This window comes from Butyrivibrio sp. Su6 (assembly GCF_900108105.1).
Taxonomy (GTDB): Bacteria; Bacillota; Clostridia; order Lachnospirales; family Lachnospiraceae; genus Butyrivibrio.
In genome coordinates, this window is record NZ_FNUR01000003.1 from 288,358 (window position 1) to 346,028 (window position 57,671).

Sequence of the window (57,671 nt, forward strand, 5' to 3'; positions counted from 1 at the left end):
CAAGAGCTTCCTTGATCTTCTTTGTAAGAGCAGGAACGATCTTGTTAAGATCTCCAACTACACCATAATCAGCTACGTCAAAGATAGGAGCATTCTCATCTTTGTTGATAGCGATGATGATATCAGACTCTTCCATACCTGCAACGTGCTGGATAGCTCCGGAAATACCGATTGCGAAGTAGAGCTGTGGTCTAACTGTCTTACCTGTCTGTCCAACCTGAAGATCCTTTGGCTTCCAGCCTGAATCTACAACTGCACGTGAGCAGGAAACTGTTCCATTAAGAGCCTCTGCAAGATCATCAAGAATCTTGAAGTTCTCAGCGCTGCCAACTCCACGGCCGCCTGATACAAGGATCTTAGCTGCCTGAATATCAGCAACTGAAGAAGCCTCTTTAACGATCTTAAGGATTTCTGTGTAGCAGTCGTTCTCTTCGAATCCAGGATTGAATTCAACAACTTCTGCCTTAGCACCCTTGATAGGATCGATCTTCTGCATAACACCAGGACGAACTGTAGCCATCTGAGGACGGAAATCAGGGCAAGCGATTGTTGCGATTGTATTTCCACCAAATGCAGGTCTTGTCATAAGGAGCTGTTTGTGCTTTGTCTCTCTAACTGGTGAAGGCTCAAGAGGGAAATCACCGATATCAAGACTTGTACAGTCAGCTGTAAGACCTGTATGTACTCTTGATGATACTCTAGGACCAAGGTCTCTTCCGATAGCTGTAGCGCCAACAAGAAGGATCTCAGGCTTAAACTCATCGATTACAGATGCAAGAGCATGTGTATAAGGTTCTGTTCTGTAATCCTTAAGAGCAGGATCATCAACAACGATAACTCTATCTGCGCCATACTCAGCAAGCTTGTCTACAAGCCCCTTAACATCACTACCAAGAAGTACGGCTGTAACTTTTTTCTCATCAAGGTCTTCTGCAAGACTCTTTGCTTTGCCCAGAAGTTCAAGTGCGATACTTGAAAGTTCATTGTCTACCTGCTGAGCAAATATAAATACACCTTTATATTCTTCTAAAGACATGACTTTTCTCCTTTTCAATTAAAAATATTAGATGACGTGCTTTTCTGTAAGCTTACCTACGATATAATCTACTGCTTCTTCAGCTGAATCAGGAGCAACTTTTTCTCCCTGACCCTTCTTAACCTTATCAGAAGCTTTAGCAATCTGTGTAGGTGATCCCTTAAGACCAAGGTTTGAATCGTCAACGTCCTTAAGATCTGCTCTTCCCCAAACAGTAACTTCCTTTTCGAAAGCATCGAAAATTCCGCCTGGAGTCATATATCTGGGCTCATTGAGCTCAGAAAGAGCTGTAACAAGGCAAGGCATCTTAGCCTTTACGATGTGATATCTGTCTTCAAACTGTCTCTTTACTTCTACAGTACGAGCCTTCTCATCAACTTTGATCTCTTCTGCATATGAGATTACAGGAAGGTGAAGGTGCTCAGAAATCTGAGGACCAACCTGAGCTGTATCTCCATCGATAGCCTGACGGCCAGTGATGATAAGATCATACTCAAGATTTCTAAGTGCTCCAGCAATAGTAGAAGATGTTGCCCATGTATCTGCGCCGCCGAGTACTCTATCTGTGACAAGGATTGCCTTGTCTGCGCCCATAGCAAAAGCTTCTCTAAGAACAGCATCAGCCTTAGGAAGTCCCATTGTAAGAACTGTAACCTCTGCTCCATACTGATCTTTTAATCTAAGTGCTGCCTCAAGTCCTGCTTTGTCATCAGGATTCATGATAGCGAGCATTGCACCTCTATCCAATGTTCCATCGGGTTTGAACTTAACGCCGCCCTTTGTATCAGGGACCTGCTTAATGCAAACAACTACTTTCATTGTATTTTCTCCTTATATTTTTCTTCGCTAACTGATTACTTAAGTAATGCTCCGGAAATAACCATTCTCTGAACTTCAGATGTACCTTCGTAGATCTCTGTGATCTTAGCATCACGCATCATACGCTCTACTTCGTACTCTCTGATGTATCCGTAACCACCGTGAAGCTGTACAGCCTTTGTAGTTACATCCATAGCAGCTTCTGCAGCAAAGAGTTTTGCCTTTGCAGCTTCAACGCCATAGTAGTCTTTATTCTTCTTTGCATCAGCAGCCTGGTAAACAAGGAGTTTAGCAGCTTCGCACTGTGTAGCCATGTTTGCAAGCTGGAACTGTGTATTCTGGAATGCTCCGATAGATCTTCCGAACTGCTTTCTCTCTTTTACATACTCAACTGTTCTGTCAAGGGCGCCCTCAGCAATACCAAGTGCCTGAGCAGCGATACCAATACGTCCACCATCAAGTGTGTGCATAGCGATAGGGAATCCCTTTCCTCTTGCGCCAAGAAGGTTCTCTGCTGGGATATGGCAATCCTGGAAAATAAGTTCATATGTTGATGAACCGCGGATACCCATCTTGTTTTCTTTTGTTCCGAAAGTGAATCCAGGAGTATCTTTCTCAACGATGAATGCTGAGAACTTCTTCTGTTTTCTGCCCTTCTTATCTTCTACGATATCTGTGTAAGCGATGATGATATAAATATCAGCTTCCTTACCGTTTGTGATAAAGCACTTTGAACCGTTAAGGATCCACTCTTTACCATCTTCTGAAAGAACAGCCTTTGTCTGAACGCCCTGAGCGTCTGTACCAGCCATAGGTTCTGTAAGACCGAAAGCACCAAGCTTCTCACCCTTAGCAAGAGGTACAAGGTATTTCTGCTTCTGTTCTTCTGTACCATAAGTCATGATAGGATCGCAGCAAAGTGATGTGTGAGCAGATACGATAACTGCTGTTGTACCACAAACCTTTGCAAGCTCCTCTACACACATAACGTATGTAAGAGGATCACAACCCTGTCCACCGTACTCCTTTGGAATCGGAATACCCATGAATCCATATTTCTGCATCTTTGCAACTGTTTCCCTAGGGAATACTTCTGTCTCGTCAACGTCTATTGCATGTGGCTTAACTTCTTTTTCTGCAAACTCTTTGAAAAGAGCTCTAGCCATTTCATGTTGCTGATCAAGCTGAAAATCCATTATTTTTTCCTCCGAATCATATTAATCATTTAAATCTATAATGTAGTTAGGCGCGATCTGTAGGAACCTTGTTTCCATCTGCATAGTTGTAGAAACCAATTCCAGTCTTAACGCCAAGCTTCTTACCACGAACCATCTTACGAAGAAGTGGGCATGCGCGATACTTTGAATCGCCTGTCTCTGAATAAAGAACGTCCATGATAGCAAGAACGATATCAAGTCCGATATAATCGCCGAGCTCTAATGGTCCCATAGGGTGGTTACATCCAAGCTTCATAGCTGTATCGATACCCTGGATATCTGAAACACCTTCTGAATATACGAAGATACCTTCGTTGATCATAGGAACAAGAATTCTGTTTACAACGAATCCTGCTGCTTCATTAACCTGTACAGGTGTCTTTCCAAGATCTTCTGAGATCTTCTTGATCTTCTCTACCATGTCATCAGGAGTGTTAGCACCCTGGATAACCTCAACGAGCTTCATAACAGGAGCTGGGTTAAAGAAATGCATACCGATAATAGGCTTTGCAAGACCTGAACCGATCTCTGTGATTGAAAGAGATGATGTGTTTGATGCAAAGATACAATCAGGATTCTTTACGATATTGTCCTGAAGTTCTTTGAAGAGGTTCTTCTTGATATCCATAACTTCAAGAGCAGCCTCAACTACAAGATCAGCATCAGCACAGATGTCATTAAGACCTGTCTGGATCTTGCCGATGATCTTATCAGCTTCTTCCTGAGTTTTCTTTCCCTTAGCAACCTGCTTATCAAGACCTTTTTTGATCTTTGCAAATCCGCCCTCAGCAAACTCAGTCTTGATATCGCAAAGATAAACCTTCTCTACAGACTCAGCCTGAGCAAATGTCTGAGCAATTCCTGAACCCATTGTACCTGCGCCAATAACAGCTACCTTCATTTTAAAATCCTCCTAAAAAAAATTTTTTTATTTATGAAAAATTAGGTATTTTTAAAAGCTACAACTTTAACTTTTGCAGGATCATCTTTCTTTCTGAGGAAGTTAGCCATTCCTTCTTTCTGATCCTCTGTCTCGAAGCAAGAACCAAAGAGCTTTTCTTCGATAACGATTGCTTCATCTATATCTGTCTGAAGTCCATCATTGATTGCTTTCTTGCATGCACGAACAGCGATAGGAGCATTAGCTGCGATCTGAGAAGCCATCTTCTCTGCAGCTGCCATGAGCTCTTCCTGTGGATAAACTGCATTAACAAGACCAATTCTAAGAGCTTCATCAGCCTTAATATTGCGAGCTGTGTAAATAAGCTGCTTAGCCATTCCTGCACCAATAAGACGAGCAAGTCTCTGTGTTCCGCCAAATCCAGGTGTGATTCCCAGACCAACCTCAGGCTGACCAAACATAGCGTTCTCTGAGCAGATACGAATATCGCAGCTCATTGAGATCTCACATCCACCACCAAGAGCAAATCCATTTACTGCAGCAATTACAGGAACAGGGAACTGCTCGATCTTGCGGAAGATATCATTTCCTTTTTTACCAAAAGCTTCGCCTTCAGCCTTTGTAAGTGTGCTCATCTCTCCGATGTCAGCACCGGCAACAAAAGATTTCTCTCCTGCGCCTGTAAGAACAACTGCTCTTACTACATTTGTGTCGATTGCATCGAATGTAGCAGCAAGGTCATCAAGAACCTGTGAATTAAGAGCATTGAGTGCTTCAGGACGATTGATTGTAACGATTGCTACGTTGTCTTTTAACTCACAATTAACAAATCCCATTTTGTTTTCCCCCTATTAAATTAGTACTTCTCTACTATAGTAGCGCAGCCCATTCCGCCGCCGATGCAAAGTGTTGCAAGACCTTTCTTTGCATCTTCTCTCTTCTGCATCTCATGAAGAAGAGTTACAAGGATACGGCATCCTGACGCTCCAACAGGGTGTCCAAGTGCAATAGCACCACCGTTAACGTTAACCTTATTCATATCAAATCCAAGGTCCTTGGCAACTGCAACTGACTGAGCTGCGAATGCTTCGTTAGCCTCGATAAGATCGATATCATCAAGTGAAAGCTCTGTCTTCTTAAGAACTTTCTTTGTAGCTGCAACAGGTCCGATACCCATTACTTCAGGCTCAACACCTGCAAGTGCTCCGCCTACCCATGTAGCCATAGGCTTGATTCCAAGTTCTTTTGCCTTCTCTTCGCTCATAACAACTACTGCAGCAGCACCATCATTGATACCTGAAGCATTACCAGCTGTTACAAGTCCGCCCTCTTTACCAGAGCAGCATTTAAGTTTTGAAAGTGTCTCTACTGTTGTGCCGGCACGAGGACCCTCATCAACCTTGAACTCAACCATTTCCTTTTTAACCTTTACAGGAACAGGAACGATCTCGTCGTTGAATCTGCCTTCTGCCATAGCCTTCTCACATTTCTGCTGTGAGTTTGCTGAGAACTCATCAAGTTCCTGTCTTGTAAGTCCCCATCTATCGCAGATATTCTCTGCTGTGATCATCATGTGATAGTGATTGAAAGCATCTGTAAGAGCATCGTTTACCATTGTATCTACAACTGTTCCGTTGTTCATACGATATCCGAAACGTGCATTAGGAAGTGCATAAGGAGCCATAGACATGTTCTCCATACCACCAGCAACAACTATATCAGCCTCGCCAGCCTTGATAAGATCAGCTGCCATGTTGACACAGTTAAGACCAGAACCGCAAACTACGTTGATTGTAACTGCAGGAGTCTCGATTGGAAGACCAGCCTTGATTGAAGCCTGTCTTGCTACGTTCTGTCCAAGTCCAGCCTGGATAACGCATCCCATCAGTACCTCGTCAACCATCTCAGGCTTAACACCTGCACGGTTAAGTGCCTCTTTGATTACGATTGAACCAAGTTCTGCTGCAGGAGTGTTGCTGAGGGCTCCACCCATTTTGCCGATAGCTGTTCTCACTGCACCCGCTAAAACTACTTTCTGTGCCATAAAGTATTACCTCCGTTTTTTGGGACATGTCTATGTCCATATTTTATTTAGTTTTGACTTTAGAATCGCTTGATAAATTTTTATCAGAACAGAATAATTTTAGCACACCATATAGTCAAATGCAATAAAAAATAGCTCCCCTCAGGGAGCTATTTTATAAAATCTCAATAAATTGATATTAAATTAACGAATTGTTATTTAATTAACAAGTTCACACTTCAGGTTCAATTATTCCGTATGTGTTTCCTTTTCTCTTATAAACTACGCTTACCTGATCAGTTTCAGCGTTAACAAATACGAAGAAATTGTGTCCTAAAAGTTCCATCTGTACACAGGCATCTTCCGGATACATTGGCTTTGGATCAAATTTTTTCATACGTTCGATCCTGATCTCATCATCATCAACGTATTCACTCTCAATGTATTCTTTTTTGAAGTTGCTGGCTTCTGCCTGCTGCTTATCAACAAGCTTGCTCTTGTACTTCTTAAGTTGTCTCTCAATAACTTCTTCAACAAGATCGATTGAAACATACATATCATTACTGATCTGCTCAGCACGAATGATCTTGCCTTTTACAGGAATGGTCACCTCAATCTTATGTCGCTCCTTATCGACGTTTAGTGTGACGTTGGCATTAGTATCAGGAGTAAAATACTTTTCAAGCTTACCAATTTTCTCCTCTACTGCTGCACGTAGCCCTGGTGTAACATCAATGTTCTTTCCTACGATTGTAAATTTCATGCAATCATCCCCTTTGCTACTAAAATGTATAACATATTATAGCATTTATCTGACAATTTATCCAACACATAACACACTTTGAATCCTAATCTTTTTATAAACAACTTCATTTTAGCAATAATGCACAAAAAAATATCTGTTGCTTTCTATTGTGTAAAATTCACTTGCAAAACACCCTTTATGTGGACAATGTGGATAAGTTCGTGTATAAGTCGAAAAATAGCCATTCTTAAAAAGCATCCTGTGGATAACTTTTTATAAACAAACTATAAAATATTTATTAATTTATGTTGACTTTTGGCTTTATGTGCACATTGGAGAAATTAGGAAAGTTTTATCCTCAGGGAAACAAGGCTGCATGGTGGAAGGGCTACTTTAAGCATATTTCCGCTGCTTTCAAAGTTTTCAAAGTTCTTTTCCATAACTTTTTCCGGGTCATCAAAGCTGTTATAATCATCCATTTTTCCTGAAAGGATTGTTCCTGTAACTTCACCAATCGAAGAATTTCTAAAATCGATATCCACAATGTTTTCTTTTTCCACATCGATGTTGTTCAAAGTAACTGTCACAATTCCATCTTTATCCACAGAAACGGATTCATTTACATTCTCTGCTGTATCTTCGCCTTCTCCTATTCTTTCTGTTCCCTCAAGGTAGCTTTCCAAAAGATCTGCATCCTGATGATGGCGGAACATATGAAATACATGATAGGTTGGTGTAAGAACCATCTTGTCATCCTCTGTAAGGATCACCGATTGAAGTACATTTACTATCTGGGCAAGACATCCCATCTTTACTCTGTCTGAATGCTTGTTAAAGATGTTAAGGGTAGCGCCTGCCACCTGTGCATCGCGCATTGAATTCTGCTGATACAAAAATCCCGGATTTGTTCCTTCTTCCACATCGTGCCAGCAACCCCATTCGTCTACCAGCATCGCAATTTTCTTTTCAGGATCGTACTCAGACATGATATGGTCATTTCTTGTAATGATCTCATCCATGTACACAGCCTTTCTCATGGCCCTGTAATATTCTTCTTTCGAGAACTCTTTTGCGCTTCCCTTGTGCTCCCAATTGTTGACAACAACATAGTAATGAACAGAAAGCCCATCCATAAAACCGTGGGCAGCTGCTGGTGCCGGATGTCTGAAGCACACTTCCATAACTTCACTTGTCCACTTATAATCATCGGCATTTGGGCCGCAGCAAATTTTCTTTATAGGCTTATTTCCATTGTAGCAGCGCACATAGGTCTGATAATTCCTATACTTGTTGCCATAATAGTCTGCAGTCATATTTCCGCCGCATCCCCAGTTTTCATTGCCAACGCCAAAGTAATCCACAGTCCATGGTTTTTCATGACCATTTTCTTTTCTGAGCTCCGCCATAGGTGAAACACCGTCGAATGTCATGTACTCCACCCATTCGCTCATTTCTCTTACGGTTCCGCTTCCAACGTTCCCATTTACGTATGTTTTACACCCAAGCTGTTTGCAAAGTTCAAAGTACTCATGTGTGCCAAAGCTGTTATCCTCAATCACTCCGCCCCAATGAGTGTTGATCATTTTCTTTCTTTTTTCCTTGGGGCCGATACCATCCATCCAGTGGTACTCATCAGCAAAGTTTCCTCCCGGCCATCTAAGTACCGGCACCTTTATCTCTTTTAGTGCATCCACAACGTCCTTCCTCATGCCGTTCTCATTCTTTATCTGAGAATTCTCACCGACATAGAGGCCTCCGTATATACATCTTCCAAGATGCTCGCTGAAGTGCCCATAAACTTCAGGCTCAATATGACTTAATTTTCTGTTCTCGTTAATATGTAATTTCATCGTTCCCCTTTTAACCCTTAACTCCACCAAGAGTTATACCTTTCACAAAATTTCCCTGAATAAATGGATATGATACAAGTATAGGTAATACGCCAACCGTGGCCATGGCCATACGAACTGAAACTGAAGGAATGGACGCAAGACCAACTCCCGCATCCTGCACTCTTGCGCTGTTCTGTGACAGATACTGGATGTTCTGCATCATTCTGTTAAGAAGATTCTGAACAGAATACAGGTCAGTTCTCTTTGTAAGATAGATGTATCCGTTCATCCAGTCATTCCAATATGCAATTCCTGCAAAAAGACCTATTGTAGCCACTATTGGTTTTGACAAAGGCAATACCACACTCGAAAATGTCTTGTATTCAGAAGCGCCGTCAATGTAAGCTGCATCTAGAATCTCAGTCGGTATACTGCTGCAGAAATATGATTTCATCAGCATTACGTTAAAGCCATTCATCAAAAGCCCCGGAACTAAAAGTGCCCAAAAACTATTTTTAATGTTCAGCATATTGGAATACACGATGTAAGTCGGAACCAGTCCGCCATTAAACAAAAGTGTAAAGAATACCAGAAATAAAAGGACACTTCTAAATGGCAAATCAGGTTTTGAAAGAGCGTAGGCCAAAAGCGTTGTGATGGAAAGAGCCAGCGCTGTTCCCACCAAGGTAAGCACTATCGATATTCCATAGGCATGAACTACTGAATTTCCTGTTTTAAAAATATATTCATACGCATAGGTGCTCCATTTTGCCGGAGTAAAAGAATATCCGTTAGCAATAAGTACATCGTTGTCCGTAAATGAAGAAATAACCAGCAGCACAAACGGAACCACAGCAAGGAGCGATAATATGATCATCACAACATGCGCAAATATTTGAAAGTTTCTCTCTTCTCTTGTTCTCATTGTCACTCACCCCTTTAATGCTCAGAATAATGCATAATCCGGGTCTATCTTTTTCACGATCAGATTAGAACCAAGAACCAAAATAAATCCAACAAGCGACTGATAAAGACCTGCTGCCGAGGACATGGACATATCACCAAGCTCCAAAAGTCCTCTGTAAACATAGGTATCAATTGTATTTGTCACGCTAAACAGTGCTCCCTGATTCTGAGGCACCTGATAAAAGAGCCCGAAATCCGAGTAGAATATTCTTCCAATTGCCAAAAGAGTAAGCATCACAATTGTTGGTTTCAAAAGAGGAATAGTTATCTTGAAGATCTGCTGCCACTTGGATGCACCGTCTATTGACGCAGATTCATAGATGCTTCTGTCTATTCCTAAAATACTCGCCAGATAGATAACGCAGTTATAGCCAACACCCTTCCATGCACTTACGAACACAAGGATAAAGGGCCAGTATTTCTTTTCCATATACCAGGAGACAGGGTCCATCCCCAATGGCTTTAATATTGAATTGTTGATAAATCCGTTTTCTGTGGATAAAAAACCAAATACAAGATAACTTACGATTACCATGGAGATCATATATGGCAACAGGATAAATGACTGATAAGCCTTTTTTATCCTGGAAGTCATCTCTGCCAGAAGAATCGCTACAAAGATTGCCATAATGGTATTAACGATAATAAACACCAGATTATAAAGAATAGTATTTCTCGTGATTACAAAGGCATCCTTTGTGGCAAAAAGATATTTAAAATTCTTAAAGCCAACAAAGGGAGAACCATATATTCCTTTCTTGGCATTAAACTTTTTGAAAGCAAGAATAAGTCCGGGCAATGGCAGATAATTGTTTATAAAAAGATAGAGCAAGCCCGGAAAAGCCATGACATAAAGAGGAATATACCTCTTAAAGTTTTTCCTTTTATTTTTCATACGTTTTTCGCTCCCAAATGCTATAAAAGCCCCGGCTATCCTTCCCCGATAGCCGGAGCTCTTTAAAAGATCTTAGTTAATTCCGTTCTCAGCTGCCCAAGCATCAAGAGCTGCCTGTTTTCCAGCCATGTAGTCATCAAGTCCTGCTGCCTTAAGAGCCTGCTCAAGCTCTGCAATTCCTGTTTCAGGATCAACAAAACCGTAAACTACCTTAGGTCCAAATTCATCATATGCATTCTTAAGTGCTGTATACTCAGATGCATAGTCTGTGTTATCCCATGTAAATCCAAGAGCCTTTGACTTACATGTACAATTGTCGTTGAAATCTGCGATCTGCTGTCCAAGATCAAGCGGATCACCTTCCCATACATATGTTACATATGGGTTTGGCATAAGCCAGAGAACATTTGGATAGTACTCAGAATTATTGGCATCTACGCCATCTGCGTAGGAAATAGTTCCGTCAGAATTAACCTTAAACTCTTTTCCTTCCTGTCCCCAACACATAAGAGTTTCAATTGTTGAATCTGTATAAAGGGCATTAAGAACCTGAATTGTTGCTACAGGATCTTCTGTGTTCTGGTTAACACACCAAGGGAATGATGATACTGATGAAGAACTCATAAAGCTCTCACCAACATCAAATACAACCATATCTCTTCCGCACTCACCTGAGATTTGAGTCTTGTAACCAGGCTTACTGCAAGCCATCATAGCCATGTAAGCTCCTGATTTAACCTTTGCAGAAGCACCTGTTGTATCTGTAAGAGCATCCTGTGAAATGAATCCTGCCTGATTCCAGTCATAAGCTCTCTGAGCCCATTCCTTGAAAGTATCAGATGCATATACATCTTCAATCTTAAGTGAGTTCTGAGGGTCAAGAAGTGTTCCGAAATAATCACCTGCAATATTGTCAACTGAGCTTCCCTGTGTTAGTTCATTGTCCTGAATAGCCATTACATACTTGTCAGGGAACTGAGCATGGAGCTGTGTGAAAATATCATTGATATCATCCCATGTAGCCTTTGGATATCCAAGCTCACCTGTTGGCAGTGCAGTAACATCGTATCCGATAGCATCAAGATATTCCTGACCTACACATACAGCAGCTGTCTCAATAGCATAGTCCTTAATTGGAGGTGTTCCGTATAATACGCCGCCAACTCTGCAGGCATCAAGGTAATCAGCTCTTATCTTTTCCTTTATTCCGCTGCAGTAATCATCAAACATTCCATCTTCTTCAAGGTCGAGAACATAACCATTATTTATTGATGGGTTATATCCCAGGATACATGTTGAGAAAAGATCTACCTGCTCACCTGATGAAAGCATAAGCTTCATATCTTCTCCATATGCAGCTGAGTCTATGATCATAAGCTCTACATCAAGACCAAGGGTCTCTTCTGTATAAGCAGACAATGCTTCGTTGATCCTGTCAAGACCCGCAGGTCTTCCTGTCCAGTCAAAAAATGCAATAACAACCTTCTCGTACTTGCCATCCTTTTCAGCCTTGGCTTTTCTGTCTGCTATAGCCTGAGCAGCCTTATCTGACGCAGCCTCGCTGCTTCCCCCGTCATCTTTCTGCTCTGCATTTGACTGCTCAGTAGCTTCCTGCTTTGTAGTCTGAGTATCACTCTGAGCAGGTGTCTGTGTTGCCGCGCTTCCACATCCGCTGAAGATCATAGCTGCAGTTGTTGCGCTTAGTAATAAAGAAGCAATTTTCTTTTTCATAGCATCCTCCATCTTTGCAACTGATATTCATTATTCTGTTTTATGTTAATCGATTAACTTGATGATTAAAATATAAGACAACTCAACCTGAGTTGTCAACATATTTTCAATGATTAGATGTGCATTTTGTTAATAAAGTATGATTTATATATTGCTTTACTGTGCATTTTTCACAGTGTTTAATCGTTTAACCATTTTCATACATTGCTAACAGAGGCTCTTTCTATCAATCGACAAGGCATCTTGATCTCTCTTGATACTTCCTTGCCTTCCATCTTGTCAAAGAGCATCTCTATGGCTTTTTTGCCGATTCCAAGAAGATCGATCCTCATAGTGGTAAGTCCGGGAGTCATGAAATCCGAGATCATCTCATCGTCGAATCCTATTATAGAAATGTCTCTGCCTGCCTGTTTACCATGTTCAAAGAGATATTTATAAATTCCTCCGGCATTTCTGTCACTCATGCTGAATATTGCAGTGATATCTTTTTGCAAAAGAGCTTCTGCTGCATTATAACTAAGCTCCTTCCCCCAACCGGCATATGTCACAAGTTCAGGATTGTACAAAATACCTGCATCATAAAGAGCTTTCTGATAGCCAAGGATTCTGAGCTTGGTGTGGATGTTTTCCTGTTCACCCGCCATAACGCCGATCTTGGTATGTCCTCTTTTTATAAGATAATCAACAGCCACTCTTGCGGCCTCTTCGTCGTCTATTACTACAGATGGAACCTCCTCTTCCTGAGAGTAAGCATATGCAAGAACTGAAGGTATCTGATTGTCGTTAGGGAAGCGATGTATCTTACGGGCATGGCCGGCAACATATACTATTCCATCAACTCTGATGGAAGCCATCTCTTGCACTGCAGGGTTCATAACAGAGTAATACATCTTGTCATTGTCAAACCACAGGTCCTGCCATCTGGCATAGAGACGGAGGTTCTGAACTATGGTCCTGTAACCTCTCTCCTCACATACCTCCATGATACCCTCTATGATCTCAGGAGTCGTGAACTGGGCTATATCCTCTGCTATTACGCCAATAGTCTGGGTCTTTTGTTTTCTAAGCCCCTGGGCTACGTAGTTTAGCTTATAGCCCCTTTCGTTAACTACCTTCAGAACTCTGTTTCTGGTCTCTTCACTTACTTTATTTTTGCCATTTAATATATTGGATACAGTAGCAGTGGATACGCCACACTCTTTTGCGATATCTTTTAAGGTTATCATATTAACCTCCGTATATATTTTAATGCTATTTCCTCAATTTATGAGGGGTTAATCGTTTTATTTATTGTACAATATTTTGAATTTTGTGTCAAAATGAGAAATGCATAAATAAAAAGAAGTGACAATATGAGCTTGCTCATATATTGTCACTTTTCTTTTTATTTATATATGGCGAATGCCATGAAACGAGGAATCGAAGATTCCGAGTGTGCATTTCTCATTTTTAGAATGTTTAGAAGATCCTTCTTACAGCAAGGACTGTACGGTAATCTGCGCTTGAAATCTTGATACCGGTCTTAGCTGTTGAAGCGTGTACAATCTGTCCATTGCCGATATAAATAGCTACATGACCTGAATAACAGATAATATCACCAGGCTGTGCATTGGCAAGTCCATCAACCGCTGAACCAACACTTCTGTCGGCACCGGAAGAATGTGGAAGGCTTACACCAAAGTTAGCGTATACACTCATTACAAAGCCTGAGCAGTCAGCACCGTTTGTAAGAGATGTTCCACCATATACATAAGGATTACCAACAAACTGCTGAGCAAACTGAGCAACTGCAGATCCGATTGAACTTGTAGCAGTTGTATATGAGCTTGCTGCATTGTAGCTTGATGAACCTGATGACTTGGATGTACCTGTCTTAGCTGCTGCATTAGCTGCTTCTCTTGCTGCCTTCTCCTTGGCAAGACGAGCTTCCTCTTCTGCCTTGGACTCAGCCTCTACGAACTCAGTTGAAAGTGTTACGTAGTCAAGTGATACATAACCATCACCTTCCTCGATACTAACCTTAACCCAGCCGTCAAGCTCTTCCTCTACAACAAGTTCGTCCTCGATAGGAACAAGACCAAGCACTTCCTGATCAAGTCCAGGGCCGCTTCTTACTTTAAGAGTTGTAGTAGTAACTGTTGCGATTCTGGTTCCTACTTCCTTGGCAAGTTCTACTGCATCCTCACCTGTGACACAGTATTCAGCCTTAACATATCCTTCTACGGATCCTGACTTGATCTTATACCAGCCATTCTCCTCTTCGATAAAATAACCAACTGACTTATCGTACAGTTTACCGATTATCTCGCCATCTTCCTCACTTGGAAGATCACGAACATTGACGTAATCATTAACTTTAGCGATAACAAGGGACTTAAAACTCTCTTCCTCAGAAACCTCTTCGGATTCCTCACCCTCATTGCCTTCCTTATTACTGATAACTGCACCTGTGGCATTCTGAATATCCTTAAGAATATTATCGGTAATTGTAGAAGCACTAGGTGTCTCATTAGTTACAGCTGAAGAAGCTTCAATATCTTTCTCAGCTGTGCTGCTTGCAGACTCTACTGAAGATTCCTCTTTAGATTCTGCATCAGAAGCTTCCTCACTTGCAGACTGCTGAAGATTTGAAAGAGATACCTGATTATTACCAAGAGCATATGTTATTCCTGCCTGTGGCAGAACACTTGTCACCTTGTTGGAAGATGCATAAGCATCTATACTCAAACTTGAAAAGGTTATTGCAGCTACAACACTTAAAGCCATTAGCTGCTTGCTAGCTTTTTTCAAAATGGGCCTCCAATTGTTACATAAATTGTTACAAAAAAATTCACATCTTTTAACAATATACGCCCATTCTTCATTTTTGTCAAATTTTATCAATTTTTAATCTTTAAACGCTTGCTTTTTGTGGACTTTTTGGAACACCCACATCAGTACTTATTTTTCCTTTCCAACAAGGAAATCCTGCACGCTGGTTACTGCATTTGCGCCATCTGCAACGGCTGTAACTATCTGGCGAAGCCTCTTTTTCCTGGAGTCACCTGCTACAAATATGCCAGGTGCTGAAGTTCTGCCATCCTCACCTGCGATAATGTAGCCGCCTTCGTCACATTCAACAATATCAGCAAAAAGATCTGTTGAAGGATGTATACCTATGGCAATGAAAATACCATCAACATCTACATCTTTCATCTCTTTTGACTTAACATTCTCAACCTTTAAATGAGTAACCTTGTCCTCACCCTTGATCTCTTTTACAACGCTGTCCCAGATAACTTCTACATTATCAAGTCCAAAGAGCTCATCCTGAAGGATCTTAGTTGCTCTAAGCTCATCTCTTCTGTGGATGAGATATACTTTTTTACTAAATCTTGCAAGGAAAATAGCATCCTCTACAGCTACATCACCGCCGCCGTTAACAGCTGTAACCTTGTCACGGTAAAATGCTCCGTCACATGTAGCGCAGTAAGAAACGCCCTTTCCGATATACTCTTCCTCACCCGGAACACCAAGCTTTGAATGATGTGCTCCTGATGCAATGATAACTGTATGAGTCTCGTACTCGCCGTTATCAGTCTTTACTTTGTAAATAGGAGCCTTATCATCTGAGCCCTTGTCTACGCATTCAATTCCTGTAACTGTTCCGTCAACGAACTCAGCTCCAAGCTTATCAGCGTGCTCTCTGAACTTCATTCCGAGGTCAAAACCATTCACACCCGGAATTCCAAGGTAGTTATCAACTTCATATGTGTCTATGATCTGTCCTCCGCTCACGGGATTTTTTTCTATAATGATCATATTCAAACCTGCTCTTTTTGCATAAACTGCAGCAGATAAACCAGCAGGGCCAGAACCAATAATTACTAAATCGTACATAGAATACCTCCTATTCATAAATACATTTGATTGTGTACAATTTAATTGTAACATCTTTTTGTTTTTTGTAAAGTACTTTTTTTAAATCCATCCGCCATCAATTGTTATTATCTGTCCCGTCATATAAGAAGGCGCCTCAGAAACCATTAAAACAAGCTCCGCAACTTCCCCGGCCTGCCCCATTCTCCCCATGGGGATCTCATTTTCAAGCTCTTCCAGATCTTCACTGGTAAGATGCCTTCTGTTCATATCTGTATCGATGACGCCGCAGGATATGGCATTAACCTGAATATTGCTGGGCGCTAGCTCTTTTGCAAGGGCCTTGGTAAAAGAATTCACACCGCCCTTAGACGCAGAGTAAGCCACCTCACATGATGCCCCGACACTTCCCCATACTGACGTAATATTGATGATCCTTCCACAATGTTTTTTTACCATGAGAGGCACAGCAAATTTGGAAGTATTAAACAGCCCATCCAGATTGGTCTCCATAAGTCTCTTCCAATCCTCTTTCTCCATATCTGTCAAAAGACCTATCCATGCAATCCCGGCGTTATTTACCACTATATCAATGTCCTTTATCTGTGAAAAGAGCTCTTTTACCTCTTCATAGCTTCCCACATCGCATTTAAATACGTGGCAGGTGGCGCCGTACTTCTCTGTTAGCTCATCCCCAAGGCGTCTTAACTCATCTATGCTATTTATGCAGGTCAGAAACAGCTCATCTTTTTTACTGGCGAAAGAAATAGCGATTTCTCTGCCAATTCCCCTTGAAGCACCTGTTATCAATACTTTTCTGTTCATAATCAAAACCCTTTCAAAAACATGGTTACATTATATATTACATTCTCACATGAAAAAAGCATATAAAAACGCATTTCAGCGCTTTTATATGCTCTATAGGTTCAAAATATCAGCAGCGTTTAAGTGCATCCAAAACAGCTTCTTCGATAAAAGGTTTGGAAACAAACTCAACTGCACCTATTTTCAGTGCTTCCATCATTTTTTCTTTTTGCCCTGCTGCGGTTATCATCACAACCTTCGCATCAGGGTTATTTCTTTTTATAAGTTTAAGGGCATCAATGCCGTCCATAACAGGCATTGTTATATCCATAGTCACAATATCCGGACGGAGCTTAACATACTGATCAAAGCCCTCCTGACCATTAACTGCTTCACCAACTATCTTATATCCAGCTCTTTCAAGTATATCTGATAAAAATCTTCTGGAAGTTCTTGAGTCATCTACTATCAAAACACTTTTCATTTAATTCGCCTCCAAAGCTTAAGTTTATGATCAAACAATCCTGACAGTTAACTTTATCTCGCCGCCGCTGATATAAACCGGCATTACTACAATACCTTCATAGTCTATACCCTGAAAAGCCACAGAAAAATCCGGTGGATTCAGTTCAAGCTTCACCTCTTTTTTGCTCTCCTCCGTGGCGTACAAACCATTGATACAGTTTATAAGCTCACAGATTGCATCAAGGGCATCTTCCCTGGTTTCAATAAATTCTTCCTTGGTATAGGCAATTGCCATTTTCTTTATACTGTCATATTTTCCCGAGATAGCAAGCACCCCGCTTATATCCCCGTGAAAATGCTGATATCCTATTACTTCCTCTCTTACGGTATCGACAGTATACGTTTTCCCTATATAAACATGGGTATCTACAAGCCTGTACAGAGCTTTAATAGCCATGGAAAAGATACTCTTATAGGTTTCATTCCCTGTATGTAAAAAAAGCGGGACAATACTATCGATATTACCCGTCTTAAGCTCAACCATGTCTATGGCAGTAGCCCCGACGTATGTTTCATATTCTTTTTCAATTTCAGATATTTTCTCCATTGGGAGAATTCCAAGGTCAACCACGGCCTGAACAAATGCCATGTAACTATTTCCCTGGAGCTTTAGAAGCCGCTCAACCTGTGCATCAGTAAGATATCCCTTTTCTACGGCAATATCTCCGAAACGCATATCCATAGAAGCCTGAAGTGCATTGACCTGCTCAGCCTGAGCAATCGTCATCAGCTTTTCAGATACCGCTACCACACCAAGTTTAGCTCTATTAGATTCCTGTGCCTTAATGACCTGATCGAGCTGATTCTTTGTCATCAGTCCTCTCTCAACCATGAAAGCACCCATAAGTCTGTCTAACATCACACCACTCCTTATAAAAAAGGAAACGGACAATAGCCTACTATACTACTATTTTAGACTATTATCCGTTTATTAACAAGCTTATTATTGTTCTTCAGACTCTTTAAAATCTTCTGTGTTTCTTTTTTCGTTCATCTTGGCCATTGCCTGGTTAAGTGCTGCCTGAACTGCTGCATCTTCACTCATTGAAGCTGCAGACCCTGTCTGCTGAGGCTTAACGCCGGCCTTGCCTCTCATGATAGCTGCCTGCTGTGCTGCGATCTCGATGGCCATCATTCTGTCTTTTGGAAGGACAATGCCCTGTCCGTTTGGATTGATCCTGATACCTTCCTTGTCCTGTACAAACTTAAGGATATCCTGATATTTGAACACTGCCGCATTCCACTCTGTGCCAGTGAGCTTTTTGCTAAACTCAATGGCATCAGTATAAACAGGAAGGAACTGCTTATCATCCTTGGTCTTCATAACAAGGAATTTGAGCTTAGTGTCCTTACCCATCCTGATCCTGCCATCTTCCATGACTTCTGCAGGGCCTTCATGCTGCATAGGAATGATATAGTTAGCATTTCTGATAAGTGAAAGCATTCTCACTTCTTTTGCCTTTAATACATCAGCTCTTTTCTCGTATTGTACAGGCCAGCGAAGTTCCTCAAGGAAGTCGATCATAGCAAAGTTGAGCTCAGGGTTAACAGGTGAAGCATCCTTCTTTTCGCTGTTCCAGTCCATAGGAGAAACAACTATCTCATTTCTCTTAAATCTTGCCCTGTAAGCACCATTATCCACAATAAGATTCTCAATACCAATGTAGTAGAGATAATCAAAGAATCCACGCCTTACACTTGCAGGTGCTTCTTCATTTTCTACCTTTACTTTTCTGACAACCAGCTTTCTGTACTGGCCTTCAAACATGCCTCTTGCTTTTTCAGCGAGGTCTTCTTCAAAGTAAACATTGGCAAATCCGTGGTCGATGAAAGGATAGCCTGTTGATGTATCATAAAGAACATACAGCTCTTTTGAATCACGAAGTCTTCCAAGAATCTCGTTGTAAACCTTTCTGTGATTCTTCTCAAAGTCAGGAAGAGGCGCTGTCTTATTAAAGACTTCCATAGCTGTCAAAAGAAATAACAATTCCTGCCCTGAAAGATCAACCAGAGCATCAATTGAGATGTCAGGCTCATAAATAAGCTGACCAACCTCGCTCTTTCTCTCAGGAGACACTGTTTCCTCCATCTCATGAGTCTCAGCATCCTTTATGTTCACAGGGTTGAGCCTTGGAATAGTAGGCCATGTCAGCTCAGCGTGAGCCTTTCTGGCTGCCTCTATTTCTTTTTCCTTACTGGATAAAAGCTCCTGTTCCTTGGAAGCTTCATCATCAGCCCCGTTCTTTTTCCCACCAAATAAATCAAATAATCCCATTAAAACCTATCTCCTCTATACTTTATCATAATGAATAAAATTCTTTTGATGCCTTTGCAAGGTACTCAGGATCCTTTGCACCTGCTGACTCATAAGGTGAGTGCATAGCAAGCTGTGCAAGTCCTATGTCCACTGTATCTACTGCAACCTGAGTTGTAGAAATATTTCCCAGTGTTGAGCCTCCAACTGTATCAGAACGATTAGTAAATGTCTGATAAGGAACCTTTGCTTTTTCGCAAACATTCTTGAAGAATGCAGCAGAGAAAGCATCTGTAGTATATTTCTGATTAGCGTTGTATTTGATAACAATCCCCTTGTTCATTACAGGTCTGTTTACAGGATCAGCCTTCTCAACATGATTAGGATGAACTGCATGCGCGTTATCAGCAGAGACCATAAAGCTGTTTGCAAGTGCTGTGTAGTACTGCTCTGTAGTTCTTCCAAGGCACTCATTGATCCTTACAAGTGTAGCCTTTAAGAATGTTGAAGCAGCGCCCTGCTTGGTTCCGCTTCCAACTTCCTCGTTGTCAAATACACAGTGAACCGGCACATTCTCTTTTTCTTTTCCCTTAAGGAATCCGTCAAAAGAGCTATAAACACATTCCTGGTCATCAAGTCTTGAGCATGAAATGTACTCGTTGTTTGCTCCCCAGGTTGTCCATTTAACTCTGTTATACAGGAAAAGATCGTGACTTAAGATGTCTTCTTTCTTTACCCCTGCGCTCTTTGCAATAACATCAAAAAAGCTGTCCTTTGAAGCTTCATCTCCGAAAATAGGAAGCATATCTGTCTGCGCATTGTACTTGTAACCATCATTTGCCTCGCGGTTCATGTGGATAGCAAGTGAAGGAAGCATAACGAGATCTCTATCTACATCAACAAGTCTGCTCTCAATTCCTTTTTTACCCTTTACAAAAACTCTTCCTGCAACAGAAAGTGGTCTGTCAAACCATGGGGCACAGAGCATTCCGCCGTATCTTTCAACGTTGAGCTTAACGTATGCTCCTGCTGCTTCCATCTCAGGGTTCTCTTTGATTTTAAAAGAAGGAGAATCGCTGTGGCTTGCGATCATATAAAAGCCCTTGAAATCCTTCTTAGGAATTCTGAAAGAAATAATAGAAGAATCATTTCTTGTAACAAAGTATTTCCCCTTTGCCTTAAGGTTCCACTCTTCCTTCTCAGAGAGCTCTACATAACCGTTTTTTACAAGCTCTTTTTTCAGGTTATCAACAACATGAAAACAAGTCGGTGAAGCATCTATAAAATCAAGCATTTTATTTGTAATATCTGCCATTTCAAATACCTCTCAATTCATAATAATTTCATCAGAACAGTATACCACACAATTATAAATATGATATAGAAAAAAGAATGTTACAAGTGACATTATCAAGTTTAGAAATTCCAGATCATGCAAAAAAGAAACAGCACACCCCGTAAGGGTGTGCCGCATTATAAACAAATTGATATATTAGCTATTTATTTCAAACGAAGCAGCTCTGTGTATGCAAGAATAAGTGGTGCCACACCTTTTGCTTCATTTTCAACAACAGGCTCTGAGAAATAATACTCAAGCGAGCCATCTCTGTGCTGTGCTCCGCCAAGTCCTGCTACAAGACAGATTCCGCCAAGTCTTGGTGAACCATCTTCGTTACGTGAAAGATACTTGTTAACAATTCCGTCAAAGGCTTTGATAGCAATATCTTTGAAACGTTCAGGCAAATATCCAAGTCTCACGCCCTTCAAAAGTCCATAGGCAATAAGTGCTGTTCCTGAAGTCTCAAGATAATTTCTCTCATCGTCTACCTTGTCTACAACCTGATAAAACATCCCGCTTTCATCCTGGAAAGGAATAAGGCTGTCAGCCAGATTCTTGAGCATTGTCTGAAGGTAACGTTTCTCGTAGTACATAGACTCATCGATTGCTTCTGCTGTATCAACCAAAGCTACTGTGAACCATCCAAGAGCACGGAGCCAGAAGTTAGGACTGCATCCTGTTTCCTTATCAGCCCAGTACATTTCTCTGCTCTCATCATATCCATGATAATAGAGACCTGTCTTTTCATCCTTCATAAGAGCTTCAACATTTTTAAACTGCTTGAAAGAATCAAGGCAGCCCTGCATTTTGTTAAAACGCTTCTCATACTCCATATAGAAAGGCTGTGCCATGTACATGCCATCAAGCCATACCTGATAAGGATAGATATTCTTGTGCCAGAAGTTTCCTGCCTTAGTTCTTGGCATTGTATCAAGCTGCGCTCTTACAGTATCCATGGCTTTTCTATATTTTTCTTTGCCTGTAAGCTCGTATAATTTAAAGAGATTCTTGGATGGATTGATATTGTCAAGATTGTACTCTTCTGTACTGTAAGTCTTGATCTGACCATCCTCCTGAACGAACCAGCCAACAAATTTATCAGCAAAATCGAGATATTTCTTGTTTGAAGTCTGCTCGTAAAGTGATAAAACAGCTGTGATCATACATCCATCAATGTAGTTCCACTTATTTGGCTTTCCACTAAGGACATTTTCAATGTTCCAATATGGATGCTCAGCATCAGATTTCTCAAGGAGATAATCAACATATTCATTGAGCATCTCAAAGGTTTCTTCTCTTGTCATAAGAATCTCCATTTCTTTATAAACGCAATATGTAAGTGCTTACATTATAAATGATAACACATGCAAAACACAAGACAATTACTTGCTAACATATTGATTATATTGTCATGAAAAAAGACATAGCTCTGGAAGCATTTGTAATGGCTCCGTACGCCACCATTGACTGAACCTGAGAAAAACGCCTTGGCCTTAGAGCCGACGGTGAGGATGATGAGAACAGTAGTTAGATTCATACACCGTCGGATTCAGCATTGTAGCGTTTTTCTCAGAACCCGCCAATGGCAAGCACCTTCGGTGTGGCTGGGGATTATTGCCTCAGGCTTTGACTCCGAGAACAGTAGGGATGGCTACTTTCAAAGATGTATGTCTGCGTCTTTCAATGTAAAGAGAGCGAAGATTCTGTTTTGGAAATATAGCCTGATTTTTGAGATTACAACACCATTCGACAAGGATTTTGACGTGTGATTTTGGGTATATACGGCCTTATTTGAGGTTACCACACCATTATATAGAGATCATATGTCTAAAGTTCACTCATCCAATGGATGTGGCAATCCATTTTTTCTCATATATGCCCAATTACACTTCCTGAAAATTTAGCCGATGGATGTGGTAACTTAAAAAGTATAGCTATATACCCATTTCACTGTGACAATCCGAATGTAGGATAATCGCTTGATTTTAGCGCTTTTTATCCTACAGATTTGACCATTCTGATAATGGATTTTGCTCGTGAGTAGGATAAACGTTTGACTTTTACTCATTTTATCCCACAATTCTCATGGTTCTGACTGAGAATTGTGGGATAAAACAATTGATTTTTTCACGATTATCCTACTTTTTGGACAATTACAGTGCTCAGAAGGCTGAAAATGTGGGATAATCTCAAGAGAATTTCAGGTTTTATCCCACACATCTGAAAATCGGCTTGGATAGAGTGGGATAAGTATTACAAATCTTTCGCTTTTATCCTACATCTTCTCCTAGCTCTGGATTGTCACAGTGAAATAGATAAAGTGCTTAAATAATGTGCTTTTTATCTATGGATTTGGTCATCCGTTATTCAATATTCATTCCATAAAGCAAAACATGACCTAAGTAAAAGAAACATACTGATTAGGTCATGAATTCTGTAATAGCGAGGCAATATCATGACAAAAACTATGACCTAGACAAATGAAAAATGCTGTTTAGGTCATGAATGCTGTGATAACAAGGCAATATCATGACAAAAATCATGACCTAGGCAAGTGAAAAATGCTAATTAGGTCATGTTTTTTGTAATAGCACGTTATCCGTGCAGGTTATAATAAATAAATTGTCACAGTAAAATGAGAATATAGCCCTACACATTATTGAAACTAGCCACTTCTACTGTTCTCGGAATTGGAACCCGAGGCACTTGTACCCAGCCACACCGTAGGTGCTTGCCATTGGCGGGTTCTGAGAAAAACGCTACAATGCTGAATCCGACGGTGTATGAATCTAACTACTGTTCCCATCATCCTCACCGTCGGCTCTTAAACTGAGGCGTTTTTCTCAGGTTCAGTCAATGGTGGCGACCGGTCCGCGATACCAACATTTCATTCTTTTTCATGATATTAAATTTCTCGATTTTCCTATACCCTTACTGTATGCGATTTAATATTTATAATAAAAAAGCCTTGTTTTCTCTCATAAATAATCATGAAAGAAAACAAGGCGTATTATTTCTGTGTCTTTATCGTTTTATGCGTATACGATCCAGATGAACAGATATCCGACAACTACTGCTGTAAGTGTGAATGGTACACCGATTCTCATGAAGTCACCAAAAGAAACTTCATAGCCCTCTTTACGGAGCATTCCAACACCTGCGATATTTGCAGAAGCGCCGATTGGAGTGAGGTTTCCGCCAAGTGTAGCACCAATGAGAAGTCCAAAGTATAAAAGAAGCGGATTAACTGACATTACGCCGGCAAGGCTGGCAAGTACCGGAAGCATTGTTGCTACGTATGGGATGTTATCAATAAATGCAGATATAGCTACGGATCCAAATACTATAAGAGTATATAATAGGAATACGTTATCCTTTCCTGCACCGGCAATGATGTGAGCCAGATCATCGATAAGGCCTACATTTGTAATACCAGCGATTACACAGAAAAGACCTGCAAGAAGAAGCATTGTGTCATAGTCGATAGCCTTAAGAGAATGCCACATGCTGTCAGTTCCCTTTGAAACAATGATTTCCCAAACAATGTTGATGATTCCCCATACCATACAAATGATACCGTTTGTAAGCTCAGGCTTGTTAGGGAAGAATGAAGCAATAACAAGGAAAATAACGTGTCCAAGCATTGTAATTGTTGGGATATAATCTGTTACAACTGTGTGCTCGTCTGAATGAACTGGCTCTTTATCCTTGCGGAAAAGAATCATCATGATAGGTACAGTTGCAAGAGCACCCAGCTCAACTGCAAAAAAGATACCTGGTTTTCCCTGCATCCAGAAGAAGTCATTGAAGTCCATCTTAGCAGCGCCTGCAAGCATGATAGATGTTGTATCACCTACAAGTGTTGCAGCTCCCTGAAGGTTTGATGAAACCGCAATACAGATGATCATTGAAACCGGTGAAATCTTAAGTTTCTTACAAATAGCAAGTCCAACAGGAGCAACCATAAGAAGTGTTGCCACATTGTCGATAAATGCAGATATGATACCGGAAAACAGAGACATCAGGATTGTTACCCACATTACATTAGGGGCAAGATCAAGAAGTTTATCTGCAATAAGATTAGGCATTTTGGACTCTATGAAGTAATCAACAATTACCATAGTACCAAATAGCATAAGAAGAATGTTCCAGTCAATCGCAGCAAATACCTGAGTATAAGGAAGAATTCCTGTTACTACAAAGATAATTGCAGTTGCAATTGCAATCTTCGCACGATGCTTTTTAAATATTATTAAAAGAACATACATGAGAATAAAAAGAATAATAGCTAGTGTTTTCATAATAATCTCCCTTCATTGATAAGTAAAAACAGCTGTAAAGGCCTTGTCAGCAGACATAAAAATAGACCTTTACCATAGCAAGCAGCTATGATAAAAGTCTTGCTGTCAGTTCAAATCGCTACGCGAAAATGTAACCTTATGCCAGATTCGGATGCTCTCGCATCGTCCTGACGGATCTGGCTGCCAACAAAACATCGGCCAGCTACTCCCTCTTACCAATTAACTGTATTTAGTTTACGAGACTTAGCGTGCAAAGTCAAACAAAAAACTCCTCGCAGAGGTAATTCTGTTTACTTTATATATTATCCGCATATAACAGGTATTTAATCTCAGGCATTTTTAAGGATATATGCGTATTCTTACGCATTCATTTTCTTTGGTCACATTCCTGCAAAGCTTTTCAAAGCTACTGAAATATTTCTCCATACCCAGCTTAAGATCTGAAGAATTGTAAAAAATAATGTTCCATTCATCGGAAACATCTGTCAGCACATCATACAATGCATCAAGATTTTCTCCGTAATATTCAGGAAGAGGCAGCTCTCTTTCTAACACCTTATGGAATTCTTCTTTGCTTTCTATTCCGGATAAATCAATATAGAAGACCTTTTCCATAACAAAACCTCATAATTCATTAGCAGAATTTTTTCTCACCATTCAATTTAATAGATGCCGCACATAGCCTCATGTCATTCAGTTCATAAAGCTACCAAATACAAAGATTTCATGGTTCATACAAAAGTTCAAACGTCTCGTAGTGATCTTCTGTGTAATAAATATATCCGTCATCAGAATAAACTATGCGTTTAGCCCCACGACTCTTTTTCCCAAGAGTATCTATATCACACTCATGATACTCAGTATCTTCGGGAAGATTTCCTTCGTAGTTTCCAAAGTAGTCTCCACCGATGCACTTCCCCGGAGCATAGCTTTCTAAAGAGCCACCGCTCCAGCCAAGCTTTTTGGCCTCTTTCTTGGTAATGTAATTGGATGGAAGTTTATCGTAAGTCACAATATAAAGAGCTACTTCATCCTTGCTGTCATAGATTCCGTATTCATCAATTAAAGCCTTCGATGAATCTTCATCTGCAGAAACCACATCATAACTGTCTGTTGTCTCTGCCCCTGAAGACGAATCATAACTATCTGATGCAACCTCTGCTGCTACAGCTCCTGATTCCGCAATAACAGCAGAATCAGGCGCCAAAGCTTCATTTTCTGAAGAAGCAGTATCTTCACTTATCTCAGACTTTCCACATCCAAAAAGTGTGAGCATAACAAATAATAATGCAGTTACAATTATTTGCCCATTAATCCGTTTCATTTAATGCTCCAAATAAATGATTGGTTCTTACCAACAGATTATTTCAGTGATCACTCGTACTTCACATTATCAAGTTCACTGCTCTCAACGCCATAGAATTCAGGTTCTTTGTCAACGCTTCCGCTGATAGCAACATTTTTTAATACCAGTGACTTAACATTCTTGGCATAAATACTTCTGCCGCTCATCTCGTCGAAGTTGTCCATCATTACAGGGCGCTCAGGAACACGCTCTGATTCAGGAAGGAATGAAGCTGTGATGTTCTCAAATCTAAGCTCGCCAATAGGTCTCTCAGGAAGTCCAACTGCGCAGAGTACACATGCAGAAACGCCTTCGCACTTAATATTTCTGCCGGTGATAGAACCGATTACAGGTGTCATTTCATCAACAGGTGCCGGATTCTGATTCTGAACATAATCGCTGTGTCCATCAGGATCGCAGAAATAGAACATGTTTACAGTAAATGGCATATGTACACCATTCATATCAATATTTTCAAAAAGAATGTCATCAAGAACTGATCTCTCACCGCGGCCTCTTCTGGTCTTTATGCGAAGTCCTCTGTCTGTTCCGTCAAAAATACACTGTGAAACGCGAACATTCTTAACACCGCCTGCTGCCTCGGAGCCTACTGTCACACTGCCGTGGCCCCTCTCAAACTTGCAGTTTCTGATAATGCAATTATCTGTCTCTTTATGATGCTCAAGACTCATGTAATACTTACCGCTCTTGATCGCCATGCAGTCATCACCAACAGAGATAACTGTTCCAAGAACAAGTGTGTTGTTGCAGCTCTCTGGGTCAAGGCCGTCAGTATTAGGTGAATCTGATGGATTATGGATATAGAGATTCAAAAATGAAATATTATCGCAATAATATGGGTGAACTGTCCATGAAGGTGAATTCTGAACTGTAATGTTCTGAACTCTCACATTCTTACATCTGCAAAGATAAAGAGTGTTTGGTCTCCATGCACCTCTTTTTACCTTAGGATTAACCCACCAGTCTGAATTCTGGGCATTTCCATCAAGGACGCCGGGACCGATGATATCAAGATTTTCCGCATCAATTGCTGTAATAAGGGACGCGAAGCTAGTAAGCGGATTGCCCTCCCAGCTTGAAAGATTGTATTCATCTTTTTCATCTGTAGTAAAAGTCATTCCCGGAAGAATAGGGTAATGATCTCTTTCAGTATCTCCCAGAAGAACAGCGCCCTCGCCAAGCCAGAAGGTCATGTTACTCTTGAGGAAAAGAGCTGTTGTCAAATATGTACCCTTTGGAAGATAAACAGTTCCATCTACAGGACATGAGCAAATAGCTGCCTGAAGTGCCGCTGTATCTACAGTCTTTCCATCTCCCTTTGCGCCAAACTTGGTGACATCAAGTAAAACTGACTCATGCTTTGTTGTAAAGCTCTTTTCAACCTTCTCGCCATCGAATACGACAGCAATCTTATATTCTCTGTCAGGTAAAAGACCTGAAACAGAAACCACATTTCTGTCAGAATCAAGTGCCTTCTCACCATCGATAAATAATTCAAAGCTCTTTTCCTGCTTAAAAATAGCATCGGAAACAAGCTCAATAGTCACGCTTCTGTTAAATACTTCTACAATTGTAAAATCCATACCCTACTCCTATATTCCTTAATTTCAGTCATCTATCCAAGTGGCTATCATATCCGCTGTTTCAGCAATCTGCTCTGTATTGGATATCTCGGGAGTTCCATCCCCGCTCTGAATCCCATAACATCCAAAATATGAGTGGATTCCACCAGCAATGATATATTCCTCAGAATCTTTCGGCCAATGTGCCTTACTATTCTCGTAAGCATCAGCCTTTATAACTCCGTCATTTTCCCCGTAAATGGACAAAAGTCTTATATCTTTATCTGAAAAATCCGCATTAGGATATGACGCACAAAGGATAATACCTGCATACTCATCTATTTTATCTTCAAGATACAAAGATGCTGCGACTCCGCCTAAGGAGTGCCCTGCAATGTACCAGTCAAGATTTTTGACCGAATCCACATCAGCCGTATATTTGGCAGTGATCTTTTCCACAGCATTTATCCTCAAAAAAGCAAGGTTCTCCGGCATTCTCGGCAAAATACAAATATATCCGCGACTTGCAATCTCATACATAAGGCCGCTATATGCCTTGTATTCCACTTTGCCTCCAGGATAAAAAACTATGACTGCCTTGGGCACAGATGTTTCCGGAAGAAATACCGTTCCGTTCTCATCCGAATATGAATTAACGCTTGCTTCAAGCCTTGTCTCTATAGCAGTTATGGTTTCCATATCAGCTTTATAATAACCTTGTGTATAAATCTTGAATCCGATCACCGCGACGATTATCACAGCAATAATAGCTAATACGACCCATTTCGCAATTTTCTTAAACTTTTTCATTCCTAACCCTTCAATTACTACTCATAGACTTATCTATAATTTCAACAAGTCCCATTGCACTGGTAAAATCAAACTTCTTGTTGGACTCTTCATGGATCACAGTTCCCTGCCATGTAGCATTCTGTCTGAACTTAACCTGAACGAAAAATGTCCCCAGGCTTCCCCTCTTATTCTGAACATTCTTGACTCCTGACGCAGCCTGAACCTTATCGATAACAAGATTGTCAGGATCACCATTCATCTCTTCATGGTCCCTTGTTTTATTGAATTCTCTTTTTTCAAGGCTCCTCTGAGGAAAATCCCACTCATCATAAAGATCATCCATGAGCATCAGCATGTCGCTAACTCCGTTAAACTCAATGGAATCATCAGAATATTGGTGCCACAATAAACCAATATAATCTCCGCTTTCTTTTTTTTCAATGCAAATACATATCACATTTCTTGCAAATAGCATCTGTTTTGCTTCACTCATAGAATAAAAACCCCCTAAAATAAATAAAATACCTCAATTTAACTCTATAAGCTTTTTTGCTCCAAGTCAAATAAACTATCATTATTGTAAAAATAAATCTTCACGGCAAAAGAGCTATCGACCAACTGTCTGATCGATAGCTCCTTTATCATTTAACTATTATAGTGATTTACTCATTTGAGGCTTTTAAGTATTATTCCTCTTCTTTGCGTCTCTTGGTAGCCATAAGTGTTATAGCCACTGCTGCCGCAATGATTATTGCAAAGAGCCTTGCTGCATCGTTTGTAGAATCTTCTGTCTTTGCTCTTCTTGCTCCGAGAACTGCTGCCTGGTTTGCTGCTCTCTGTGCTCCAAGTACTGCAGGATCAGGTGTTCCTGTAAGTAATGGTGCCGGTGCTGGTGCTACCGGTGCTGGTGCAGGTGCTGTTGGAGTAGGTGTGTCATCGATAGGTGTAGGTGTTGGATCCGGTGTTGGATCTGGAGTTGGTGTAGGTGTTGGTGTAGGTGTCGGAGGAACTACAGCATCACTTACTGTAAGTTTTCCGTAAACCCTGGTTACTACGTAGTTCTTTTCAAGGTTTGTGTTACCGGCTCCGATAACATCGAATGTATTATCGCTTTCGCCAACCTCTATCTGTCTTCCTGTAATATTGTATCCAACTGCGTCGCCTTCGCCCCATGCCCTGTCTGTTGTGATCTCACTGTTAGTAAGAGCTGTTCCATCATAAGTCTTGCTTGCGCTTCCTGATGTTACTGTGATAGGCATTGGAGTGATAGTAAGAGTTCCTTCCTTCTTGGTAGCTTCTGCAAACTGATCTGTTACATCATTTCCGGCTTCATCAAGAATTACCATGTCGCCGCTGATAGTAAGTGGATACTTGCCTGCATCTCTTTCTGCTACATCTACTGAAAGTCCGGTTACTTTGTATGTTACTCCATCGATCGTGATATTAGGATCTGAAGAAGTTCCATCTGCTGCTCCTGCTGATATTGGTGTAATAATTCCGCTTAAGAAGTTTACTACTCTGTTAACAGCTGCTGCCGCTGCGTTTACACTCTTGCCGCCTTCTGCGTGATATCCGAATCCGCTGTAAACCTGGCCTGTGTATGGTCTTTCAACATCATCAGTTATAAGTGTTACAAGGAATTTCTCTCCTTCTCCTCTGTCATTGATCTTCAGATAACCATCAACTATTTCGAAGGTTGCCTTGAAGTTTTCATCAGTATTTGTGAACTGCTCGGCCTTAAGTCCCATGTTGTATGTTCCAACAAGTGTTCCTTTTGCAAGTGCCTGGCCTGTCATATTAACCTTTGAAAGCTGGTACAGATCGTTATTAGCATTAGCTGTGTATCCTGTTACCTCCTTCTCTTTTCCATCGTAGGTCTCTTCCTTGGTATTACCTGTTACAGTAATTACTACTTCCAGAGGAGTTATTGTAACGAATCCATCTTTTCCAATTACGAATGTAACATCATTGAAGTTAGTATCTGTGTTTTCGAATAATCCGGCATCCAGGTTCATTGGAGTTGTTCCAACGTCTGTGCGCTGAGCTGTGGCTTCTCCCTTGTAGAGTACGCTGTCTGCGCTGTAAAGCTCGTTGTCAGCTTTTGCCTCATATCCTTCTGCAGCCTGCGCACTTCCGTTATATACGTAAGTGTTGTTATTTCCTGTGATCGTTACTGTTACTGCTATTGGATTGATAGTAATGTATCCGTCTGTTACTACAAAGGTTACTTTCTCAAAGTTCTCACTTATGTTAGTGAAATCTTCTTTTGTAAGTCCCATGTTGGTTGTTCCGGCATCAATCCTTGTTACACTGTCATTTCCTTCGAAAGTGAAATCTTTTTCTGTGTAAAGGGGATCGCTTGCTGTAAATGTATAGCCGGATACTTCATGCTCGGTTCCGTCGTAGTCAAAGGTGTTATGGTTACCTGTAACTGTTACTACAACCTCTCCAGCAGGAACAATCGTGATATAACCATCAACAATCTTAAACTCTACAGTTTCAAAGTTTTTAGTATTCAGGTTAACGAACATCTCAGGCTTAAGTTCCATGTTGGTTGTGCCAGCTTCAGTTCTTTTAGCTACTGCTGTTCCGTCAAATCTAAAGTCGCTTCTCTTGTAGAGTGGAGTGCTGTATGTGATACTCTCAAATCCGCTTACTTCATGCTCTGCTCCGTCATAGGTTACTGCATCGTGATTACCAACTATCGTTACTGTCGCCTTGATAGGAGTAATCTTAAGCCAGCCATCCTTTACTACAAATTCTACATTTGCGAAGTTATCGCTTGTGTTGGAGAACTGCTCTATTGCAAGTCCCATCTGGTATGTATCAGCATCTGTTCCTGCTGCCCTGGCAGTTCCTTTAAATTCTATGCTGTCCTGTGTATAAAGAGCGTTGTTACTTGCAAATGTGTAGCCGGTTACTTCCCACTCACTTCCGTTATAAGGCTTTGTTAATGTGTTACCTGTAATTGTAACTGTTACCTTTTCTGTTACAGGAGTGATCTCCATCTCTCCGTCAGTTACTTTAAATGTTACAGCGAAGTTTGTATTTGTGTTAGTGAACTGATCTATGGCAAGTCCCATACCTGTCGTTCCAACTTCAGTTCTGGTTGCTGTTGCATCTCCGCTAAATGTAAAGTAATTTGCTGTGTAAAGAGGATTGCTGATTGCCTTTACATCATATCCTTTTACTGTGTGTGCTGCGCCATCGTAAACCTCAGAACCCTTGTGGCCTTCAATTGTAACTGTTACGCTGATAGGATTGATTGTTATTGCACCATCATCAGCTAATTCAAAAGTTACATTCTCGAAGTTTGCATTTGTATTGGTGAACTTATCTATGGCAAGTCCCATGTCAGTTGTTCCAACTTCAGTTCTCTTTGCTGTTGCATCTCCGCTGAATGTGAAGTCATTTGCAGTGTACAGAGAATTACTGGTTGCCACATCATATCCCGTTACGCTCTGCTCTTGGCCATTATAGTCGTAAGATTCTTTATGACCTGTGATGGTCACTGTTACACTTACAGGATTGATGGTTACAGATCCATCTGTTACATTAAAGGTTACTGTTTTGAAGTTACTGTTTGTATTCTCGAACTGTTCAGCTGCAAGTCCCATATTAGTTGTTCCTGCATCAGTCCTTGCTGCTGTAGCAGAACCTTTAAATGTGAAGTCAGATTCTTTGTAAAGAGGGTTGCTTATCGCTACTTCGTAGCCTGTTGCGCTATGCTCTTCACCATCATAATCATAAGATTCTTTGTTACCTGTGATAGTAACCGTTACACTGATTGGATTAACTGTTACATAACCATCTGTTACATTAAAGGTTACTTTTTTGAAGTTACTGTTTGTATTCTCGAACTGTTCAGCTGCAAGTCCCATATTAGTTGTTCCTGCATCAGTCCTTGCTGCTGTAGCAGAACCTGAGAATGTGAAATCATTTTCTGTATAAAGATCACTGCTGATTTTCCAATCATATCCTTCCGCTGTATGCTCAGTTCCATCGTAATCTGCAACGTTCTTGTGACCTGTGATTGTTACAACAACTTCATCAACCGGTGTAATCGTCTGATATCCATCAGTTACCATAAAGGTTACAGTTCCGAAATTAGAGTTTGTGTTTGTGAACTGCTCTGGCTTCAGGCCCATATTTGTTGTGCCTTCATCAGTTCTTTTAGCTTCTGCAGTGCCTGAGAATGTGAAGTCAGCTTCTGTATAAAGAGGACTACTGCTTTCCACATCATAGCCGATAACTGTATGCTCTGTTCCATCAAACTCATCAACACTATGGTGACCTGTGATAGTTACTGTAACATCCTTTGGAGTAATTGCCTGATAACCATCAGTTACAGTGAAGGATACTGTATAGTTAGTACTTGTTGCCGAAAACTGTGATGCATCAAGTCCCATATATTTTGTGCCAACTTCTTTTTGTGTTGCACTTGCTTCTCCGGTAAAAGATATGCTATTTACATCAAATGCCTGGTTATCTGCTACTGCTGTGTAACCTGTTACTTTATGATCTTCACCATCATAAACTATTGTGCTGTTGTTACCTGTAATTGTTACCGTTACAGCTATAGGATCAATCTTTAACCATCCATCTGTTACTACATATGATACCTTATCAAAAGAAGTATTGGTTGTAGTAAAGCTGTCTCGTGTTAATCCCATATTGTATGTATTTACATCAGTTCCTTTTGCATATGCTGCTACACCTTCTTTTAGTTTTACGTCAGAAGGAGCAAATCCGCTTCCACTGTATGGCTGACCGCCAACCATATAGGATATGTCAGTTACTTCAAATCCACTGACTTCATATTCAGTACCGCTATAATTTTCAGTCTTGGTATTTCCTTTAATTGTTACTACTACTTCAATTTCAGGTTTCCATACTGCATAAAGTATGTTTGCAGAAGAATTGCCCGGATTGTCCTCATTGTCAGCAATTATGTACTCTGCGCCAAATCCTATGCTTACTACCTGAGCATTGGCCTGTGTCTGATCTGTGTTCCATCCAAGAAGCTTATATCCTTCTCTTGTAAAGTGTGCGACAGCCTCATCATATGTCCAAGCTGTAACTGCTTCATTTACGTGAAGAGGATGATTGTCATCTCCTGTTGTAGAAATTGTAACCGCACTGCCATTTCCACCATTTGGATGATATGTAAAGCTTGTTCTGAGTTCCTCTTCAGATAAACCTGTATCAACATATTTTGCTCTAAGTTTCACATAATTGCCGGCAGCATCTGTTGCTATAAGCGTATCCTCTATCACGAAACTACTATTTGGATAAAGGAGCTTAGTAGCATTTCCGTTCTTATCAAGAAGTTCCCAACCTATGAAAGTCTTCTTAGGAGGATTTGTCTTTGGAGGCGCTGCTACAACTACAGTTGAATCTCCTGCATACTGATTACTATCAGGTTCATCAGATATAAGGGTTCCGCCGTTTGCGTCATATTTGACCTTAACTGTACCTGTCTTTCTCCACTTAGCATAGAGATTAACATCACTGGTAACATGTCCGTAGTCATAGGGCTGATCCGTTTCTTTATCAAACCATCCTACGAGATCATAGCCCGCTCTACTAAAGTTATTCATTATAGCGTTTTTATCAATTATTGCGCCATAATATGGTCTAAACTCTGTAGCCTGATTATTTGATACCTGAACCTGTGAATATCCACCGGTTGTGTTGTAATCCTTATCGCCATCAACGTTAAGGTCAAGCTTAGCAGTAAATCTCTGTTTAACCCATACTACATATAATATTATGTCATCACTTGCCGGCATTGGAGTTGTCCAGTCTACTTCCTGATTTCCCTGAGGATCTGCAAAAATACCTACTCCGCCGCCAGATCCAGCCTTTGCCATATAGCCTTCAGGTGCAGAAAGTGCGTCGGCTGCGGCAACAACGCTTTCCTTCGCATTTCCAATAGGTGCTTCATATAAAAGTGTATATTTTGGTTCAAGGTATGTTGCTGAAACATCAATCGGATCGCCTGTCACAGGATCAATACCGTAAATTGTATGTGCGAGAGTGAACTTATAGCTTTTTCTCATATAGCGAACGTATAGATTTCTGCTGTATCCGGTCGATTGTCCTGCGCTTGTATTGGTCCAGCTTACTCCGTTTGTTGAATATTGGACTACTTCAAATCCGGTATATTTATTTGTAAAATTAAATGTGGCATTTCCACCCTCGGACTTTGTTTCGTTTGCAACTATTGTATATCCACCATTCAAGTCCTGTTTGATATGCTGAATTATATAATTACCTGATGTATCCTCATTGCTATAATAAGTAATAGTATATCCTGTATACCCTGTCGGTGGAATGAAAGCATCCAGGAATGTGGTATGTGTTCCGTCAATACTATCTCTATGCCACACTCTCTCTGCCGGCCACGTATACCCATTTGAAGCAAGTGTTGATCCGAAAAGTCCTTTCATCTCAGATATAGCCGGATAATCAACCCACCTACCACCACTTCTTATTTTAAAATACAATGTAACTACTTCTCTGTCGTAATAAATATTTACAACAGTTGTTCCTTTAGCAACAATCGTATTTCCGTCAGAACTGTTTTTATTTACTACTTCCCAGGTCGGTGTTCGCTTAAATCCTGTATAGCTCTTACTAAGATCATTTCCAAGCATCCCGGCGGTTATAGTATCACCCGCATTATAGTCTGATATAACTCTGCTGTCTTCATAATCATATGTCTTGCCCTCAGAAATAGGACTGTCAACTTTCTGCTTCCATATGATCACTGTAAAACTTGCCTTGCCCGGAGTCCACTTTGCATAAAGCGTGATATTTTCTGTTATTGTTGTATTCCAGTCAAACAGATTTGTGCATGCAGCTTCTTTGTACCATCCACCGAATACATACCCGCTTCTTGTAGGAGCAGTCGGCTGAGTTGCCTTATAATTAGTTTCCTCGGTTACATAAATAGGTGATGTGAAAGAAGCACCGCCACCTGTTCCGCCGTCATTCTCGTTAAAGTTAATCCAGTATGCACTGATTATCTCCGCATTAAGGATACTATTCTTTGGTTTGGAAATATCAATCCGTGTTCCATAGGCAAATACTTCACCTTCAGAATTCTTCCAGCCCTTAAAGGCCTGTTCAGCATGTTCAGGTGTAACTAAAACATTAAGTGTTACATATGCACTTCCATCATTCTCTGCTTCTTTCTCAAGAGTCTGTTCAACTACTCCTCCAATACCTCTAAGAGTAGAGTAATAGGTTGTAATTATTTTGGCTTTAACTGTAATTGTCTCTGTTACAGATACTTCTTTTTCGCCAAAAGTAACTTCACCGTCTTCTGTAAACCACCCTTTAAAAACCTGATCCTTCGTAATATTTGGAATTCCCGGATTATTAAGTATCTCACCGTCTTTTACTCTCTGCTCAGATACAACATCCCAGTTCTCAGTTTCAATGTTGTAAACCTTGAAAACATATGTTGCAACAGCCTTTTCATTGCCGTTTTCAACACCCGCAAGAACATAAACAGAGAAAGAATCAGCATCAAATTCTGCACCGTCGGAACTTGCTGGTGCGATTTCTTCTGCATTTCCTTCATCATCCTTATGAACTACGCTGAATGACTCGCCTTCAAGTTCCTTAGAAAGTGAAATTGATACTCGTACTGACTTTGAATCTGCGGGCTCGATTTCATTTCCATCTTCGTCATAAAATGAAATATCAACACCCTTTGCAGACTTTGCATTTTCTCCTAGAGCATCTTTAGCTGCGTCAAGCGCTTCTGCATCAGATATAGCTCTTACTTTCATCGTGGTTCCTTTAGGGAACACACCTTCATCTGCGCTTACAAAAACATCCATGCCACCGGCACTTCCTGTAAAATCCTTGGCCGGCATGTCATCTTTTTTCTCTTCTTTTACTTTCTTTTCAAATACTGCTGTAAAGCTGGTGTCTTCCTCAATATCTTTAGGAACTATAGTGTTATCTGTAGTAACTATAGCGCCGTCACTATCTTTCCATCCTTTAAACTCATACTCTTCACTGTCAGCTGTGGCTGTTGATCCCTCAAACTTTGCTTCCTCATCATTAAGATCAACTGTCTCTTCATCTCTTGAGATACTTCCGCCTTCAGTAACATAGTATTTTACAGTTACAAGGTTCTCTTCTTTTTCTTTCTCTTCTTCCTCTACTGAAGCAAGCGAAGATGCTGCAACTGCTGCTTCTTCAGGAATAGGTTCCCAAAGAGATGAGCTTTCTGTAGCTGCAGCTGTGGTTTCAGTTGCTGCAGGAACTTCTTCTTTTTTCTCCTCTTTTGGTTCTTCCTTCGGTTCTTCCGTAGCTATCTCTGCAGTAGCTTCTGCTACTTCTTCATTCTCAGCGATAGGATCTGTAGTTTCAGGCTCTTCGTTTTGTTCTTCATTCTGCTCTTCATTCTGTTCCTGAGCATCGTCGCCTGATTCTTCATTTCCATCTTCATGAGATTCTTCTTCAGAGTTGTCTTCTTCAGAACCTTCTTCTTCGGAATCATCCTCACCTGAAGACTCTTCCTGTTCCTCTACGGATTCTTCAGTTTCTTCTCCATCAGCATGAACTCGAACACTTGCAAAATCACTGTTAAAAGTGGTTGTCACAAGTGCGAATGCTAGAAGAATAGCTAAAAATCGGTTCCATTTTCTCAACATAAGCATTTCCTCCCTCATAAAGATTTGCTTTTGTGTTTGGGCGTTTGTTGCCGGTTAATAGTTTTCGTTTTTGGTTTGTTTTTGGTTACTAAATTTTGGGTTCGATTTCTTGACTTTACTTTCCAGACACTTCTTTGACCTGTAATTCAGATACAGCCTTGGTTGCATCATCTATGAGCCTTAGCAGTTCCAGTGCGCTTCTGAAATGCTGCATCTTGTTTTCATCGGCCCAGATGACTCTGCCCTGCCAAGTGCCGTTCTGACAGTTAGAGATCTTAACAATGAATGTTTGTTTATCATGTCTTTGTTCCATAGGCATCTCCTCTCTTGTACGAGTTTAGAGTCTATCTCTAAAGATATGATTTTCTCTGATAGTCTTATTGTAAAAAAACGTCAATCATTTCCCCCATCATAAAGGGAATGATTGACGTCGCTTTCCGCTTAACATTTGATTAAAATTATAAAGAAATCTTAAAGAAGTTAGAAAAAGCCCATAAAATGGGCTTTTGTATAATCGATTAACCACTCGTTAACCAAGGGCTTTATTTTTTGTTTAGAATTTTGTGTATTCACTGCTCACCAACGTATTCAAAGCTCATACCATCATCATGTGATACATACAGTCCTGATGGGTGTTTGCCAAGTTCTTCGCTGTAATAATCCCCTGACCATGGGCTCTGACCTGCAAGCATATATAAACTGCCATCTTCAAGCCACACCTTTTCCGGTATTACAAAAGGATTGTAAATTGTTCCATCTGAAAGTTTGACCTTTGCAGAGGGATAATTTATCTGGGTAAAAGACTTTCCTCCGTCTTCAGTTCTGTAAAGAAGCGCATCATCACCGCCGTTATAAGACAGGCAGGAAAATCCAAGGTTCGAATCATCGATGAATGTTATCCATTCTGCCTGACCACCGAAGCCATTGTAGGGATCACGATTTACCATGACCGGTGTTTTTTCTCCTTTTTGATAAGCAACAAGGGAGTAGTAACTGCTGCCACCTGCTCTGTCCACAAGAAGCATGCCATATGTTACTCCGTCCTTCGTTGTATAGGAGCACTCCGGCTCAACAGACGGGAAAAATTCATCGCTCCCATCATCCACAAACTCAAGCATTCCATAGGCTTTATGTTTTGGATAATCTGCTGATGTCAGCTTTTTATCCACAAAGTCATATATCGCTTCGTACAAAGGATCGTGATCATATCCAACACTGATGTATGGCGATGGATCAAATGAATCAGAAATGGATGGCATAGCAAAAACAATCTCTTTGTATAACCAGGGTGCATCTTCATAGGGAACTCTTTCAAGGCAGGACTCAAGCCACTGACAGATATTCTCACAAAACCAGGTCATATCCTGCATCCCATTCTCATCGATTATGGGAACCTGAACTCTTCCGATACTGTTTTCAGTGCATGCTTTTTCTTGCCAATAAAGGCCTCTTTGAAACCTTTCAGGAAAAGTATCTTCTGTGACTGCAATGAAATCATTTAAGTACTGATACTCTTTTTTAATCTGCTCAGAAATCTCACCTGAATCATCTCCGGTAGCAGCCGTAATATCCACTCCTGTATTGTCTTTAAAACCATTAACATACGAATAGAATATTCCCTCTGCTACAGAATCTGCTGAATCTCCTATATCATGCTCAAGCCTTCTGTAAAAAAAGCTGCTCTTTGACCATACAGAATAGTCACATCCTCCATAGCCATCTTCAGTTTTTATCAGGTACAGGTTGCTTTTTTGAAGCACCACATGTCCATAGTTGTAATCAAAGGCCAGATATAACCAACTTCCCGCCAAAAAAATAATTGCAAGACATGTGACCCCAAGGCTGGCGCACCGTAAAATGGTCTTCCCGGGATTTGCTACATCTTTTAACACTTTGATCCAAATGATAGCGCAGATGATAACGAGCACAATCTGCCATATGACAACCAGCCACATTCCTGCATCATTGCACCATCTATGCAGTTTCCTAATATCAGTCTCTCCCTGCTTTAATACCACAAAAAATATCGTCAGTGCGCATAGAATTCCCATCAGCACTGACGATATTATTATCCACTTTTTCCCCTTATCCATAACGTTTTACTCCCGGTTGTTATATTAGCTCTTTTTCATAGCACAAAAAGTCCTGATCATACATGTGACACTCGCCTACTACATTATAGCCAAATATAGCATAGCACTTAATTGCCTTCACGTTATACTTATTTACAAGAAAATGAACACTCTTGTAGCCTCGTTCCTTCAATGCTTCCATCCCGTGCTGCATCATTTTTCTGGCAAGTCCCCTATTCTGCATAGAAGGTGTAACTGCAATTCTGGCCAGTTCTCCACCTGGGAAAATATCTCTGTTCCAGCACACAAGATTGTCTACATCCTCATCCACTTCTAACGATATCGCTGCAATGACCTTTCCGTCCGCTTTCATAACAAACAGAGCATCTCGGGACAGATCAAAATCAATAGTCTCATTTGACGGGTAATCTTCATCCCATGGACAAAACTCCCTGCCCTTCTGCTCCTCGTACAAATCCAATATCTGCTGCCTATCCTGCTCAGACGCAAGTACTATATTATAATCCATTAAATCTGCCCTCCTCCAAATATATTTTCGTCGTTAAAACTCTCATGTATTATCTTTTTATATACCAAGTATAGCCATCGAAAATAAGCTCCTGCTCCTTATCTTTAAAAATCAGAGATAAAGTATCCTTCATCCAGCTCCTGACCTGTAATTCAACCATCTCACCACTTTCAATCTTGGCATTAACATTGGACTGTATCATCATAAAGTCTATAAAGTCATCCAAACTAAAGGAATGAATGAGTTCATAGTTAATCTGCTTATACATTTTTAATCCGTTTATTAAATCTGCATCAGTCCAGATATTCTCTTTACGCGGTGGCTTGGGGAATCGTTTCAAATACTCGTCTTGATACCACCTTGTATATTCAGGAACATTTTTCATTTTATCTGTAATCCAGAAATCATAAATTATAATAAAACACTCATTCTTGGTCACTTCGATAAGGTTTTCCATAAATTTCTTTTCATCAACCCAATTGACCATTCCTGCGGCTGATACAACATCATACTTTTCATCAGGTATCAAAGTATCTTCTGCCCCCGCAGTATAAAAACTATATGCTTCGTCTGATCCATATAATTCATTGCAGACCTCTACCATTGATTCTGCGATATCTGTACCTGTCACATGTCTACATATAGTCTTAAGCGCTTTAGTTGACAGCCCTGCACCACAGCCAACATCAAGTCCATTACTTAACATATAATCTTCGGGCAAATCACAATCTTTTCTAAACCTGTCAATTACACCTTTGTGTAACCAAGGTCTTTTTGCATACCCCTCCGCAATTCTATGCGAATCAAATGATTTATTGTTCATACTTATACTTCCCCCAAGGTACTTTTTCCTGCTCCATTTAGTCCACAAATAATAATTCGCATAGTGATTTACGTCACCAGCGCTTCATGTTCTTTTGAAACTTGTTTGTGTAAGTATCTTTTAACTCCTTTGCAGTTATTCCATAGCAAAGAAGCACATCGTTATAGTACATTAGGACATCTGCAAGCTCTTCTATCAGATGCTCACGCTCAGGGTTATCCGCATTAGACGCTTCAGGGCCATACTTCTTCACTATATCAATGACTTCTCCAACTTCACCAATCATCCACAGCAGCTTACTCTTCCCAACTTCCGGAGAAATACCTTCCCACTTATCCTTGTACTTCTCCTGTAAAGCTCTCTGCATATCAAGCATTTCATTTATACCAAAATCTGACATAATTCTCCCCTTAACACTTTCTTGTAAGTAAAATCACTTCTCCATTCCTATAGTTCACTCGCTCTTTATCTGCTTTGAAACCCACATTCTTCATTATTCTAATCAAAGTATGCATAAAGAAGCCATGTGTGACTACAGCACAATCCTCATTATGCTTTATTATCATGTTCACAAACTGCTCAGCTCTCTTAGAAGTCTGCTTCCTGCCTTCAGGTTGTCTTTTATTTCCGGTCAGCCATTGCAGCCTTCCTAAAACATTCCAGACCCCCAACGGCAAACGTATTGCTATATCAAATCCTGAATGAAGCGGAACCTCATTTAGCAGTGCTGTCCTATTGAAAGCCTCTTCTCCAAATATCTTTTCTGCAGTTTGTAGAGTCCTGTCCAAATCGCTAATATAAACTTTTTGAATATCATCGTTCACTGTATCTACAGATGCCTTATCAATTGGAGCTTTGTCATATAACGCACACTGCTCATCAAACTCAGCAGATGTGCACCACTTTTTCCAATCATGAAGTACTTTTCCATGCCTAATTATCATTACTCTCATAGAATAGCTGCCATTCCCCAATATCTCCCGATATTATAGTTTTAAAACTGCAATTAATTCTTCTCCGTCCACATCCCCGGTTTCTACAAATCCAATAGACTCATAAAGAGCTTTTGCCACCTTATTCTCCGGTTCATATGAAAGCCAACAGTATTCAGCCTTTCCACATGGAAATGTCCTAATAAATTCGAGCGCAAGTTCTATTGCTATTCTGCCATAGCCCTTTTGCTGATATCTCTTATCTATCATCAGCCGCCAAAGATTATAGTTGTTGTTTGCAATTGCTGGAGCATCGTCCCAATAATCATCTTTGTCATATCCGATCATGACAAATCCAACCAGAATATCCTCATCATAGATGCCAAAAGGGAAAGCATAACCATTATTTGTGATGGTTGTATAAGCCTCAATGATACTAACGTCATTAGAAGCAACAAATTCTCTCTGGTCTTCATTAACAGATAGTTTTAATATATCCCAAACATTTTTTCCATTTATCTTCTCAAGTCTTAACATATAGTCTCTTCCTTCTAACTAATTTCCCAGTAGTATAGTTATAGCTTTTTCAACATCTTTTGTAGTAAGGCCAACCTCAGCATCTGTCCTTACCTGATGTTTTTCAATCTCACTATTATGAAGTTCAAGATCATCAAGTACTACCCAATTTGCAGAGGGATTATCTTTTAACCACAAAAGAATTTCATCAGCTTTAACCAGGCTAAACTTCTTGGTCTTTCTTATCTCTTCCGTAGTTAAGTCTGGTGTTACTCCTGCAATCGTAATGCCTGCTTCCTTCATTGTGTTAGCCAAAAAATCTGCTTCCGTCCTTAATGGTTTCATCGTTTCATCAAACCAAAATCTCCAGCCAGAATGAAGAATTATCTTAGCATTAGTTCTTTTCACAAGGCTTCCAAGTAACTTTACAGCCTCAAAATCAATATATTTGCCATTACTAATCTCACGTTGATGTTCGTTGTCCCAAAACTTCGATTTAAGGACTCCATCCACATCAAGGAATATTACATTGCTCATAATACAATCCCTTACTAACGTTTTTATGAAAAAATTCCTGTCACCATTATGGTGTATGCCCATAAATAGGCATTTTCAGCCGTTTATAAATTCATCTGCTTCAAACAGTATTCTTCTTGGAGCCTCATATTCCAACAGATGTAATGCATCTTCAAGTTTCAATCTTTTGATAGTTTTCACTTCTTGTGGCCTTACAATCCTAGGCTCCTGATTTTTATTTTCTGCAAGAAAGTACACAATCTGCCTCTTTATGGTTGGTCTCTCGGCAGGTACATATTCACTAACTTTTCTAAAACCTGATATCAATTTTAGATCAAGTCCCGTTTCTTCCAAAATCTCTCGAATTGCTGTTTGTTCCTCAGATTCACCAATTTCAATATGGCCTTTCGGAAAACTATAAAATCCAGACGTTTCCTCAACTAAAAAATATTCTGTGTGACCATCTATTATCGAATAAACTACAGCACCACATGATTTTTCCGGAATTATTTTGGATTCTTGCAAAAATCTAATGCACTTTTCATCAAAAGAACCTGCAAGAACTGAAAGCTCATCTAATGAGCAGTCATTAAAGTACTTGCCGTTGGCAGGACAAATCGTTACAACATCAAGCGGATTACCTCTATGTTTCCTGTTAACATTTGGTTCATTAGATATGTAAAAATCGTCATCAGGTACTTCTGTAGTATATTCTTTTCCATCTATCAGCAGAACCAATCCTGTAATATAACGTGCCTTCAGCCTTCCTCCGTATCTTGCAGCCAGATTACTATAATGCTCAATCATTTCCTCTTCCGATAATGTCTTACCTTTTACCCTGCGCACAAATAATCCTGGCTGCGCATCTGCAGGAATATCATCTACATAGAGCCCTGAATCTGCTGCTAATGTCGGAAGTCCTGTTTTTTCATAATACGCCATTGCCTTTAATCTGGCATTTTCTATAGGAGTACTGCCTGATTCATCGACATCTATATGAATTCCCAGGTCTTTAGGAGTAATAATCTCTACATCATATCCCGTGAGTCTGTATCTCATATTACATATTTTGGATTCATTCCCTGTAGCATATAACAATTGCATATTTCAAATACCTTTCTCACAAGCTTATTCATCACCCTTGCATCCACTCAGCGATCAATACGATTTAATATTATTTCAACATTGGTAGCCACTTCGGCAGTTCCATCTATACTAATCACAGGACAAGTTAAATCATTCAGCCAACCTTTTACATGATCATCAGATCTAGCCTCGACCATTTTAAAGAAATGTTCTTCACTCTCGTAAAGGTCTCCCCCTGGTAACATACGATTTCCAAATTTGTCATTGGATCTTTTTCTTACTCTTGCCATTCTAATCTCTTTGGGTATATCAATGTATACTGCCATATCGAATAGTTTTTCTATCTGCTCACTGTAATTACCACGAACTGATGCAAGTACAACATCATCGTTTTCTTCCAAGTCTTTGAGTAACAGCACTGCTACTTCTTCCTCTGTCCTCTGAACACTGTATTCATATTTATCATCTGTTTTCGGGAAATAATAATCTTCGATATCTCTGAATTCATAATGAAGCTGCCCTGCCAGTGCTCTCCCCAAAGTACTTTTACCAGCTCCATTTAAACCACAAATAATGATACGCATAGTCTTTTACTCCCCCAAATATACTCAATACGTTTCTTTATTGTACGAAAAAAGAGCCCCAAGCACAAGGCTTGAAGCTCTTTATAAACTCTGTGTTTATGCAATCCGATAAGAATTACTCAACGATTGTAGCAACCTTACCTGATCCAACTGTACGTCCACCCTCACGGATAGCGAACTTAAGACCCTGCTCCATAGCGATTGGGTGAATAAGCTCGATGCTCATTGTTACGTGGTCACCAGGCATGCACATCTCAACACCTTCTGGAAGGTTGCAGACACCTGTAACGTCAGTTGTTCTGAAGTAGAACTGTGGTCTGTAGTTTGTGAAGAAAGGAGTATGACGGCCACCCTCGTCCTTTGTAAGAACGTAAACCTCAGCAGTGAACTTTGTATGGCAAGTTACTGTACCAGGCTTTGTGATAACCTGTCCTCTCTGGATACCATCACGGTCAACACCACGAAGAAGAAGACCAACGTTGTCACCAGCTTCGCAGTAATCCATTGTCTTACGGAACATCTCGATACCTGTTACAACAGACTTAGATGTCTCTTCCTTGATACCAACGATTTCGATTTCTTCGTTAAGGTTAAGTGAACCTCTCTCTACTCTACCAGTAGCAACTGTTCCACGTCCTGTGATTGTGAATACGTCCTCAACAGGCATAAGGAAAGGCTTGTCGTTCTCACGAGTAGGTTCAGGAATGTATGAATCAACTGTATCCATAAGTTCCATGATCTTATCGCCCCACTCAGACTTAGGATCTTCAAGAGCCTTAAGAGCTGAACCACGAATGATAGGTGTATCATCTCCAGGGAACTCATACTCTGTAAGAAGGTCTCTGATCTCCATCTCAACGAGGTCAAGAAGCTCAGGATCGTCAACCATATCGCACTTGTTCATGAATACGATGATGTAAGGTACACCAACCTGACGTGAAAGAAGAACGTGCTCCTTTGTCTGAGCCATAACACCATCAGTAGCAGCAACAACAAGGATTGATCCATCCATCTGAGCTGCACCTGTGATCATGTTCTTAACGTAGTCAGCGTGGCCTGGGCAGTCAACGTGAGCATAGTGTCTCTTCTCTGTCTCGTACTCGATGTGAGCAGAGTTGATTGTGATTCCTCTTTCCTTCTCTTCAGGAGCCTTATCGATCTGATCGAATGCTACTGCAGGGCTGAATCCTCTATCAGCAAGTACTGCTGTGATAGCAGCTGTAAGAGTTGTCTTACCATGGTCAACGTGACCGATTGTACCAATGTTAACGTGTGGTTTGGTTCTGTCAAACTTAGCTTTTGCCATTTCTAAATATCCTCCTTAGTGAAATGTTAATAAACATTTACATACATAATTTAACCGACTATATCGATTATATTAAATGTTTGCCGCTAAATCAAGCAAAAAACTTGATTTAGTCAGCATACATTTACTTTTTTTCATCAATTGCCCTTGTTAGAAAGGACTTTCTCCTGAACATTCTTAGGAACTGGAGCGTACTTCTCAAAGAACATTGAGTAGTTACCACGTCCCTGTGTTCTAGAACGAAGGTCTGTAGCGTATCCGAACATCTCAGCAAGAGGCACATGTGCTCTTACGATCTTTCCGCCGCCGAGATCATCCATACCTTCAACCTGTCCACGACGAGAGTTAACGTCACCGATAACATCTCCCATGTACTCTTCAGGCATAGTAACCTCAACCTTCATGATAGGCTCAAGAAGTACAGGAGCACCCTTAGCCATAGCATCCTTGAATGCCATAGATCCAGCGATGTGGAATGCCATTTCTGATGAGTCTACTTCGTGGTAAGATCCATCATAAACTGTAGCATGAACACCAACTACTGGATATCCGCCAAGTGTACCAGCCTTCATAGCCTCTTCGATACCTTCGCTGATTGGCTGGATGAATTCCTTAGGAATAGCACCACCAACAACTTCGCTATCAAACTGGTAAAGGTTGTCACCGTTAGCATCCATAGGCTCGAAACGAACCTTACAGTGTCCGTACTGACCACGTCCACCGGACTGCTTAGCATACTTAGACTCAACGTCTACAGCCTTTGTAAGAGCTTCTCTATAAGCAACCTGAGGAGCACCTACGTTAGCCTCAACCTTATACTCTCTAAGAAGTCTATCAACGATGATATCAAGGTGAAGCTCACCCATACCAGCGATGATTGTCTGACCTGTTTCAGGGTTTGTATGAGCTCTGAATGTAGGATCTTCTTCAGCAAGCTTCATAAGAGCCTCATCAAGTTTCTGCTGACCAGCCTTAGTCTTAGGCTCGATAGCAAGCTCGATAACAGGATCAGGGAATTCCATAGACTCAAGGATAACTGGGTTCTTCTCATCGCAGAGTGTATCACCAGTTACTGTATTCTTAAGACCTACTGCTGCAGCGATATCACCTGAATATACTTTATCAAGGTCAGAACGCTTATTAGCATGCATCTGAAGAATACGTCCAAGACGTTCCTTGTTGTCTTTTGTACTGTTAAGTACATATGATCCAGAATTAGCTGTACCACGATATACACGGAAGAATGCAAGCTTTCCTACGAATGGATCGCTGACAATCTTGAATGCAAGAGCTGCGAATGGGCCATCATCTGTTGACTCAACCTCAACTTCATTGCCATCCATATCTGTACCCTTACAAGCAGGGATATCAAGTGGTGAAGGCATGAACTCGATAACAGCATCGATAAGTTTCTGGATACCTCTGTTCTTGTGGGCAGAACCACAGCAAACAGGGAATGCCTTACATTCGCAAGTTGCCTTACGAAGTGCAGCCTTAAGAGCATCTACAGAAGGCTCATTACCTTCAAGGTACTCCATCATAAGATCTTCATCAAGATCGCAGATCTTCTCAACGAGCTCTGAGTGATAAAGCTCAGCATCATCCTTAAGATCAGCAGGGATCTCACCAATAGTAACATCCTCACCCTTATCATCATTGTAGATGTAAGCCTGCATCTCGAACAGGTCAATGATACCCTGGAACTGATCCTCAGCTCCGATAGGAATCTCGATCATGATAGCGTTCTTTTTAAGTCTGTTACGGATCTGCTCAACAGCTCCGAAATAGTTTGCTCCGATGATATCCATCTTGTTGATGAATGCCATACGAGGAACATTAAATCCATCAGCCTGACGCCAAACGTTCTCAGACTGTGGCTCAACGCCTTCTTTTGCGCTGAATACACCTACAGCGCCATCAAGTACACGAAGTGATCTCTCAACCTCAACAGTAAAGTCAACGTGACCAGGAGTATCAATAATGTTGATACGGTGCTCAAGAGCGCCTGGTTTAACTTTACCATTCTGCTGAAGTGTCCAGTGGCAAGTTGTAGCTGCAGATGTGATTGTGATACCTCTTTCCTGCTCCTGTTCCATCCAGTCCATGGTAGCAGTACCTTCGTAAGTCTCACCAATCTTATAGTTTACACCGGTATAATAAAGGATACGCTCTGTAAGAGTTGTCTTACCAGCGTCGATATGAGCCATAATACCGATGTTTCTGGTTCTCTCCAATGGGTATTGTCTATCAGCCAAAGGTTCTTCCTCCTAAATAAATATAAACGAAACTCTCACCAATAGATTAGAATCTGTAGTGTGAGAATGCCTTGTTTGCCTCTGCCATCTTGTGCATGTCTTCTTTTCTCTTTACAGCTGCACCAGTATTGTTGTATGCATCCATAATCTCTGAAGCAAGTCTATCTACCATAGTCTTCTCGCCTCTAGCACGTGAGAAAGTTACAAGCCAACGAAGTGCGAGAGCCTGACGTCTGTCTGGTCTAACCTCGATAGGTACCTGATATGTAGCACCACCAATACGTCTAGCCTTAACCTCGAGAGCAGGCATGATGTTATTCATAGCTCCCTCGAAAATTTCAAGAGCAGGCTTACCAGCCTTCTCCTCTACCTGTGCGAATGCACCATATACGATTTTCTGAGCAACGCCCTTCTTACCATCAAGCATTACCTGGTTAACAAGCTTAGTAACAACCTTGTTATCGTATAAAGGATCCGCTAATACGTCACGTTTTACAATATGTCCTTTACGCGGCACGGTTCTTCCCTCCTTTAGAATTGCAATGATCAGTAAAGCTCACTGCTTACTATAAATCATCGGTACTCACTAATTTAGTGTACGTGCGGTATATTTACTACTTTATATATCTGTATATATAGAATAGAACACCAACACTTTTAAAAAATTAGATTTGTTAATAGATTACTTTGACGCCTTTGGTCTCTTAGCGCCGTACTTTGAACGAGCCTGTTTTCTGTCGGCTACACCTGCTGTATCAAGAGTACCTCTGATGATGTGGTATCTTGTACCAGGTAAATCCTTAACTCTTCCACCACGGATAAGAACAACGCTGTGCTCCTGAAGGTTGTGTCCCTCACCAGGAATATAGCTTGTTACCTCGATGCCGTTTGAAAGACGTACTCTGGCGATTTTTCTCAGAGCAGAGTTAGGCTTTTTAGGGGTTGCAGTCTTAACAGCTGTACAAACACCACGCTTCTGTGGAGAAGCTGTTGCAGTAGCTTTCTTGTGTAAAGAATTGAAGCCTTTCTGCAAAGCAGGTGCTGTAGACTTCTTAACAGATGTCTGACGACCCTTTCTAACTAACTGGTTAAATGTTGGCATTCTTTTTACCTCCTATTTTGATAAAAACACTTGGGCGAATACACCCTAAATATATGCATATAGCAAAGGGGCATAGTATCCCCTTTGCTTACACACGCAATTATGAATTATAAATACTATTATTTTAGTTGTCAACTAAATTTTTTATGACAACTCTTTTGCAAAAACTTATCAGTCCTCGTCTGAAACTGATACTTCATCGTCATCGATATCGAAATCAGCACCATCTGCTAAATCATCATCAAAATCTCTTCTCTTTTTCTTGAGAATAAGTTTCTCAGGATCTTTGAAATTAGCATCTGTATTAAGAGCTGTATTTCTATATCTCTTCATACCTGTTCCGGCAGGAATCAGCTTACCGATAATAACGTTTTCCTTAAGTCCAATAAGTGGATCAACCTTACCCTTGATAGCTGCATCTGTGAGAACCTTTGTTGTCTCCTGGAATGAAGCTGCTGAAAGGAATGAGTTTGTAGCAAGAGCTGCCTTGGTGATACCAAGGATTACCTGCTTACCTTCTGCAGGTCTCTTTCCTTCATTAGTAAGTGCTTCGTTAGTATCTTCAAAATCAAGTACATCTACAAGAGTTCCTGGAAGGAAATCTGTATCTCCACTCTCATCGATTCTTACTTTCTTAAGCATCTGACGTACAATAACCTCAATATGCTTATCACAGATATCAACACCCTGCAGACGGTATACTCTCTGAACTTCTCTTAAGAGATAATCCTGAACTGCACGGATACCCTTGATCTTAAGAAGATCATGTGGGTTAACTGAACCTTCAGTAAGCTCATCACCAGCTTCAATTGTCATTCCATCCTGAACCTTGATACGTGATCCATAAGGAATGAGGTAAGCCTTTGATTCACCAGTTTCATCGTTAGTTACGATAACTTCACGTTTCTTCTTAGTGTCTCTGATCTCTACCTTACCATCAAGCTCAGAAATAATAGCAAGTCCCTTAGGCTTTCTAGCTTCGAACAACTCTTCTACTCTAGGAAGACCCTGTGTGATATCACCACCGGCAACACCACCAGTATGGAATGTTCTCATAGTAAGCTGTGTACCAGGCTCACCGATTGACTGAGCAGCGATGATACCAACTGCCTCACCGACCTGAACTGCCTCACCTGTTGCCATGTTAGCACCGTAACATTTAGCACAGATACCGTTGTGTGAACGACATGTAAGGATTGTACGGATCTTAACTGCCTCTACAGGCTGTCCCTTAGCATTAACACCTACTGAAAGGATCTTTGCTGCACGTGATGGAGTGATCATGTGATTCTTCTTAACAATCACATTTCCATCTTTATCTTTAATAGTCTCACATGAATATCTTCCTGTGATTCTATCCTTTAATGGCTCAATTGTTTCCTTACCATCCATGAAAGCTTTAACAGTCATTCCAGGAATAACTTCCTTGTCTGCACAGCAGTCGATATCACGGATAATAAGTTCCTGTGATACATCGACCATTCGACGTGTAAGGTATCCTGAATCGGCTGTACGAAGGGCTGTATCTGACAGACCTTTACGAGCACCATGAGCTGACATGAAGTATTCCAAAACGTCAAGACCTTCACGGAAGTTTGACTTGATAGGAAGTTCGATTGTACGACCTGTTGTATCAGCCATAAGTCCACGCATACCAGCCAGCTGTTTGATCTGCTGGTTACTACCACGGGCACCAGAGTCAGCCATCATGTAAATGTTGTTGTACTTATCAAGACCAGCAAGAAGCTCATCAGTAAGCTTTTTATCTGTTTCCATCCAAGTATCAACTACTGCACGGTAACGCTCTTCGTCAGTAATAAGACCACGACGATAGTTAATTGCGATCTTATCAACTGTAGCCTGTGCTTCATCAAGCATTTCCTGTTTCTGTTTAGGCACTGTCATATCAGCGATAGAAACAGTCATAGCTGCACGTGTTGAATAGTGGTAACCTGTAGCTTTGATCTTATCAAGAACTTCTGCTGTAGCAAATGTTCCATGTGTATTGATCATAGCAGTTACGATCTGCTTAAGCTGCTTCTTACCTACCATGAAGTCAACTTCGAGCTTAAATGTATTTTCAGGAACTGATCTGTCTACAAAACCAAGATCCTGAGGAATGATCTCATTGAAGAGGAATCTTCCAAGTGTGGACTCAACAATACCTGTCTGAACTTCGCCATCAGCATTTGTTCTATCCATTCTGATCTTAACTCTTGTCTGCAGTGTGCAGTATCCATTCTCATATGCAAGAATAGCTTCATCAACGCTCTTGAAGAACTTACCTTCTCCAAGTGCTCCAGGTCTCTCCTGTGTCAAATAGTAGATACCAAGTACCATATCCTGTGTAGGAACGTTAACTGGGCCACCATCTGAAGGCTTAAGAAGGTTGTTAGGAGCAAGCATAAGGAATCTACATTCAGCCTGTGCCTCTACTGAAAGAGGAAGGTGTACAGCCATCTGGTCACCATCGAAGTCGGCGTTGAAAGGTGTACATACAAGTGGGTGAAGCTTAATAGCCTTACCTTCTACAAGAATTGGCTCAAATGCCTGAATACCAAGTCTGTGAAGTGTGGGGGCACGGTTAAGCATAACCGGATGCTCTTTGATTACATCTTCAAGAACATCCCAAACCTGCTCATCAAGTCTTTCTACAAGCTTTTTAGCATTTTTAATATTCTGTGATATTCCTCTGGAAACAAGCTCTTTCATAACAAAAGGCTTGAACAGCTCGATAGCCATTTCCTTAGGAAGTCCACACTGATAAATCTTAAGTTCAGGTCCTACTACGATAACTGAACGTCCAGAATAGTCTACACGCTTACCAAGAAGGTTCTGACGGAAACGTCCTGACTTACCCTTAAGCATATCTGAAAGAGACTTAAGAGCTCTGTTACCAGGTCCTGTTACAGGTCTTCCTCTTCTACCGTTATCGATAAGTGCATCAACAGCTTCCTGAAGCATTCTCTTCTCGTTACGTACGATGATATCAGGTGCACCGAGATCAAGAAGTCTCTTCAATCTGTTATTTCTGTTGATAATTCTTCTATAAAGATCATTAAGATCTGATGTAGCAAAACGTCCACCATCAAGCTGAACCATAGGTCTGAGATCTGGTGGGATTACAGGGATGCAATCCATGATCATCCAAGCTGGATCATTGCCAGACTCTCTGAAAGCTTCAACAACTTCAAGACGCTTGATGATTCTTGCTCTCTTCTGTCCGCTGGAAGTATCAAGACCTTCTTTTAATTCCTGATACTCTGCTTCAAGGTCAATAGCCTGAAGGAGCTCTTTGATTGATTCAGCACCCATTCCTGCACGGAATTTGCCGCCCCACTCTTCTCTGGCATCCTGATATTCTTTCTCTGAAAGAACCTGCTTGTATTCAAGTGTTGTCTCACCTGGATCAAGAACTATATATGATGCAAAGTAAAGTACTTTCTCAAGTACACGAGGAGATAAATCAAGAATGAGTCCCATTCTGCTAGGTATTCCCTTGAAATACCAGATATGTGATACAGGAGCTGCAAGCTCGATGTATCCCATTCTCTCACGACGTACGCTGCTCTTTGTTATTTCAACACCGCAACGGTCGCAGACAACACCCTTATATCTGATCTTTTTATATTTTCCGCAGTGACATTCCCAATCCTTTGTAGGTCCAAATATTCTTTCGCAGAAAAGACCATCTCTTTCAGGTTTGAGTGTTCTATAGTTGATTGTCTCAGGCTTTGTAACTTCACCACTGTGTGGATCGTTATCAATTCTGTGAGCCCAGCTTCTGATCTTTTCAGGAGAAGCAAGTCCAATCTTAATAGAATCAAATGTCATAGGCTGATAAGTCTGCTGCTGCAAACTGCTTCTTCCGCTAGAAGCTTCATTTATTGCTTTATTCATGGTTGAATCAGACATTCGTAACCTCTTTTCTTTATGTTAAACGCTAATTAACAGTCACAATTACTTTTAATCAGATTACTCTTCGAAATCGTCGAAGTTTTCCTCTGCTTCAAAATCATCATTTGAACTCTCTTCAGCTACAATATCGCCATCTTCATTGAGCTGACCCTGTGAGAATCCATTTGCTTCAAATGATTCCTGACCATAATCACGACCTGCATTATCGCCTTCAATCTCATAACGATAATCAGAATCTGTATAATCAACGCTTTCCATAATCTCAACTTCTGTATTGTCTTCACGAAGCACTTTAATATCAAGACCAAGTGACTGAAGCTCTTTGAGAAGAACCTTGAAACTTTCTGGAACACCAGGTTCAGGTATGTTATCACCCTTGATGATTGCCTCATAAGTCTTAACACGTCCTACAACGTCATCAGACTTAACTGTAAGGATTTCCTGAAGAGTGTAAGCAGCACCATAAGCCTCAAGTGCCCAAACCTCCATCTCACCGAAACGCTGTCCACCGAACTGAGCTTTACCACCCAGAGGCTGCTGTGTAACAAGTGAGTAAGGACCAGTTGAACGAGCGTGAATCTTATCATCAACCAGGTGATGGAGTTTGAGGTAATGCATGTGTCCGATAGTTGTAGGTGAGTCAAACTTCTGACCTGTTCTACCATCACGGAGCTGTACCTTACCATCTGATCTGATCGGAACGCCCTTCCAAAGTTCTCTGTGATCTCTGTTCTCATAGAGATAATCCATAATCTCCGGATGAACAAGATCTTTATATTTCTTTTCAAAATCTTCCCATGAATTGTTAACGTAATCGTTAGCCATTTCAAGGGTATCCTGAATATCAATCTCGTTAGCACCATCAAAGATAGGTGTAGCAATGTTAAATCCGAGAGCCTTAGCTGCAAGAGAAAGGTGAATCTCAAGGACCTGTCCAATGTTCATACGAGAAGGCACGCCCAGAGGGTTAAGCACGATATCAAGTGGTCTACCGTTTGGAAGATATGGCATATCTTCTATAGGAAGTACACGAGAAACGACACCCTTGTTACCATGACGACCAGCCATCTTATCACCAACAGAGATCTTTCTCTTCTGAGCAATATAGATACGAACTGCCTGATTTACTCCAGGTGAAAGTTCATCGCCATTGTCCCTTGTGAATACCTTAGCATCAACAACGATACCATACTCGCCGTGAGGAACCTTAAGAGAAGTATCACGAACCTCTCTAGCCTTCTCACCGAAGATAGCTCTAAGGAGTCTCTCTTCAGCTGTAAGCTCTGTTTCTCCCTTAGGTGTAACCTTACCAACAAGGATATCACCCGCACGAACCTCAGCACCGATACGGATAATTCCGCGATCATCAAGATCCTTAAGTGCATCATCACCTACACCAGGTACATCACGTGTGATTTCTTCTGGTCCAAGCTTTGTCTCACGAGCTTCTGCCTCATATTCTTCAATATGAACAGATGTATAAACATCGTCACGAACAAGTCTCTCTGAAAGAAGAACAGCGTCCTCGTAGTTATAACCTTCCCATGTCATGAAACCGATAAGAGGGTTCTTACCAAGACCAAGTTCTCCCTGGTATGTTGAAGGACCATCTGCGATAACCTGACCAGCTTCTACATGATCACCCTTGAAGACTATAGGTCTCTGGTTGTAGCAGTTACTCTGGTTAGATCTCTGGAACTTAATAAGATGGAATTCTTCCTTCTCACCATCATCATATGTCATCTGAATAAGCTTGCTGTCTACAAAATCTACAGTTCCGGCTTTTCTTGCAACTACGCAGACACCAGAGTCTACAGCTGCCTTACGTTCCATACCTGTACCTACAGCAGGAGCTTCTGTTGTTAAAAGTGGCACCGCCTGACGCTGCATGTTTGATCCCATCAGCGCACGGTTAGCATCGTCGTTCTCAAGGAATGGGATAAGTGCTGTAGCAACTGAGAATACCATTCTAGGAGATACGTCCATATACTCAAATGATGTCTTAGGATATGAAGAAGTCTCTTCTCTGTAACGACCAGAAACTGTGTTCTTCTTGAAGTATCCATTCTCATCAAGAGGAGTATTAGCCTGAGCTACATGGTAATTATCCTCTTCATCAGCTGTAAGGTACTCAACCTCATCTGTAACCCTTGGGTTAGCAGGATCAGACTGATCAACCTTACGGTATGGAGCCTCAACAAATCCGTAATCATTTACTCTTGCATAGCTAGCAAGTGAGTTAATAAGACCGATGTTAGGTCCTTCAGGTGTCTCGATAGGACACATACGGCCATAGTGTGTATAGTGTACGTCTCGAACCTCGAATCCGGCTCTGTCTCTTGAAAGTCCACCAGGACCAAGGGCAGAAAGACGTCTCTTATGTGTAAGTTCACCCAATGGGTTGTTCTGATCCATAAACTGTGAAAGCTGTGAAGAACCAAAGAATTCTTTAACAGCAGCCTGTACAGGTTTAATGTTGATCAGTGACTGAGGAGAAACTTCCTCTGTATCATGAGTAGTCATTCTCTCACGAACTACTCTCTCAAGTCTTGATAATCCGATACGATACTGGTTCTGTAAAAGTTCACCTACGCAACGGATACGTCTGTTTCCGAGGTGATCGATATCGTCATCGTTACCAATTCCATACTCAAGATGAATGTTATAGTTAATAGAAGCGATGATATCTTCTCTTGTAATGTGCTTAGGAATAAGCTCATGAACACGCTTCTTAATAGTCTCAGCAAGTCCTTCAGGATCATTCTTAGCTGTGTACTCGTCAAGAATCTCCTTAAGAACAGGATAATAAACATCCTCATTGATACCGAGCTGCTCAGGATCGCACTCGATAAAGTGAGTGATGTCAACCATCATATTTGAAAGCACCTTAACATTGCGCTCTTCTGACTGAATGAGCACATAAGGAATAGCGCTGTTCTGGATCTCTGTAGCAAGAGCGCGATCAACCTTTGTTCCAGCTGATGCGATCATCTCACCTGTTGTCTCATCAACAACATCCTCTGCGAGAACATGTCCGCTGATACGATTCTTAAAGTGAAGTTTCTTATTAAACTTGTATCTACCAACCTTAGCAAGATCATATCTTCTAGGATCGAAGAACATAGCATTAATAAGACTCTCTGCGCTTTCAACAGAAAGAGGCTCACCAGGACGAATCTTTCTATACAATTCAAGAAGACCACTCTGATAATCAGTAGATGAATCCTTTGAGAAGCTTCCCTGAATCTTAGGCTCATCACCAAAAAGTTCAAGAATCTCTTCATTAGATCCAATACCAAGTGCTCTGATAAGAACAGTAACAGGAACTTTTCTTGTTCTGTCTACTCTTGCATAGAACACATCATTAGAGTCTGTCTCATACTCAAGCCATGCTCCTCTGTTAGGGATGACTGTACATGCGATAAGCTCTTTACCAATCTTATCGTATGTAATATCGTAATAGATACCGGGTGAACGAACCAACTGGCTGACAATAACTCTCTCAGCTCCATTGATAACAAAGGTACCAGTTGCAGTCATAAGAGGAAGATCGCCCATGAAAATCTCATGTTCGGTAATCTCATCTTTTTCCTTATTATGAAGACGAACCTTAACCTTTAATGGCGCTGCAAAAGTAGCGTCTCTCTCTTTACATTTCTCAATAGTATTCTTATTCTTATCAATTTCATCTTCACAAAGTTTGAAATCAACAAATTCAAGACTAAGCTTACCACTGTAATCTTCAATTGGAGAGATATCGTCAAAGACTTCTTTTAAGCCTTCGTCAAGAAACCATTGGTAGGAGTTCTTCTGAACTTCAATAAGGTTTGGCATCTCCAGGACTTCCTTCTGGCGCTGGAAACTCATACGAATATTTTTACCAGAGCCGGTAGGATGTAATCTGTTTTTTTCCATTGACATTCACCCCGTTCTTATTTTTTAGTAGTGGAAAAGAGGCATTTTAGAGCACTTTAAAAAAGCGCGCAAAAAAGCCCACCACACCACAATAGTGCATTATCCATAATACATCGAATGAAAATTTGTGTCAAGCATTTTCTTTAAAACACATATGTGAGAAAAATGCCAGAAAAACTCATCATATAAATTAAATCAAGTGAAAGAAAAAACGGCTTACACAAGTTACCTTGTGTAAACCGCCCATTATGTTTTTCTGATTAAATTCGAAGATCGAAAAATTACTTAAGAGTAACCTTAGCGCCTTCAGCCTCAACCTTAGCCTTGATGTCATCAGCTTCTGCCTTAGAAGCGTTCTCTTTGATCATCTTAGGAGCTCCATCAACGAGTTCCTTTGCTTCCTTAAGACCAAGACCTGTAAGCTCACGAACAACCTTGATAACCTTAACCTTGTTAGGACCAACTTCTGTAAGCTC

General features: G+C 40.8%; 44 protein-coding genes (2 of these 44 only partly in view). All 44 read right to left on the reverse strand.

The window, feature by feature from the left end; translation table 11 throughout:
• Positions 1-1,036 carry the 5' portion of an electron transfer flavoprotein subunit alpha/FixB family protein gene (locus tag C4S54_RS05410; RefSeq protein WP_103868621.1) on the reverse strand. The gene continues 14 nt to the left of window position 1, outside the view, so the window shows 1,036 of its 1,050 coding nt (coding positions 1-1,036); the start codon lies at positions 1,034-1,036; its stop codon lies off the left edge, out of view.
• Between the two features lie 27 nt (positions 1,037-1,063).
• Complete coding sequence (locus tag C4S54_RS05415) at positions 1,064-1,855, reverse strand: electron transfer flavoprotein subunit beta/FixA family protein (RefSeq protein ID WP_022773793.1); 792 nt, start codon at positions 1,853-1,855, stop codon at positions 1,064-1,066.
• 35 nt (positions 1,856-1,890) lie between these two features.
• On the reverse strand, positions 1,891-3,051 hold the full coding sequence (locus C4S54_RS05420; RefSeq protein ID WP_022773791.1) for an acyl-CoA dehydrogenase: 1,161 nt from the start codon (positions 3,049-3,051) through the stop codon (positions 1,891-1,893).
• Between the two features lie 46 nt (positions 3,052-3,097).
• On the reverse strand, positions 3,098-3,973 hold the full coding sequence (locus C4S54_RS05425; protein WP_022773790.1) for a 3-hydroxyacyl-CoA dehydrogenase family protein: 876 nt from the start codon (positions 3,971-3,973) through the stop codon (positions 3,098-3,100).
• A gap of 41 nt (positions 3,974-4,014) precedes the next feature.
• Positions 4,015-4,809 (reverse strand): enoyl-CoA hydratase-related protein, encoded by a 795-nt coding sequence (locus tag C4S54_RS05430; RefSeq protein WP_103868622.1) that lies wholly within the window; start codon positions 4,807-4,809, stop codon positions 4,015-4,017.
• 20 nt (positions 4,810-4,829) lie between these two features.
• Positions 4,830-6,017, reverse strand: coding sequence for an acetyl-CoA C-acetyltransferase (locus C4S54_RS05435; protein ID WP_103868623.1), 1,188 nt, complete (start codon positions 6,015-6,017; stop codon positions 4,830-4,832).
• A 211-nt stretch (positions 6,018-6,228) separates the two neighbouring features.
• A complete protein-coding gene (gene hpf, locus C4S54_RS05440; RefSeq protein WP_103868624.1) occupies positions 6,229-6,759 on the reverse strand; it encodes a ribosome hibernation-promoting factor, HPF/YfiA family in 531 nt (176 codons plus the stop codon).
• 323 nt (positions 6,760-7,082) lie between these two features.
• Complete coding sequence (locus tag C4S54_RS05445) at positions 7,083-8,591, reverse strand: alpha-N-arabinofuranosidase (RefSeq protein ID WP_103868625.1); 1,509 nt, start codon at positions 8,589-8,591, stop codon at positions 7,083-7,085.
• 10 nt (positions 8,592-8,601) lie between these two features.
• Complete coding sequence (locus C4S54_RS05450) at positions 8,602-9,498, reverse strand: carbohydrate ABC transporter permease (RefSeq protein ID WP_103868626.1); 897 nt, start codon at positions 9,496-9,498, stop codon at positions 8,602-8,604.
• 21 nt (positions 9,499-9,519) lie between these two features.
• Positions 9,520-10,434, reverse strand: a complete 915-nt coding sequence (locus C4S54_RS05455; protein WP_103868627.1) for an ABC transporter permease — start codon at positions 10,432-10,434, stop codon at positions 9,520-9,522.
• A 72-nt stretch (positions 10,435-10,506) separates the two neighbouring features.
• Positions 10,507-12,165: an ABC transporter substrate-binding protein gene (locus C4S54_RS05460; protein ID WP_160110687.1), complete on the reverse strand. Its 1,659-nt coding sequence runs from the start codon at positions 12,163-12,165 to the stop codon at positions 10,507-10,509.
• Positions 12,166-12,362: 197 nt separating this feature from the next.
• Complete coding sequence (locus C4S54_RS05465) at positions 12,363-13,391, reverse strand: LacI family DNA-binding transcriptional regulator (protein ID WP_103868629.1); 1,029 nt, start codon at positions 13,389-13,391, stop codon at positions 12,363-12,365.
• Between the two features lie 232 nt (positions 13,392-13,623).
• Positions 13,624-14,955 (reverse strand): C40 family peptidase, encoded by a 1,332-nt coding sequence (locus C4S54_RS05470; protein WP_242973746.1) that lies wholly within the window; start codon positions 14,953-14,955, stop codon positions 13,624-13,626.
• A gap of 150 nt (positions 14,956-15,105) precedes the next feature.
• Positions 15,106-16,044, reverse strand: a complete 939-nt coding sequence (trxB, locus tag C4S54_RS05475) for a thioredoxin-disulfide reductase (RefSeq protein WP_103868630.1) — start codon at positions 16,042-16,044, stop codon at positions 15,106-15,108.
• A gap of 81 nt (positions 16,045-16,125) precedes the next feature.
• Entirely contained in the window at positions 16,126-16,848 is a 723-nt protein-coding gene (ymfI, locus tag C4S54_RS05480; protein WP_103868631.1) for an elongation factor P 5-aminopentanone reductase, read from the reverse strand.
• Between the two features lie 109 nt (positions 16,849-16,957).
• Positions 16,958-17,311: a response regulator gene (locus C4S54_RS05485; protein WP_022773774.1), complete on the reverse strand. Its 354-nt coding sequence runs from the start codon at positions 17,309-17,311 to the stop codon at positions 16,958-16,960.
• A 30-nt stretch (positions 17,312-17,341) separates the two neighbouring features.
• Complete coding sequence (locus tag C4S54_RS05490; protein ID WP_103868632.1) at positions 17,342-18,211, reverse strand: chemotaxis protein CheX; 870 nt, start codon at positions 18,209-18,211, stop codon at positions 17,342-17,344.
• 84 nt (positions 18,212-18,295) lie between these two features.
• Positions 18,296-19,627: an SseB family protein gene (locus C4S54_RS05495; RefSeq protein ID WP_103868633.1), complete on the reverse strand. Its 1,332-nt coding sequence runs from the start codon at positions 19,625-19,627 to the stop codon at positions 18,296-18,298.
• 25 nt (positions 19,628-19,652) lie between these two features.
• Positions 19,653-20,921, reverse strand: a complete 1,269-nt coding sequence (locus C4S54_RS05500) for a M18 family aminopeptidase (RefSeq protein WP_103868634.1) — start codon at positions 20,919-20,921, stop codon at positions 19,653-19,655.
• Positions 20,922-21,106: 185 nt separating this feature from the next.
• Complete coding sequence (locus C4S54_RS05505; protein ID WP_103868635.1) at positions 21,107-22,249, reverse strand: glycoside hydrolase family 88/105 protein; 1,143 nt, start codon at positions 22,247-22,249, stop codon at positions 21,107-21,109.
• Between the two features lie 1,728 nt (positions 22,250-23,977).
• Positions 23,978-25,246: an SLC13 family permease gene (locus tag C4S54_RS05515; RefSeq protein WP_200821042.1), complete on the reverse strand. Its 1,269-nt coding sequence runs from the start codon at positions 25,244-25,246 to the stop codon at positions 23,978-23,980.
• Positions 25,247-25,585: 339 nt separating this feature from the next.
• Positions 25,586-25,861 (reverse strand): barstar family protein, encoded by a 276-nt coding sequence (locus C4S54_RS05520; protein WP_103868638.1) that lies wholly within the window; start codon positions 25,859-25,861, stop codon positions 25,586-25,588.
• A gap of 109 nt (positions 25,862-25,970) precedes the next feature.
• Positions 25,971-26,570: a ribonuclease domain-containing protein gene (locus C4S54_RS05525; RefSeq protein ID WP_242973747.1), complete on the reverse strand. Its 600-nt coding sequence runs from the start codon at positions 26,568-26,570 to the stop codon at positions 25,971-25,973.
• 50 nt (positions 26,571-26,620) lie between these two features.
• The gene (locus C4S54_RS05530) at positions 26,621-28,195 is read right to left on the reverse strand and encodes a glycoside hydrolase family 28 protein (RefSeq protein ID WP_103868639.1); all 1,575 of its coding nucleotides are present in this window, start codon (positions 28,193-28,195) and stop codon (positions 26,621-26,623) included.
• A gap of 24 nt (positions 28,196-28,219) precedes the next feature.
• Positions 28,220-28,984, reverse strand: a complete 765-nt coding sequence (locus C4S54_RS05535; RefSeq protein WP_103868640.1) for an alpha/beta hydrolase — start codon at positions 28,982-28,984, stop codon at positions 28,220-28,222.
• 10 nt (positions 28,985-28,994) lie between these two features.
• On the reverse strand, positions 28,995-29,459 hold the full coding sequence (locus tag C4S54_RS05540; RefSeq protein WP_103868641.1) for a hypothetical protein: 465 nt from the start codon (positions 29,457-29,459) through the stop codon (positions 28,995-28,997).
• A 193-nt stretch (positions 29,460-29,652) separates the two neighbouring features.
• On the reverse strand, positions 29,653-37,641 hold the full coding sequence (locus C4S54_RS05545; protein WP_103868642.1) for an InlB B-repeat-containing protein: 7,989 nt from the start codon (positions 37,639-37,641) through the stop codon (positions 29,653-29,655).
• Between the two features lie 115 nt (positions 37,642-37,756).
• A complete protein-coding gene (locus C4S54_RS05550) occupies positions 37,757-37,954 on the reverse strand; it encodes a hypothetical protein (RefSeq protein ID WP_103868643.1) in 198 nt (65 codons plus the stop codon).
• Between the two features lie 256 nt (positions 37,955-38,210).
• Complete coding sequence (locus C4S54_RS05555) at positions 38,211-39,734, reverse strand: hypothetical protein (protein ID WP_103868644.1); 1,524 nt, start codon at positions 39,732-39,734, stop codon at positions 38,211-38,213.
• A gap of 19 nt (positions 39,735-39,753) precedes the next feature.
• Positions 39,754-40,242 carry a GNAT family N-acetyltransferase gene (locus tag C4S54_RS05560; RefSeq protein ID WP_103868645.1) on the reverse strand — a complete coding sequence of 163 codons (489 nt, stop codon included), beginning with the start codon at positions 40,240-40,242 and terminating at the stop codon, positions 39,754-39,756.
• A 49-nt stretch (positions 40,243-40,291) separates the two neighbouring features.
• Positions 40,292-41,065, reverse strand: coding sequence for a class I SAM-dependent methyltransferase (locus C4S54_RS05565; protein ID WP_103868646.1), 774 nt, complete (start codon positions 41,063-41,065; stop codon positions 40,292-40,294).
• A gap of 73 nt (positions 41,066-41,138) precedes the next feature.
• Positions 41,139-41,465, reverse strand: a complete 327-nt coding sequence (locus tag C4S54_RS05570) for a MazG nucleotide pyrophosphohydrolase domain-containing protein (RefSeq protein WP_103868647.1) — start codon at positions 41,463-41,465, stop codon at positions 41,139-41,141.
• 10 nt (positions 41,466-41,475) lie between these two features.
• Positions 41,476-42,018, reverse strand: coding sequence for a phosphoglycerate mutase family protein (locus tag C4S54_RS05575; RefSeq protein WP_103868648.1), 543 nt, complete (start codon positions 42,016-42,018; stop codon positions 41,476-41,478).
• Positions 42,019-42,051: 33 nt separating this feature from the next.
• Entirely contained in the window at positions 42,052-42,534 is a 483-nt protein-coding gene (locus C4S54_RS05580; protein ID WP_103868649.1) for a GNAT family N-acetyltransferase, read from the reverse strand.
• Between the two features lie 18 nt (positions 42,535-42,552).
• Positions 42,553-43,050, reverse strand: coding sequence for an HAD domain-containing protein (locus C4S54_RS05585; protein ID WP_103868650.1), 498 nt, complete (start codon positions 43,048-43,050; stop codon positions 42,553-42,555).
• A 75-nt stretch (positions 43,051-43,125) separates the two neighbouring features.
• Complete coding sequence (locus tag C4S54_RS05590) at positions 43,126-44,127, reverse strand: non-canonical purine NTP pyrophosphatase (RefSeq protein WP_160110689.1); 1,002 nt, start codon at positions 44,125-44,127, stop codon at positions 43,126-43,128.
• A 53-nt stretch (positions 44,128-44,180) separates the two neighbouring features.
• Positions 44,181-44,699, reverse strand: coding sequence for an AAA family ATPase (locus C4S54_RS05595; RefSeq protein ID WP_103868652.1), 519 nt, complete (start codon positions 44,697-44,699; stop codon positions 44,181-44,183).
• 115 nt (positions 44,700-44,814) lie between these two features.
• Complete coding sequence (gene tuf / locus C4S54_RS05600; RefSeq protein WP_103868653.1) at positions 44,815-46,005, reverse strand: elongation factor Tu; 1,191 nt, start codon at positions 46,003-46,005, stop codon at positions 44,815-44,817.
• 137 nt (positions 46,006-46,142) lie between these two features.
• Positions 46,143-48,260, reverse strand: coding sequence for an elongation factor G (fusA, locus tag C4S54_RS05605; protein ID WP_022774680.1), 2,118 nt, complete (start codon positions 48,258-48,260; stop codon positions 46,143-46,145).
• A gap of 46 nt (positions 48,261-48,306) precedes the next feature.
• Positions 48,307-48,777 carry a 30S ribosomal protein S7 gene (gene rpsG, locus C4S54_RS05610; protein WP_022774679.1) on the reverse strand — a complete coding sequence of 157 codons (471 nt, stop codon included), beginning with the start codon at positions 48,775-48,777 and terminating at the stop codon, positions 48,307-48,309.
• 165 nt (positions 48,778-48,942) lie between these two features.
• A complete protein-coding gene (rpsL, locus tag C4S54_RS05615; RefSeq protein ID WP_013281753.1) occupies positions 48,943-49,362 on the reverse strand; it encodes a 30S ribosomal protein S12 in 420 nt (139 codons plus the stop codon).
• Between the two features lie 171 nt (positions 49,363-49,533).
• Positions 49,534-53,262, reverse strand: a complete 3,729-nt coding sequence (gene rpoC, locus C4S54_RS05620) for a DNA-directed RNA polymerase subunit beta' (protein WP_051142984.1) — start codon at positions 53,260-53,262, stop codon at positions 49,534-49,536.
• A gap of 75 nt (positions 53,263-53,337) precedes the next feature.
• A complete protein-coding gene (gene rpoB, locus C4S54_RS05625) occupies positions 53,338-57,195 on the reverse strand; it encodes a DNA-directed RNA polymerase subunit beta (protein WP_022774676.1) in 3,858 nt (1,285 codons plus the stop codon).
• Between the two features lie 281 nt (positions 57,196-57,476).
• Positions 57,477-57,671, reverse strand: the 3' portion of a protein-coding gene (gene rplL, locus C4S54_RS05630) for a 50S ribosomal protein L7/L12 (protein WP_022774674.1). The gene runs 180 nt beyond the window's last position; only the last 195 of its 375 coding nucleotides appear in the window; its start codon lies off the right edge, out of view — the gene reads right to left on this strand; its stop codon occupies positions 57,477-57,479.

Coding starts and splice junctions, on each gene's coding strand:
- ymfI (WP_103868631.1), bottom strand. CDS start 16,848: ATGAACAGAAAAGTATTGATAACAGGTGCTTCAAGGGGAATTGGCAGA.
- C4S54_RS05425 (WP_022773790.1), bottom strand. CDS start 3,973: ATGAAGGTAGCTGTTATTGGCGCAGGTACAATGGGTTCAGGAATTGCT.
- C4S54_RS05545 (WP_103868642.1), bottom strand. CDS start 37,641: ATGTTGAGAAAATGGAACCGATTTTTAGCTATTCTTCTAGCATTCGCA.
- hpf (WP_103868624.1), bottom strand. CDS start 6,759: ATGAAATTTACAATCGTAGGAAAGAACATTGATGTTACACCAGGGCTA.
- C4S54_RS05435 (WP_103868623.1), bottom strand. CDS start 6,017: ATGGCACAGAAAGTAGTTTTAGCGGGTGCAGTGAGAACAGCTATCGGC.
- C4S54_RS05540 (WP_103868641.1), bottom strand. CDS start 29,459: ATGAGTGAAGCAAAACAGATGCTATTTGCAAGAAATGTGATATGTATT.
- C4S54_RS05460 (WP_160110687.1), bottom strand. CDS start 12,165: ATGAAAAAGAAAATTGCTTCTTTATTACTAAGCGCAACAACTGCAGCT.
- rpoB (WP_022774676.1), bottom strand. CDS start 57,195: ATGGAAAAAAACAGATTACATCCTACCGGCTCTGGTAAAAATATTCGT.
- C4S54_RS05455 (WP_103868627.1), bottom strand. CDS start 10,434: ATGAAAAATAAAAGGAAAAACTTTAAGAGGTATATTCCTCTTTATGTC.
- C4S54_RS05495 (WP_103868633.1), bottom strand. CDS start 19,627: ATGGGATTATTTGATTTATTTGGTGGGAAAAAGAACGGGGCTGATGAT.
- C4S54_RS05550 (WP_103868643.1), bottom strand. CDS start 37,954: ATGGAACAAAGACATGATAAACAAACATTCATTGTTAAGATCTCTAAC.
- C4S54_RS05515 (WP_200821042.1), bottom strand. CDS start 25,246: ATGAAAACACTAGCTATTATTCTTTTTATTCTCATGTATGTTCTTTTA.
- C4S54_RS05530 (WP_103868639.1), bottom strand. CDS start 28,195: ATGGATTTTACAATTGTAGAAGTATTTAACAGAAGCGTGACTATTGAG.
- C4S54_RS05570 (WP_103868647.1), bottom strand. CDS start 41,465: ATGTCAGATTTTGGTATAAATGAAATGCTTGATATGCAGAGAGCTTTA.
- C4S54_RS05465 (WP_103868629.1), bottom strand. CDS start 13,391: ATGATAACCTTAAAAGATATCGCAAAAGAGTGTGGCGTATCCACTGCT.
- C4S54_RS05505 (WP_103868635.1), bottom strand. CDS start 22,249: ATGACAAGAGAAGAAACCTTTGAGATGCTCAATGAATATGTTGATTAT.
- C4S54_RS05430 (WP_103868622.1), bottom strand. CDS start 4,809: ATGGGATTTGTTAATTGTGAGTTAAAAGACAACGTAGCAATCGTTACA.
- C4S54_RS05585 (WP_103868650.1), bottom strand. CDS start 43,050: ATGAGCAATGTAATATTCCTTGATGTGGATGGAGTCCTTAAATCGAAG.
- C4S54_RS05525 (WP_242973747.1), bottom strand. CDS start 26,570: ATGAAACGGATTAATGGGCAAATAATTGTAACTGCATTATTATTTGTT.
- C4S54_RS05580 (WP_103868649.1), bottom strand. CDS start 42,534: ATGTTAAGACTTGAGAAGATAAATGGAAAAAATGTTTGGGATATATTA.
- C4S54_RS05520 (WP_103868638.1), bottom strand. CDS start 25,861: ATGGAAAAGGTCTTCTATATTGATTTATCCGGAATAGAAAGCAAAGAA.
- C4S54_RS05500 (WP_103868634.1), bottom strand. CDS start 20,921: ATGGCAGATATTACAAATAAAATGCTTGATTTTATAGATGCTTCACCG.
- C4S54_RS05560 (WP_103868645.1), bottom strand. CDS start 40,242: ATGGATTATAATATAGTACTTGCGTCTGAGCAGGATAGGCAGCAGATA.
- C4S54_RS05415 (WP_022773793.1), bottom strand. CDS start 1,855: ATGAAAGTAGTTGTTTGCATTAAGCAGGTCCCTGATACAAAGGGCGGC.
- C4S54_RS05450 (WP_103868626.1), bottom strand. CDS start 9,498: ATGAGAACAAGAGAAGAGAGAAACTTTCAAATATTTGCGCATGTTGTG.
- C4S54_RS05555 (WP_103868644.1), bottom strand. CDS start 39,734: ATGGATAAGGGGAAAAAGTGGATAATAATATCGTCAGTGCTGATGGGA.
- C4S54_RS05565 (WP_103868646.1), bottom strand. CDS start 41,065: ATGAACAATAAATCATTTGATTCGCATAGAATTGCGGAGGGGTATGCA.
- C4S54_RS05535 (WP_103868640.1), bottom strand. CDS start 28,984: ATGAAAAAGTTTAAGAAAATTGCGAAATGGGTCGTATTAGCTATTATT.
- C4S54_RS05595 (WP_103868652.1), bottom strand. CDS start 44,699: ATGCGTATCATTATTTGTGGTTTAAATGGAGCTGGTAAAAGTACTTTG.
- tuf (WP_103868653.1), bottom strand. CDS start 46,005: ATGGCAAAAGCTAAGTTTGACAGAACCAAACCACACGTTAACATTGGT.
- C4S54_RS05445 (WP_103868625.1), bottom strand. CDS start 8,591: ATGAAATTACATATTAACGAGAACAGAAAATTAAGTCATATTGAGCCT.
- C4S54_RS05420 (WP_022773791.1), bottom strand. CDS start 3,051: ATGGATTTTCAGCTTGATCAGCAACATGAAATGGCTAGAGCTCTTTTC.
- C4S54_RS05575 (WP_103868648.1), bottom strand. CDS start 42,018: ATGAGAGTAATGATAATTAGGCATGGAAAAGTACTTCATGATTGGAAA.
- trxB (WP_103868630.1), bottom strand. CDS start 16,044: ATGTACGATTTAGTAATTATTGGTTCTGGCCCTGCTGGTTTATCTGCT.
- rpsL (WP_013281753.1), bottom strand. CDS start 49,362: ATGCCAACATTTAACCAGTTAGTTAGAAAGGGTCGTCAGACATCTGTT.
- rpoC (WP_051142984.1), bottom strand. CDS start 53,262: ATGAATAAAGCAATAAATGAAGCTTCTAGCGGAAGAAGCAGTTTGCAG.
- C4S54_RS05490 (WP_103868632.1), bottom strand. CDS start 18,211: ATGTTAGACAGACTTATGGGTGCTTTCATGGTTGAGAGAGGACTGATG.
- C4S54_RS05485 (WP_022773774.1), bottom strand. CDS start 17,311: ATGAAAAGTGTTTTGATAGTAGATGACTCAAGAACTTCCAGAAGATTT.